The organism is Lactobacillus kullabergensis, assembly GCF_003151025.1.
Taxonomy (GTDB): Bacteria; Bacillota; Bacilli; order Lactobacillales; family Lactobacillaceae; genus Lactobacillus; species Lactobacillus kullabergensis.
Genome location: NZ_CP029477.1, coordinates 535,515 through 593,185, shown reverse-complemented (window position 1 = coordinate 593,185; position 57,671 = coordinate 535,515). Strand labels below are relative to the sequence as shown.

Below are 57,671 nucleotides of genomic sequence, written 5' to 3'. Positions count from 1 at the left end.
CAGCTAAATCCAGTACAAACTATTACTCTGTATTCACGCGCACTTAAATTTTTAGATTTAAAGCCAGATGAAACCCTGATTGATGCATACAGTGGTGTGGGAACGCTCGGAATTTTAGCAGCAGATCAAGTCAAGCAGGTTATTGGCATTGAAACTATTCCTGAAGCAATTGCTGACGCTAATCATAACGTGGAATTAAATCATATCAAAAATGCTAATTATATCCAGGGAAGTGTAGAAAAGATTTTACCTGAACTAGTAAAAAATGGCGTTCCAATTGATGCGCTGATTGTCGATCCGCCCCGAACTGGTCTAGCGAAAAGTTTGATCAAAACCCTGTTGAGAGTAAGACCCAAAACGTTTGTTTACATTTCCTGTAACCCATCTACTCTCGCTCAAGATTTAGTTCTTTTAAGTGAGGCATACAATGTCAGATTGATTGAAAATGTCGACATGCTACCCCAAACACCTAGATGTGAATGTGTCGTTAAACTTACTTTAAGATAAATAAAAAGTAAAATAGTTGTCGCAATCAGCGACAACTATTTTTGTGGATCGGGTGTCAATTGAGAATATTTCTTGAGATAAAATCCTCATATACAAATATATAAAACTTTACAAATTTTCGCGATAAACTTGTCATTTTAAAATTAGATAACAAACATATTATGGAGATAGAAATCTTGTAACCTTAACCACACTTTAATAATAGCAGATAAATGTAAGCGCTAGCAAATAAAATGCATAGTTTACTTCACATATTTAGCTAAAAATGTCGCAACACGTCTTTTATATTCTTGGGGATGCTTTGAAAATGACTTGGCATGTTTAGCTGCGGGAGCTACCCATATTTCCTTTGGTCCTCTGGTAGCATTATAATTAGGATAGACCATTTTAGTTGGTACAAAATTATCACGGCTGCCATGAATAAACAGCATTGGTCTATGATTTTTATGTAACTGTTTAACACTAGAGGCATTACCCATGAAATAGCCAACTTTTATCTTATTAATGCCACTTAGAATTTCAACTAGTGGAAAACGAGGAAAAGCAGGCATATTGTACAAGACTCCTGCTTCATGCTCAATTTCATCCTTGACGCTGGTATAACCACAGTCTTCTACAAACGCTTTAACTTGATGAGGAAGTTTAAGCCCACTTGTCATCATGGCAGTTGCCGCACCCATACTTAAGCCATAAATTACTACCTGTTGGTTCTGACCATATTTTTGCAATAAATACGAAACCCATTTTTTGACATCATCTTTTTCCGGCCAACCATACCCAATGTATTTTCCTTCGCTCTTTCCCTGAGCTCTCGGATCTGGAGTTAAAGTATTATAGCCTAATTGATGAAACAAGGCATCATATTCTCCCATATCTTCTTTCGTGTCCATATAACCTGGTAAAACAATAGCTGTCTTGTTGGAAGTTTTATAAGGGATGAAATTTGCGTCTAATTTGAATTTTTCATCAGCTGATTCAATATACCACTTTTGTTTAGCAGTTTTTTTAAACCAAATTTTTTCACGGTAAAGAGGATCTGACTTCTTGATTACTTTACTTGAAGAACTTAAAAAACTTTTTTTACCTGGAACACATGCCACTTTAAAGAAATAGAAACCTGCTCCTGTAAATAATACACATACTAGTAAGATAATAATTGATGAAAGCCATAGCTTTTTATGTTTTAATTTTTTCAATTAGTTCAGCCACCCTCACTAAAATAATATCTTATAGTATAACATTTTAAATTTGTATAGGAATATTAAAAATGAGATTAACAGATTTATTACAATTAACCAATGATCTAAGCAACCAAACTAACTTGTATTTAACCATCGGCCAAAAAACTATTCCTTTGGCTAAAGTAAAAATTTCAAGCAGTGAATGCTTGCTTTTTCCAGGAAAAAAGTCCCTTACAAAAGGGAAATTGATTAACTTGGTTAAAAATATTCACGGTCGCAGTATTCCAATATTTATTTATAACCAAAAAGAGAGAATTGCTGTTTATGGTATTCAAATTTTACCTGATCAAAATGGAGTTAGACTAACCTAAAAAGCTGCCGTTTGGCAGCCTTTTTATCTATTTTTGGAAATATTGACGAATGCGGTTTTTGGTTCCGGCAAAATACCAGGTGCCGGTTTGTTCGTCACTTTGAAGCTCTAAATTATCTTGTGGAGATTCTAAAGCCTGATTAAAAATTTGTTCGTATTCAGGAATCGTTAATTTTTGACGGCGATTAATCATTTTCTGATCTGCATTTGCATGTAGATTCTTTTCATAGCCCTCAACAATTTGTCCTGAATAAAACTCACCCATTGCCCCTGAACCATAAGAAAACATACCAATCTTTGCATTTGCTGGCAATTTAGCATTTTCCATTAAACTCAAAAGGCTTAAATATAAAGAAGCAGTGTAAATATTACCGACTTCCTTGCCATAACGAGCAGCAACAGCAAAATTCTCTTTCAGTCGTTTTTTAGTCTTTTCATCCTGACCGGTAATTGCCCACTCATTTGCCTTAAAACCCATTTTTACAAAAGGCAAATGATAAAGTAATGCTGTGAAATCACTAGTTTTTATTCCAGTTTGTCTAAGATAATCCTTGAATGTGTGTTTAAAAAAATCTAAATATACATTTTTAGAATATTTACCATCAACTACGGCAACTGCTGAATCATTAGGGCGCCAGAAGTCATTAATATCCTCGCTGTATGAACTGTGTTCCTTATTGATAGCCAAAATTTGGGGATCAGCCTTTATCAACATGCTAATGCTGCCAGCTCCTTGTGTCACCTCACCCCCCGTGTTAACTCCATAACGAGCAATATCAGAGCCAATTACAATTGCACTATGGTGGGGATGAAGGCGGACATAATCCCGAGCAATCATGATGCCTGCAGTCATGCCAAAGCATGCTTCTTTTACTTCAAATGTTCTGACATTTGCCGGTAATGCCAAAGCTGATTTGATGAAAAGCGAAGCCGATTTAGATTGGTCAACGCTACTTTCTGTTCCAACGATTAATAAACCAACTTTTTCGCGTGCAATTTGATCTAAATATCTAAGCGTTGCATTAATTCCCATTGAAACTGCATCTTGCGTCTGATCAGCTACGCTCATTTTATTTTGACCTATACCAATCAAAAATTTATTAGGATCTTCATTTCGCGCGTACGCCAAATCTACCATATCGACATATTTGTTTGGTGTATAAAAACCAATTTGATCAATTCCGACTTGCATTATTTTCCTCTCTAATTTCTCTTAAAAATTCCTGGGCTGCAGATTGACTGTATTTTTTGTTATTTATGATTTTTTGGAATACTACTTTTTTCTCGGCAGCAGTAGCATCTAAACTTGTAACAATATTTCTGGCCTGTAGTTTCATGTGTCCTGCCTGTATTCCCTTGGTAGAAATTGCCAGTAGTGCTGCTAAATTATTAGCTAAACCAATGGCAGCAATAATATTAGCTAATTGTTCTGCAGCAATTTTTTCGCCTAAAATACGGTAGTTTTGCCTAACATCTTTTCTAGAATTGATTGAGCCGCCAACAGTTCCAATTGGCAAGGGAATCCTAAGCTTGCCGACAAGCTTTTCATTTTCAAGCCGCCATTCACTGAGACTGGTGTAGGTGCCTGTTTTACTTGCAAAAACACCGCAAGCTGCCTCCACTGCGCGAGTATCATTTCCCGTTGCCAGTAAAACAGCATCAACCCCGTTCATAATCCCTTTGTTATTGGTAACGGCTCTCATTGGATCATCTTGACCAATTCGACTTAATAAAGCAATTTTCCTGGCAGTTTCTATTCCACCAATTAAATCAATGGGAACAGCTGCTCTGACCGTTGTGATTTGGCTGGGATAGTTTGACAAAATGGCAAATAATTTTTGTTTAATGCCAGAAAAATTCTCTAACTCATCAGCCATAAATTCTAAAATAGAATTTACTTTGTTAGCGCCCATCGCCTCGGCCGGATCAACTAATACTTTCACATAAAGTAAATCATTTATTTGTTTAAGTTCTATTTTGCGGACACCACCGCCATGGCTTACAAGACTAGCAAAATGGGAATTTGTTTTTTTAATCAGAGCAGGCAACATATTATGCAAATGAGAAACTTCAAATTTTTCAGCCACCTGCATGACAATCTGACCCCAAATACCATCTCGTTGACTGCTTGCGGTAAAGCCTCCAGCTTTTGCAACAATACCAGCGCCATTATTAGCCGCTGCAACTACCGAGGCCTCTTCGGTCACCATTGGCACTTGGTAGTTTTGACCATTAACCAATAGGTTTTGTGCTAAACCAACAGGTAAACGTAATTGACCAATTACATTTTCACTTAATAAATCCAAGTCATGCAAAACCTGAGAGTCAACTTGATCCAGTTTAATTCCCTGTTTTTGCAGCATTTCTCGTCTTTTTTCTGGTGCTAACTTATAAAACTTCATTTAAAATTTCTCTATTTCATATGCAATTGCTTGTCCGCCACCAATACAAAGAGTTACCAAAGCCTTGTGACCATTGATATGGTTCATAATATTGACAGCTGTTCCTACTAAACGAGTTCCGGTAGCAGCAAGAGGATGACCTAGTGCAATGGCTCCACCAAAAATGTTTAGTTTAGCGGGTGGAATTCGGAGTTTTCGAGCTAAGACAACGCTAGGTGCAGCGAAAGCTTCATTAACTTCGATTGCATCATAATCATTAATGGTATTGTTTGTTTTTTGTAATAATTTTTCTACTGCAAAATATGGCGCTACACCCATGTATGCCGGATCAGTACCAGATTCAGCAAACGATCCCAACCGCGCCAGAGGTTGCAGTTTGAGTTCCTTTACTTTTTCTGCGCTTGCCAAAATAATCATACTGGCACCATCACTTAAGGGCGAAGAATTGCCAGCTGTAACTAAACCATCTTTCTTAAAAACAGGTTTTAACTTGCTTAGTGCTGCCATATTAGTGTCTGCCCGAATGGTTTCGTCCTGCTGGATCATTTTACCGTTTACTTCTACGCCAATTATTTCATCTTGAAAAAAGTTTTGCTGAACAATTTCAACTGCTTTGCGATGAGAAGCTAAACTATATTGATCCATTTCTGTACGCGTAACTCCATATTTTTCTGCTACGTTTTCAGCCGTTAAACCCATATGCTCATGAGAAAAAGCATCAATGAGGCCATTCTGCAGCATTTCGTTTTGAAACTGTGGTTTTTCTTTGTCCTCTGTTAAATAAACAGCATTAGACATACTTTCAGCACCGCCAACAGCTACCAAGTCAAAGTCACACAGTTCCATCTGTCCTTGAGCCAGTCTGAGAGCTTTTAAACTTGAACCACAGACTTCATTAATTGTAACGCTGCTGCTTTTGGGACTCATACCCGTTTTCAGAGCAATTTGCCGAGCCATATTTTGTCCTAACCCAGCACCCAAAACATTACCCATAAATAAGGCGTCCAGTTTTTCAGCAGGCAGATCAATGCTTTTTAGTGTTTCTCTTAAGGCTAACTCTCCTAAATCTATTGCATTTTTTTCAGCCCATAACCCATGATAGCGACCAAAAGGAGTTCTTTTAGCTGCAACAATATATATATCTTTCATTTAACCTATCCCTTAGCGAAAAGTTTCAAGTTGCATGATACAAAAATTTTCAACTCGAGGACAGTAATTAGTCAGACATTAAGAAAAATTTTACATAAAAAAAGAAACCATTAAATGATGGTTCCTTTAATTGCATAATTGATTTATTTGTTATTGTTAATTTTGTTCTTCTAATTTCTTTCCTAAATCAATAATATATTTACGTAATGCATCCTTCGTTTCCGGATGTTTTAAGCCATATTCTATCGATGTTTCCAAATAACTTTCCTTATTCCCAACATCATGACGAGTCCCCTTAAAGACGTGCGCTAAAACCCGTTGAGTTTTATTCATGGTATCAATTGCATCAGTTAATTGAATCTCCCCGCCTTTATCTGGTTTCTGTTCAGCCAAAATTGGAAAAATTTCTGGAGTTAAAAGATACCGACCAATAATGGCATAATCACTCGGAGCCTTGTCTACTTCTGGCTTTTCTACAAAAGATTTAACATTTATTAAGCCAGGTGCAATTTCACTATCCGGTTCAATTATGCCATATTTATAAACCTCTTTATGTGGCACCGGCATGACTGCAATTGTGGAAGCATTCGTTTCACTATAACGGTCAATCAATTGCTTTGTTAATGGTACTTTGTCCATCATCAAGTCGTCGCCAAGCATAACGACAAATGGTTCATCTCCAATAAAACTACGTCCACGGGCAATCGCATCCCCTAAACCTGCTGGATAGGGTTGACGAGTATAATAAATATTAATTCCCAAATGGGTAATTTCCTGCGACATTTTAAGCAGACCAGTCTTACCTTTTTCCTGCAGATTTTGTTCAAGTTCAGGATTGGAGTCAAAATGATCTTCAATCGAGCGCTTATTTTTTCCAGTGACAATCAAAATGTCTTCAATACCAGATTTTTTAGCTTCTTCAACGATAAATTGAATAGTCGGTTTGTCGACAATCGGCAACATTTCCTTGGGCATTGCTTTAGTTACCGGCATAAACCTAGTACCAAGACCAGCAGCAGGAATAATTGCTTTTCTTACTTTCATATTTTTTACGCTTTCTTTAAAATCATAAAACTAATATACCAAAATAAAATCGAATGCGCCAATTTTTAATGACTGCGCTTTCTTTGAATATATTCAGCTAAGCGACCCACTGAATAGTGCACTTCTCCGTAATTTAGTGTCACTATTGCAGCATTTACACATGTCCCCAGTAAAAAGAGGATTGAGGAAATATTCAACCACAACATGAAAATAATAAAAGTACCGATAATGCCATAGTTTTCCCAGCTAATACGAAAATGATGCAGATAGAAACTAAAAAGCCAGGAAAGAATAATCCAGCCGAATAATGTAGTAAAAATACCTGGCCAGATAACTTTTTTCTTTAATCTGATGTTGGGTAAAAAATAATTGACATAATACAGTGAACCTATCATTGTGATAATAATTACTGGGTAACGATAACTAAAAATTTTTTCAATTTCGCCAACAGAAAAAGAGAAAATTGGGCGTAAAAATTCGAGTACCTGCTGACCAAAAATCAAAGTTAAATTAAGCAAGGCAAATACTATAATCATGAGGTTGGTCAACATAATAGTAATAGATCTTGTCCAAACAGTAACTTGCCACTTTTGCTTTAATTCTTGGGCACGAACACCATAAACCCGATTCATACCAATTCTAATAGCATTAACTAACGAAGAAACAGACCATAATGCCAATATAATACCGAATGAAATATAACCACTTGATTTGCTTTTTAATAATGAGTTAATTATCGGCATAATAAATTTAGCAATTTTATCTGGAAAAATCAGTTTTAAATAACTGGCAATCGGTTCAGTATTAATATTAAATAACGGCAAAATATTTCCGATAATAATAATTAACGGAAATATCGAAAACAAAACATAGTAGGCAATCGCAATTGCGCTTGTTAAAACTTCACCTTGAGTAAATTTCAAGGAAACAGTTTTATAAAATAAAAAAGAGCGTTTCCTGATTGCCTCAGCTTTTTTACCCATGCAATTTAGTCATCCATTTCGTCAAAATGTGGTAAGTATTTTTCGTAGCCATCATATGGCTTTTGTAGCGTTAAAATTTTAGGACCATCCTTAGTTATTGCAAAGGTATGTTCAAATTGTGCGGATTTTGAGCCATCCGGTGTAGCGTAAAAGACCCAATCATCTTTTGGATCCGCAACGCTTTTTTCAACAATACGCCAGTCACCACCGGCTTCAACCATTGGTTCACAAGTAATAGTCATTCCTTCACGCAGTCTTAATCCGTGTCCCGCTTTACCCCAATGTGGCACTTCCGGATCTTCATGAATACTTGGCTGGATACCATGACCGACTAATTCTTTAACGTCACCATAATGATGCTCATCTTCTACAAAATGTTGTATTGCAGCTCCGATGTCCCCAATACGATTGCCTAAAACTGCCTGATCAATACCTAAGTACATGGCTTTTTTAGTTGTATCCATCAAATCCTGATCAGCTTGAGAAATTTCACCTACTGGGTAAGTAGTACAAGAATCTGTTTCAAAGCCATTGAGATTGCAAGTCACATCAACTTTAACCAAATCGCCTTCCTTTAAAACTGTGTCTTTACGTGGCGTAGCATGAGCAATCTGATCATTAACAGAAATACATGTCCCATATTTGTAACCTTCAAAGCCCTGCTCTGACAACCTGCCACCACGACTTTTGACAAAATCTTGACAAAATTCTTCAATTGACCAAGTGGTAATTCCGGGCTTAATCACGTCTCGCAGGCCTTCAAACATTGATGCTAATAACCTGCCTGAAGCTTGCATGCCCTTCAATTCTCTAATGGATTTAATTGTAATCAAATTTAAATTCTCCTCTATTAAATGATGTTTGATTACATTATAGCGTTTTTTAAAAGTTTACTAAAGAATTTCATTAATTACGCAAAATTAGGTATAATGTTTTGATGAATTAGTTTTTGTGAAAGGTATGAATTTAATGAAAGCTAGAATAGTCTATGCAAGTATGACTGGCAACGATGCAGATATAGCAGATATTCTGGAAGAAGATTTACAAGATTTAGGCTTTGACGTTGAAACGAGCGAAGCTGAATTTACTGACGCCAGTGATTACTTATCAAGTGATTTGTGCATCTTTATTACTTATACCTATGGCGAAGGCACTATGACCGACGATATTGCAGATTTTTATGACCAACTAAATGACTTGGATTTAACTGGAAAATATTTTGCTGTGATGGGCAGTGGTGACATGATGTATGCTGATCATTTTTGTGAAAACGTCTTTGATTTTGAAAAAAAGTTTAAGCAAGTTGGAGCAAAAGAAGTGACTAAACCTGTTACAATTGAAAATGCACCAAACGATAGCGATATAGATGCAATTGATAATGCAGCTAAGGAAATGGCTGATCAGTTAAATGGTTAAGAATAAGAAAATGGATTCACAAAAATTTGACTCAATGTCTGATCCTAAAATTCACCACTTAGCACAAAAAGTAGTCAAAAGACATCGTAACTTATTTGTTTACATGATCTTTGGTTTTATAGCGGCTCTAATCAACACCGTGGTTTTTATGGTTTTACATAAATGGTGGCATAGCATTGTTTTAGTATCAAATACTATTGCATTTATTGTGTCTAACCTGGCCTCCTTCGTATTTAACCAAAAGGCTGTTTTTATCAATAATGTTGATGAGGAACATTCAACTTGGCAAAAACTGATTATCTTTTTTACTTATAGAATTATTAGTCTTATTCCGGACAGTTTAATTATGTTGGTCGGATTGTCCTGGCTTCATTTAGATGCACTGTTAGTAAAAATTGTTGATCAAATTTTAGTGGGTATTTTTAATTACCTCACTACCAGATCAGTTTTTCAAGCTCAAGAAACTACCATGATTGCGCGAGCAAAAGAAAAAATTAAGTCACGTAAAGAAAAAAAGCGATAAATAAAAGCCAAGAAAATTTTTCTTGGCTTTTTGTATGACAAAATTTAGACTATTCATTTAAAATCAGCTGGTTTTTCACCCTTATTTTGAGCAAAATAGTAAGCAATATCATCCATTATTCTTTCTGATGCATGACCATCACCATAAGGATTCTTGGCATTGGCCATTTGGTCATACACTTTCTTATTATCAAGTAATTCCAGCATCGCATTTCTAACGTTATCAACTTGCGTTCCCACTAATTTGAGTGTCCCAGCTTTAACACCTTCCGGCCTTTCCGTAGTATCTCTTAAAACTAGGACTGGCTTGTTTAAAGCAGGAGCTTCTTCTTGAACTCCTCCAGAATCTGTCATAATGAAGTAGCTTAATTTGGCTAAGTTATGAAAATCAACCACATCTAAAGGGGCAATCAAATGAATTCGCGAGTCATTACCTAAAATTTCGTGAGCAACTTTTTGAACACTTGGTGATAAATGCACAGGATAAATAATTTCAACATCATCATGGTTGTCTACGACCTGCTTCATCACCTTAAAAACCCGTCTCATAGGTTCTCCCTGATTTTCCCGCCTGTGCATGGTCACAAGTATTATCTTGCTTGCGGGTTTAATCAGATCTAAAACCTCATGGTGGTAACCACTTTGAACAGTTTCTTCCAAGGCATCAATAGCTGTATTACCAGTGATAAAAATATTATCAGAATTGTGGTTTTCTTTAATCAAGTTTTGCTTGCTAACCGCAGTTGGTGCAAAATAAAGATCAGTTAAATCATCAGTCATTTGCCTATTCATTTCTTCGGGAAAAGGTGAATACTTATTCCAGGTTCTAAGGCCAGCTTCAACGTGACCCAATGGACATTTATTATAAAAGCTGGCCAAACCAGCAGCAAAGCTGGTAGTTGTATCTCCATGAACCAAAACAATATCTGGTTTAACTTCTTTTAGAACTTTTGTCATATCGATTAATACTTTGGCTGTCACGCTCTCTAAAGTTTGGTTTTTCTTCATAATATTAAAGTCATACTCCGGCTTGATTTTAAATATATTAAGAACTTGATCCAGCATCTCTCGATGTTGTGCTGTAACCACCGTAACTTCTTCAAATCGATCATCTTTTTTTAGTCTCTGTACCAACGGAGACATCTTTATGGCCTCAGGCCTGGTACCAAAAACAGTCATTACCCTAATTTTGCTCATAATTTCCTCCATTTTATTAATATATTAGTAAATTAGCGGCAAAAAAACAAGTAAATTATGGTTTAATAACTATTGAATAACAAAAGTTGGTGAAGAAATGTATCATGGATTTAAATTATTACTAATTACAGGACTGTTAATAGTTTTAGCAGCTTTTTGTTTTGTCTTTAGTTTTGACGGCAGAAAGACAGTCAAATGCAGAAGAATTTTACTTGGAATAGCAGTAATTCTATTCATATTAATTATCTTTTTAGTTATTCGTATTTTGAAATCACCTTTATATTAAAAATATAGTAAGAAAATGCTCTAGATCAGTAACTACACAAATATTTATTTTATAAAAGTGTTTATTCTTTCACTTTATATATTAATTCGCTGTATAATGATTTTGAAAAGAGGTGAATAAATTATGGGTAAGGCGGAAGTCACTAAAAATGTTTGGGTCACTACTCACGACGATAAATGGGCTGTTAAAATTGCTGGTAGCGACAAAATCTCTAAAACTTTTGACAGAAAAGCTGATGCTTTAGAATATGCAAAAAGTCTGGCACAAAAGAAAAAGACCGAACTAATTAGTCAAAAAAGAAACGGGCGTATTAATCTTAAAAATTCGTATGGTCGTGACAGTCCCAAAGCCGCAGGCTAATATATCGATACATTGTTATTACTACTATTTTCATATATTTTATCTATTCTGACATTTTAATTAATCTATATTTCTCAAACTAAAATATAAACTTTATTTTATTCATATTTACATAAATAACAAATCTTTCAAATTCTGGTCTGATTATCTTCTTGGTAATCAGACTTTTATTTGTCCACAATTATTTTTACCCCTAAAATATCTGAACTATCAATACTATCTTCTTTTTTGTTACCAACAAATGTGAAATTGGTCTTTGCTGCATTTTTGATTAAAACATTCGTTACAATAAAAGTTTTAATTGCACCATCTTTAAGTTTAAATTCAGCTTTTTTACCTTTTAGGACAAATTTTAATTCACAGTATGTCATTTGATGTATAGCCAAAGAAAAATTGGCGCTGCCTGGAATTGCATCAACCACTTGAGAGATAAAAACATCATCTTTTGGATCATCAGCCATAAAAATCATTTCAGGCTGGTCATCATCTTCATCCTCAATTTCATTAACAAAAATTGTTCTTTTAGTACCATCTTTTAATTCAAAAATTACATTACGAGCCCGAAAATTAGCTAAAACTTCGGGTAAAGACATTTTGTGTGGATTCATTTTTAAAAAATCTAATTAAACTAAAAAAGCCAATCTCGTTTAAAATAGGTTAGTTAAGACAAAATTGTCCTGCTACAAAAGATTAGCAACTGTTTCTAATAAATTTAAATGCTACCAAATTTGCATTTAAATTAAACATTATATGACCCCGGTGAGATTCGAACTCACCTCTACGGTTTAGGAGACCATTGTTCTATCCAGATAAACTACAGGGTCGCAATAAATTAACTTTACCAAATTTGAGTGATAAAAGCCAATTTTTTTAGTAACTAATATTGACGAGTAAAATATGGTTGTGGTGCATTAGAATCAGCGATTTTATCTGCCGCAAAAACAAAGGGTGTCCAAATGGCTAAAGCTATCAGCATGTTAACAATTGACAATACGATAGCACGCCAATCATAATTACAAGCTAAAAATGGCCCGATGATTGGGGGCACAACGGCAGGAACTGCTACTTGGACAGGATTAACTAAATTCATCATGCTGACACCGTAAGAAAAAGCCACATTGACTAATGGGGCAAGGACAAATGGAATAAAATAAACGGGATTAAGAACTACAGGCAAGCCAAAAATAATTGGTTCATTGATATTAAAAATTCCTGGAGCTAGTGCAACTTTAGCAATTGTCCGGTAGTCACTCCTCTTGGAAAACAGCAGTATGGCCACAATTAACATCAATGTTCCCCCTGCTCCTCCAAACCAAGCAAATGCGTCAAACGATCCACGAACCCAAATAAAAGGTGCTTCTCTTCCTGCACGAGCAGCTGTGACGTTGACATTCTGGGCAGTTAACCAAATTGAATCTAAAATTGGAGCCCAAACGCTTAAGCCATTAAAACCAAAAAAGCTGAAAATCTGAACTAATAAGGTCACAAGCATCACCATGCCGAAGCCTTGACCTAATTTTACTAAAGGGGTTTGAATCGAATTGAGCAGCCAGTTGCCAAAAAAAGTTCCCGTGATTGTCTGAAAGACAAAATTAATCATACCAACGCAAAATATCGCAATAATTGCGGGAATGAGTGAATCAAATGCCATCTGCTCTGCATAAGGCAAATTAGCAGAAAGGTGAAGTTTGATTCTCGCCCTAAAACAAAGGGCAAAGATAGCTACACCGATTGAGCCAAATAAAATTGCAGTAAAAATGCCGGTAGTTGAAAATTGTGAAATGTTAAAAGCTTTTTGAACAGGAACTACTTTGCCGTTAATTTTAAGTTTAGTTAAATTAGCAATGCTCATGGCCAACGAAGACAGGGAAACAATTGCTCCGGCAACTGGATCAACTTCCATGCTTTTAGCTAAATGATAGCCTAAAGACATTGACAAAAAGAGGGCAAATAAAGCAAAAGTACCACGCCAAACTACATTACATACTAACGAGAGTGGCTGCATTGCCCAGGCAAAAGTATACCAGCCTAATTCGGTCTTGGCTGCAGCAATCAGACTTTTGACCAAAACAGCAAGGGAACCTGCAATAGTAATTGGCATTACTGAGACAAATGCATCCCTTAATGCCACCAGCCAGTGAGTTTGCCCTAATTTATTTGCTAAAGGCAAGATATAGTCTTCCAGCCAAGCTACTAATCGACTCATTTTTGCTCCTTTCTTTTCAAATAATGGGGATGATAGCCCTTATTTTTATTCTTATGCTTTTTATGTTTTTTGCTTGATCCACTAACCTTCTTTTCTTTAGTTGCGTCCTGTTTCTTATTTTCCTTTTTACGTGGCATTTTAGTAGTTAAATGAAACCCTGCAAAATATACCCGTTCAATTTTAACACTCTGCTCAAGCAGCTTCCTAAGATCGCGCAGATCATGATCATCACCTAAAGTTACCACAAATCCTTTGGCACCCATGCGGCCAGTTCTTCCGGCACGATGCATGTACGTGTTAATCTCACTAGGGATGTCGTAATTTACCACATATGTTACCCCTGCAATGTCTAAACCGCGAGCAGCCAAGTCTGTTCCTAGAAGCAATTTAATTCTGCCAACTTTAAAATTATTAAGAGCTTCCTCTCTTTTCTGCTTGCCAAAGTCATTAGCTAAAATACCAAATTTAGTCTTAGTATGTGCCAAAATACCGGCAAAACGCATCATTGTTTGGTTTGAATCAAAAAATAGGATACCTTTAAAACAATCAAGGCGCATTAACCGCTGAATAAAATCAACTTTATGCGCATTATCTATTTGCAAAAAATAATTTTTAACAGTTGATTTCTGTTCTGGTCGCACATCAATCGTGATAAATTTGCGAGCAAAAATATCTTCTGCCTGTTTGGTTATCTCTGATTCAGTAGCACCAAAAAGCAAGATCTGCGCATCAGCTGTCATATTTTGTCCTAAAGAACTTAATAATTCCATTTTATTAAATTCTAAAACGTCATCCGCCTCATCTACTACCAGAGTTCTTATTTGATTAACTTTGATGCGATTGGCTGAAAAGAAATCAAAAAATCTTCCGGGAGTGGCAACGACAATTTCAGGATGTTTCTTTTTTAAATTATCTTCCTGACGTTTGCGATTTCCTGCTCCAACAAGTGTAATTCCAGTTAAAGCGAGAGTATGAATAAAGGGATTAATGGCATGGCGAATCTGCACCGCTAATTCTGTTGTCGGTGCAATAATAATTAAGCTGTTTGGTTTGCCTTTTTCTACTTTTTCCAATGCAGGTAGCGCATAAGCCAAGGTTTTTCCCGTTCCTGTTTTGGCAAGCGCGATACAACTTGCACCATTTAAAATTGGAGTTCGCGTTTCTTGCTGAATCAAAGTTGGTTCAGCCATTTTTAATTTTGTTAAAACTGATTGAATTTCTTGTTTCATTATTGTGTTAATTGTCCGTATTTCTCCTTGTACTGGGTAACTGTACCATTGTATGTCAGCATAACTACCCCACTTTCTAAATTTCTTACAGACTTTACCCGGCCGTCATTGTTATAGCGCCAGAATGAATATTGCATTTTGTTCGGGGCCTTTTTGCCACCAGTAATGAACTGTACATCATGGGGAAAATATTTTTTATACTTAACAGCTACATCTACCATGACACGCTTATTTAATCCTTGAAGCATACTAGCAAATTGAGCCATTTGTTTAATATATGCTAAATCATAGTTATCAATAGCTGGTTCTATCCAAATCGGCAAACTACCCGTGTCCGTGCCTACCTTTTTCAAAAAATACTGATAGTGCTGCACTGGTGTTGATTCATTGCTGTAAGCAACGATGGTGCCAAAAGCAAGTTTAGTTCCTAATATTTGATCACGATAAGACAAATAATCATCGTCAAAGTACGAGCGCCCCTGTGTACTTCTCAAATAGACAAATGAAATGCCATTAGCCTGCAGTTCATGTAAATCAACATAACCATAATCCTGGTTTAATTCAACGCCAATTGCACTTGAATTACCGTTTGGTGGCAATGTCGTCTGGTTATGCATATTGGCTATACCAGTGATAAGAAGTCCAATTGCAACAACTAGTAAGATTAGAATTGCAGGTAGCGTAAACTTATGATGAAACCTTTTCATCTTTTTCTCCGTTTATTTTTTCTACACCTGTACATTATAGCAATTTTTCCACCAGAGTTGCTAACTACAATCTTAGCAATAAAAAAAGTGATCGACCATAAAGTCGATCACTTAATAAACAAAAATTATTCTTCAACTAAATATACTGGCTTTTGACCATTTAAAACGCGCTTAACATCAGTCATACTGTGTTCAATCATATTCTTGACAGAGGTCTTCGTGTAGTATGCGGAATGCGGTGTAAAGATTACGTTAGGCATTTTTGCTAATTCCTGGTACTCAACTGGCAATTCGGAAATATCTTTAAATTTCTTCATAACAATTGCCTCTTCACCAGTCATCACATCCAATGAAGCACCAGCAATTTCTTTGTTCTTCAATGCATCAATCAAGTCTTGAGTGTTAACCAATGGACCTCTAGCTGCATTAATCAGATATGCGGTGTTCTTCATTTCTTTAAATTGCTTGGCACTAATCATGTTTTCCATTGAAGGCTCAAGAGGCGTATGCAACGTCAAAATGTCTGCGTTTTTAACTACGGTATCAAAATCGGTATATTCCAAAAATGCCTCGTTGGCAGGATTTTCAACCAAGTCATAACCGAGTACTTTGGCTCCTAAAGCATGAAACATTTCTGCAACGCAAGAACCAATACGACCAACACCAATAATACCAACTGTTTGGTTATAGATTTCATCACTCATCAAATCTTCAGACCGAACAAAATTGAGGTGTTCTCTTTCATTATCTAAAATAGGACCCCACTTTCTCAACAAGTACATTGCAGAAGTCAAAGTATTCTCCGCCACTGCACGTGGAGAATATGCCGGTGTGTTCGTTACAATCATATGATACTTGTGCACAAAATCAAAATTAACAATGTTATACCCAACAGACCTTAAAGCTATTTGCTTAATTCCATATGAGCTCAATTTACGATAGACCTCTTCCTCATCTATATCGAAGACCTGCAAAACGCTGACAACATCATAGCCTTGCGCCATCTCAACAGTCTTAGCATCAAGCTTGTCTTCAGTTGAAACCAAATCATCTTCAGGATGATCTTTATTCCACTTGTCAGCATAAACCTGTTGCTCCGGGGTCATATTGTAAAGTAAAGCTTTCATTATTAATCCTCCTTTTTGGATAAAAAATTTATATCTCTTATTGTATCTAAAATTAGAATAAAATTAAAGATAAATTTTAAAAAATAATAATTAATAATTTAAGCCTAATCATATGAAAGCTAATAAGACCATCAGATTTGCACATTATTTTAAAGTGCTAAATTAAATTTTTTGTTCAATTTGGTTGATATTAACCCGTAAAACCTCTCTTAACCAGGGAAAACGTGCCTGCATTTCAGAGAATTCTGGTCCTTCTGCCAAAAATTTTCCGGTTCCTTTAACATGAAAGCCAGCTCCTGGGCCAGCTGTACCCTCTACTTTTTTTGAACCCATAGTTAATAGGACATGATTATCTTGGGCAAAATCATTCTCAATACTGTGCATTCCCGCTGCAGGGATATAAAGGCAATTATTTGCCTCGTCGACTTTTACATACGACATCCACGTATTTACCACACTGGCTGGGTTGGCATTAATAGTAACAATGGTGACTGGTCCTTCATCATTCATGACATCTAAAAACTTCTGATTCATTTTTGTCCTCCTAAAAAATAAAAGAAGCTGCTTTTCTAGTAGCTTCTTTTATTATGAAACATTTGTTCGCAATCACAAAATAATGTGCTTTTCTTTAGTAAGCTCTTTTGCCCTTTTTGTAAACCGCTTTGTCTTTTTGGACAACCGCACTGATCTTCTCTAACGGATTTTCATCAAGTACCAAAAAGTCTGCGTACTTACCCTCTTCTAGCGAACCATATTCGTCAGCAATTTTAAGTAGTTTAGCGGAATTATAGCTGGTTTCTAAAGCTTCAAAATTAGTAAAGCCTTGTTCTACTAGTAAAGGCAATTCTTCAGGAGTCATCGTGAAGTCATTAAATGGTGTGCCGGCATCAGTGCCCAAAGTAATTTTGACACCAGCATTTTTAGCCTTAGTAATGTTGCCGCGCAAATCTTTCCAAGCAGCCGCAATTTTATTCATTTCCCAGTCAGGAATTTTCCCAGGAGCATATTCGATGAATGCCCAAGCTCCAACTATTGTTGGGGTTAAGTATGTTCCTTTTTCAATCATCAGCTTAATTTCTTCATCATTAACGTAGAAGCCGTGCTCAATGCTGTCAACGCCGGCCTTAATCGCATTCAAAATTCCTGGGTTGCCTTCCGCATGTGCGGCCACAGTTAAACCCTTGTGGTGAGCTTCTTCTACTGCAACGTGCATTTCAGCTTCACTTAATTGAGGATCATCAAGAGAATCGTTTTCAGTCATGACGCCACCTGTGGCCATGACTTTAATTGCTTTGGCACCGGCCTTAATTCCCTGGCGCACAGCTTTACGCATTTCATCTGGTGAATCGACCAGCACACCAAAATTAGGCAAATCGCCGTGTCCCCCAGTCATAGAAAACGGGTGTCCTGCTGGCACGATTTCTGGCACCTTAGTTAACTTATTTTTCTTAATTAAATTATTAAGAGCAATATCGATATTATAAGTGCTGCCACATTCACGAATATAGGTAACACCGGATTTTAATAAATCATGCAAATGGTTTACTGCACGCACGGTTGAAGAAACTACATCAGATTCACTACCACCATCAGGGGTTAAGGGATCCATAATAATATGTGTATGGCAATTGATTAGACCAGGAATCACATATTTATTTTGTAAATCTACCGTCTGATCAGCTTGTGGCGCAGTACCTGCAACAATTTCCGTAATCTTACCACTCTCGTCATCAACCACTAATGTTGTATTAGACTGAATTTTATCATTAATCCCGTTAAACAAATTAACGTTAGTATAAGCAGTTTTAGTCATCTAAAAAACCTCCAAATTTTTGTATAAAAAAAGCACTCATCCTTTTCTTCTTAAGGACGAGTGCTCGCGTTACCACCTTTTATTCATTTATTACTCACGTAATAAACCTCATTAACTATCAAACAATAGCTTGCAAAAATAACGGATGCAACTCCGCCACTGGCTGATTATCACCAATGGACATCAATTAGAAGCCCATGTTCACTACTTACTGCTAACTGATTTTCACCAAATATCAGCTCTCTTTATCAGCAACAAAATAGTTACTCTGCTTTGCAAGATGTTGTTTATTTAATTGACTTTTAATCTATCATTATTTATTAATTATGTCAACACCATGAAGTAAAAATGAAGAATCGGCAGTTCACTTGGGGGTATAGCATTAACTATTTGGCTAAGAATGGTAAAAAATTTTATCATCTTAGCCTTACTTTTCTGATGTTTTTATAATAGTTATTTTGTTTAACCTGATGATATTGCTTTTTTTAATTTTATGCTAGGTAAAATTTTAGTAACAGGTAATCGATAACCGCTTTGATGCCACACCTCCAATTACGACTTAAAATTAGTTGTGATTACCATTGTCTTTTATCGTTTAGTCAGAATGCTAATAATTAATCTATCCCTACTCATATGCGTTTTTTCTACTAGTTTGCAACTAGTATTAGCTTAAGTGATCAACTAACAATCCTTTTTCCTGAAAGGGGTAAAAGGCAAGAGCCTCAACTTTTTGCTTTAATCATCCGCTATTTTGTTTCAACGTTGATGAGATATTAGCAAATTCACATAAAATTAACCAGATGAAAGCCATCACGATTAAATGATTAAATGAATATTAATTATTCTAACTAAAACAATAGTTGATTGAGAAATTAGATTTATACACAAGAAAGAAAGATGCTTAATTAACAATGATGTAAATGTTTTAATTAAAGTCACGGTTAAACTGATAACTATATTTTTAACACCGGATTCGTTACCATTATTGCCTGCGTTCAGGTCTTAATTTCTTGGTGCTTTTAAAGCAATACCCTAGTCCTGACCAGAGATTAACGGCAACGAAAAAGATTCTACAATGAAAGTTGATATAATTTAACCAATTACATTCATGAATAAAAATATTTACCTTTTGTTAATAATTTAGTGGTATTTATTTAGTTAATATATACAAACAAATAGCTGTATGGTTTATCAACAAAATAGCTTTTAATTTACATTATTTTTAAATACTCCAACTTGAGAAATATATCTTTTTAATACTGGTTAAAAATAAAATCACAATCAACAAAGGACTAATCTTTTGCTAACCAATATCATCTTAACTACTAATTTGATTTATTTGATTAAAGCATGATAAACATCATCTTGAGCGTGAACCTCATCGCCTGTTTTAGCATCATCACTCGCTTTCATAACATGATCTATTGAATTTGTAATTACTGTAATAATCGTTGACTTTTTGCCACTTGCTTTAATTTGTTCAAGATCAACTTCTGCCAACTCGGTTTTCGGAGAAACTTTATCTCCTTCTTTTACTTTAATAGTAAACGGTTTGCCTGCTAGATCAACAGTATCGATTCCCATATGTAATAATACTTCCAGTCCGCCTTTCGTTTTAAGCCCAATTGCATGCTTGGTCTTAAAAATTGAAATAACTTCAGCTTCTACTGGACTAAAAACATGTTGATCACTTGGTTCAATTGCAAAACCTTCACCCATCATTTTTTTAGAAAAGACTTCATCATCAACATCAACTAAAGATTTAAATTTACCATTAACGGGCGCAGTAAACTCAATTTTAATTTTATTATCTTCAGCATCATGGCTAGTTATGGTCTCTTTTATTCTTTTAGGGTGCGCAAGCAAATCATTTATTTCTTGACTATAAAGGTCAGCTTTACCACCAAAAATAATTTGAAGTCCACCAGCAACTTTTAAAACACCCGGAGAACCTAATTTTTTAAATACAGGTTCATTAACTCGACTGTTATCTTTAAGTGAAACTCTTAATCTGGTAGCACAAGCAGAAATAGTATTTATATTTTCAGCCCCACCTAAAGCAGCAATAATTTGCTCGGACTCTGTATGCAGACTGGTGGCATTTCCTGATTTTTGATTATTTTTTTCAACGTCATTATCTACTTCAGTTTGCATTCCTGGAATATTGACGTGGAATTTTTTAATACAAAAAGTAAAAACAAAGAAGTAGAGGAAAAACCAAATAACCCCAATAATTAATACATTAGGCCAGTTGGTTTTATCTTTTCCTTGCAAAACACCAAATAACAGATAATCTATTAATCCACCAGAAAATGAATTACCAATTCTGATGTTCATAATATCTGCAAGATAGAATGAGCAACCATCAAGAAATGAATGAATTAAATATAACCAAGGAGCTACAAACAGAAATGAGTATTCTAAAGGTTCGGTAATACCTGTAAGAAAAGAAGTAAGACCACCTGAAAGATACAATCCCCCATCTTTTTTCCTGTTAGCTTTTGGCAGGCAAAGATACATTGCTAAAGCAGCTCCAGGCAAGCCAAACATCATGGTTGCAAAACGTCCGGCGAAAAATCGAGTACCATAAGTGAATAAACCATGGAAATTTGGATCAGCTAATTGGGCAAAGAAAATGTTTTGCGCTCCGACAACGGTTTTTCCAGCTACTTCTGCTGTACCACCAAGGGCTGTATACCAGAACATCGGATAAATAGTATGATGTAAACCGACGGCTCCAGTCAGCCTTAATAAAAATCCATACAAGAAACTACCAAAACTACCCATAGCGGCAATTGCATGTCCTGCAGTAGTCAGCCAACCTTGAATTGGAGGCCAGATTAAGTAAAATATTGCACCGATAACTATAGCAGCAATTGCAGAAATAATTGGTACGAATCTTGATCCGCCAAAAAAGCCTAAAAATTGTGGCAATTGAATTTTACGGTAATGATTATGCAAGTATGCAACAACGGAACCTATTACGATCGCACCTAAAACACCGGTGTCAATTGTATTTTTAGGGTTAAACAATTGTAGCAAACCAGAAATTGTCGCAGTATATACAAGATAAGCTACACCACCTGCTAAACCGGCAGTACCCTTATCACCTTTAGCTAAGCCTACTGCCAATCCAATTGAAAAGATTAAAGCCAAGTTACTAAAAACTGCGTTACCAGCAAAATTCATTATTTTTAATGTATTTTGTAACCAAACTTGATTTAAAACTGGAAAAGCTGAAACAGCCGCATCATTTGTTAGAGCTCCGCCAAGTCCTAACAATAAACCGGCAACCGGCAAAATAGCAATTGGCAACATGAAAGCTTGCCCTAATTGGGAAAACCACTGACCAATTGCAGTGAATCTCTTATTTTTAGTCATTTTATTCTCTCCCTTTTTTAAATACTGAAGTGAACGTCCTAGCAATTTGCAGAGGTCTGGTAATAGCACCACCAACTACGATTCCAAGCGGATTAAGGTCTATTACCTTTTTTAATTCAGCTGGAGTATGAATTTTACCCTCTGCAATTAGTGGCAGGTCAACATCCACAATTTTTTTAATTAATTGAAAATCTGGTCCAGACTTGTTTTCACTTTCAGCTGTATAACCAGCCAAGGTAGTACCAACAAAATCTACGCCACATTCATAAGCATTCTGTGCTTCTTCAAAATTTGATATATCAGCCATCATTAACTGATGCGGATATTTCAATTTAACTTCTTTGATAAATTGATTAATGGTTTGTCCGTCATGCCGAGGACGTAAAGTGCAGTCAAAAGCTATAACATCAACCTTGGCTTCAACTAATTCGTCTACTTCTTTCATCGTTGGTGTAATGTACGGCTCTTCAGGGGGATAATCCTTTTTTATGATTCCGATTATAGGTAAACTAACCATAGCTTGAATTTCTTTAATATCACGTACTGAATTTGCACGTATACCTACCGCACCTGCTTCTTCAGCAGCCTTCGCCATAAGAGGCATTATCCCTCCTTTTTCAGTATACAAAGGTTCTCCGGGTAAAGCCTGGCAAGAAACAATCAATCCCTTATGGATCTTATTAATGAACTTTTCTTTTTCCATGTGTATTTTTACTCCATTAATATTATTTTTTGAAGTTTTACTTCATAAAGTATGATATTATTTTTTGACGGGAAATGCAATCGTTTTCTTGAAAAAGGATGATATAATTTACTCATTAGCGAAAGAGGCTTTTTAAGAAATGAATTTTATTCAATTATTTAATGAGAACAAAAAAGAGTTGACCAAATCTGAAGTAAAATTAGCTAATTACATTGCTAGTCACGCAGAACAAGTAATTTACGATACGATAAAATCATTGGCCATAGCTTCAGACACAAGCGATGCTACTATTATTCGCCTTTGCAAGAAACTTGGCTTTTCAGGCTTTTCTAAACTAAAAATTTATTTAGCACAAGAATCAATTTCGCAGAATAAATTGGCTGCTACTAGTGCGGATAGTAACTTTTATATTGAAAGTGCAAACTTATTGATCGATTCAATCAACAAAACTAAAAGTTTGTTATTTCCCCAAAATTTACTTAAAGCGGTTAAGATACTGGCTAAAGCCAAGCGGGTTTATTTATTTGGCCTAGGGCACTCTGGAGAGTCAGCAAAAGATTTTGCTAAAACATGGTTAAGGATAGGTCTAATAGCGCATGCCGAAGTTGATCCCCACATTCAAGTACAAATTAGTTCATTACTAACAAAAAAAGATGTCGTTATTGGCCTATCTCTTTCGGGTCATACCAAAGATACATATGACTCTTTAAAACTAGCTAAAAAGAACGGAGCAAAAATCATTACTATTTCTAATGAATTGAGCTCGCCCATAGCAAATTTAGGCGACGTTCAATTACAAACAGCAGTGGGAGAATTTATAAATATTGGTTCTGTAGCTGGACAAGTTTCTCAACTTTATCTGTGCGATGTGTTAGCACGCGGGTACGAAATTTATACTAAAATTGATAGCAATTCCATCAAGGAAAAAGTCCTACCTGAAATATTAAAAAAGGAAATTTAAAAGTTGCTATAAAAAAAGATGAGTCTGGGAAAAAACTAACTCCCAGATAACAAAAGACGATCAATTTAAATCTTAATTTGATCGTCTTTTTCTGTCTCTTTTTATTCTTGAATAAAAAAGAATGGTCCTTAGGCCATCTTCTATGCCAATATTTGCTTAAATTCATCATCATGAAGGCTATTCCAACATCGGTTTCTACCTTCTTTTTCCCTCTTAAATGGGTTCGGCGCATGCCAAAGACGTTCTTCAAATGCCCGAAAACTGGCTCGACATCATACTTTCTCATGCTATAGTTGTGTCTGCCTGCGGGACTTTGGAGAACTGCTTTGGCTTTTTCTTTTAAGTACTGCCAGTTAGGATTATAGCGTACTTGGCGTTGATATCCGCTTTTGGTTTTTGCCAATTGCTCTAGTTCCGGCGTTAGTTGTACTTCATCTGCTTCATAGACCTTAAAATCACGTACTTGACCAGTCGAGCGCTCCTGGCGCTGGCTATAATATTTGAAGTTGAATTTAACGCCATTTTGATCAAGGTAGTAATCGTCTTTTTCATTATAGAACCAGTTAATCAGCTTAGTCGGATCATTCTTATATTTCCGAGTTTGTTCCTTTTCGTACATAGTATAGGGAATGTAGTACTTTTTATTTGAATACTTGTCTTCTAGCAGTGAGTAGTTATATTCACTGCCATAACCAGCATCGGCGACAATCTTGTCAAACTTATCCAGTGTCGTCATTTGTTTTAAAAATGGTTCTAGGGTCTTAAAGTCAGTTGGATTAGGATACAAAGCAAAGTCAACTACATATTGATTCGTAGTCGCTGCTTGAATATTGTAGCCTGGCTTGAGCTGCCCATTCTTCATATGATCTTCTTTCATATGCATGAAAGTCGCGTCATGGTCTGTCTTGGAATAACTATTGCGCCCGGCAAAGATTTTTTCTGCTTCTTCATATTTCTTCATTCTAGGAACATAATCTTTTTTTAGCTGATGAAGCAGCTTCTTAAGACCACGTCTTCTGGCTTTTTTAGGAGAACCACCAGGAATGACTTTAGGCTCTTGCGCCATTGCTTTAACGACTTCTTTGGTAATCAGTTCGTCATAAAGCTCAACTGCTTGACCTTTTAACTTTTCATGAAACTTCTCGACTGCCTTGCGCCAAACAAAAGTATAGCGATTAGCATCAGCTGCAATTTTTGTGCCATCAATGAAGAGCGCCCCTTCATTGATCAGGCCTTCTGCCTCTAAAAGATTAGTAAAGTAAAGGAAGCTTTTCTTAACCAATTCGTTAGCGTGGTCGCTTGATCTAAAGTTATTGATCGTATGATATGAAATCTGCTGGTGCTCAGCTAATACCATCAGCGGCAGATTTTCTGCTAGCAGCAGCTCAATCTTTCTGCCTGAAAACACTCTGCGACAATAAGCAAAGAGCAAAATCTTCAGCATCATAGCCGGGTGATAAGCAGGCCGCCCAGTTTTGGCAGTATCACCCAGCAAAACTTCTTCTGGGATCGAGTCAACGAACCAGCCAATCACGGTCGCTAAGTGATTATTAGGAATAGTAAAGTCTAAATTAAGTGTTAAAGCAGTTTGGCCTGTGATATAATCTTTGTACATGTTAGTTTCCACCTTTTTGTTTTTATTTTGTGGTGATTTAATAATATCAAGGCAGAAGCTAAAAGTATACCAAAAGAACGATGAAATCCGTTAGGAAATTATCGTTCTTTTTTCGTGGCCTGAGAACTAGTTTTTTCCCAGACTCATCTTTTATAATACTCAGAATAAAAATTACATCTTTACTACCCTAACAGGATTGCCCAAATCCTTTATGACTTTAAGCAAATCTTGCGGCTTTAACCAAATAGTAGCTGTATTGTCGTTGGGATGAACAGCGATTCTAGGCTGGTCACTAAAATATGAGTCAAGGTAAAACGGTATTTTATGCTCAGGATCGTTTAACAGACCTAAAGGTGTAACTGAGCCAGGTTCCAAATCCATTTTTTCTTTCAAATCTTGCGGTGAGGCAAAACTAAGTCTGCGAGTGCCATTTTCCTCACGAAATTGCTGTAAGTTGACTCTTTTATCGCCCTTAATAGTCAAAAGATAGTAGTTACGTTTCTTGTCATCCCTCACAAACAAATTTTTAGCATCTGCTTCAGGATGCGGCAGAGCAATTTTTTCCATTTCTGCCATATTATAAACAGCCTGGTGCACTACTATTTCATATTTAATTCCGTGTTGATCAAGGTAATGTAATGTTTCGCTTTTGTTCATTTGGCATCGCAAAATATCTACTAATCACTACTTTTATGACTTCATTAATTAAAGAGCCAAAAATTAAACTTTATTTTTAATGACAATAAGTTTATTCATTCTTTTTTGGGCTTAGTACATTGTATGTTTTATTATTTTTAAAATTAGTTTCTTAAAATTACATTTTAGAGTTTTTGAAAGGTTTCAATATTTTGTAATGACAATATTCTTAGATTACTTTTTATTCAAAACTCCCTGAATATTTAGCAGTTATTTAACAAAGTTATTCTTCTTTTTTCCAATAATGTTCAAAATGTTCTGTTGCATGCCAATATTTAAATATTCCATGAACTTTATTCATTATTGCATCCCGACCCTTACCGTTAAGATCGGCCTTTATATCATCTATAGAATGAGAATTTACATCAAACAGTTTTCGAGCCTCGGGATCATTAATAAACATGTTATCTATTCCATTAAAAATTTGGTAGGTTTCAAAAATTCTTCTAAGAGGATTGAGCATAAAATCTGGCTTATCATTATCATAAAGCCATTTTACTTCTTTCCATAATTCATCATAACTTGACTGAATGTCATCATCAGCCTTTTTTATCTGAATTACTTCTGTCTTAGTTCCACATTTTTCTAAATAAAATGTAGTCTTATTATAATTAGGTTTACCTACACCAACCCACCATTTATATCTCAAATTAATGTAAAAATGTGTATTATGAGTAAGAATAAAAATCTGTATCCCACTTTTTTTAGCTGCTCGGAGCAGCTTTTGAAGTTCTGCTATAATCAAATACTGAACCCCATCGTCATTGCTGTTCATTGGATCATCAAAGACTACAACCATTTCCTTATCTGACTTTTTGTTGGAATTTTTCAAATCATACATAAACCAAAGAAATGCAACAATATTTTTCTCACCTGTACTTAAGGTCGAAATACTTCTACCTTTTACGCCATACTGACCCTTATGATCTCCATTTTTCACTCTTTCAAGTATAAAAGACTGATTCCCAAGTGAATTTAACTTCTTATTAATTTCTTCTACTGCAATACTTTCATCTTTAGTTTGTTCTAAAAGTTTCTTTAATTCATGTTTAGCTGTAACAATTTCTTCTTCTTTTTTTTCATAAATTTCGTATTTTTTTTGCTCATCTTCTTTTAGTTTTTCTAGTTCCTTTACTTTTTCAAAATAAGAAAAATTAACTAATTCTCCTGCCACTTCGCTAATTCTCAGTTCAACTTTCGCACTATCTTGTTCATTTTTTAAGTTATCACCAAAAGCATTATTATCTGAATAAATTTTAGAACATGATTCATTTAATTCTTCAAGACCATTTGGAATCTTTAAATGTATAGAACTTAACGAAGTAAAAATATTTGCTTCTCTTTTTTTAACACACTTTAATAATTTTCCGAGAAAATCAATAGATTCAGTTACTTTTTCTTTAATTTTTAGATTTATTTTATCAACCCCTGGACCATATTGAGGATAAAACCAATCTTTTTTAACAAGCTCTATTTGTCCGATTTGTTCAATCTTATTTGAAATTTTCGATGACATCTTATTTAATTCATTTTCAAAACTCTTAACTTCATCATTAAAATAGTTATTCAAATCTTCCCATCGATCTGAACTTATTTCGGATCCACAAAAAGCACAGAAATCTCCTTTTTTATGTATAGATAGACCCTTTTTTACCCAGTTTTCTTCATCATTTGATTTAAATCTTAATGCTACGGACCGAGTAATATTTTTTGTTACAAGATGATTTACCTCTTTTAGAATTTTATTCATTTTCGGAAAATTTATGGGTTTACTATCATGCTTTCTCATTGCTTTTTGATTTAAACAATTTTTTAATTTTCCAGCTCTACTTTCACTTAATATCAACAAAGAGTAATTTTTTACTTTATTATTTTCAATATACTTAACTAATTTATTTTTATCCTCTTTAAAGTTTCGTTTATCATAGTTTAGCATTATCATCCAAGAATGATATTTCTGTTTAATTCTACTTGCTGCGGAAGTATAAAAATTCTCAATTTCATCATTTTCTTTTTTATGAGCTGCTTTTGAAGTTTTAAAATTAATATTAGCAACTTCTTTTTCTTTCATTAGTTCTGAAATTTCTGACTTCTTTTTATCTATTTCAGGTTGTAATTTAGCATTTTTTTCACCTAATGCAATTGCAGAAAGTCCTTCATCTTCTTTAATAATTTGTCTATATCCTTGAAATACTCTTACATCATAGGTATTTTCATATTGTTCTTTTATTTTATTTGCAATTGTACTTTTCCCAGTACCATTTTTCCCAAAAATGAAATTTTTTAATTTAAAACCAGTTATATTTACATCTTTATTTTTACCGTTATTTTGAAAAATTTCTTCGGGTACTTTTACGTTTAAAATCATTTTGTGCCTTTATAATTGATATTCTATAATAATTATAGCTTAAATAGTATGCATTTATACCGCTTAATTAATCACGTCTAATAGACTAATGTTTATGATTTAACCTATATTTAAAGTAAAATAAAATTATACTTTAACGAACACCACGATAGCTTCATATATAACTATTTTTTCCACTTAAAAATACAATTTTTCATTTCATCTACTTATAAGTATATATAATCAAAATTATAGTAAATTAGAATATAACTTTGTAAATGTAACTATTTTAAATTGAATTATAGATCATATAATATACTATATCAATACCTAATTTATAATATTTTTAGTCTAAATAAAAATCTATAAATTCTTTATATTTTTGATGAAATAACTATAAAATAATCAGTAAAAATGGAAGCCCTCATTTTGTCTCTTAAATCAGAGAAGTTATATGGTCCAGGGAAAATTAGAATCATAATTTAAATGAATTGGAGAAAAAGTTAGCATGGATTTAGGTCTAAAATAAGTATAGCTTATTAGCGATTAGCTGAATACTAATATTTGATATCCAACTTTTTTAGTCCTTCTTGTCTAACTAGTCTAATTTTGTTTCAATCTAATTTCTTTTTACAGTTCATTTATAATGCTAGATCTTTTTTCAAAATCTTAAAATATTTTCTTAAGTGAACAAAAGAAAAATTCCATTAATCAGTCATTTAGAGAATTTACATTAACATGACATTAACTGGCTAATTCCATTGTTTGCCTGAGATTCAAACTGTGAGGAATGATATAAGAATAATCTCTTAAATGCAGATATCAATAATAATTGACAAGTAAGTCCTTTATACATTGAATTTGAAACCTTTTGCTTCTCCTATACTATTTGTGATTGTTATAAATCCCAATAAAGCTATGTTTAATATGTCTATTCGTAACCTATCCTTAAATCTGCTATATTTGTACCAACATTTACTTACTATGTAAAACAAATTCAGCTAGTTCATTAAGTAAGTGATTGTTCAAATAGACCGCTGTGTTTTTTAATAAAAGCTTTAATTTAAATCATCACTCTCTGATTACAAAAATCTATGTTCTTTTTTAAAGTACAGTAATAATTGCTTAGAGGCAGGTCACTTAGCTTGGATTATACATCAACAATATCATGGATAAAAGATGTGTCGAGTTAGCTTTTAATTTATAAGTCAGCGAGAGATATCTTATGATGGCTGTTCTTAGATCTCTTGTCTGCTAAAGCACTTAATTTTTACAAATTTGTTTTCGATAACCAGTTTTATGCTTTTGCAAGTTTAAGTGCTCGCTCCCTTTCTTTAGCCTGTAATTTCCTACTTGACTAGCCTTTCATCTTAGTTATGGAATAAGACTACCTCGATTAATCTCTTAGCAAAATCTTACCTATTACTATTTTCTCAACAACAATTATTTCTCACCTCTTTATTTTCCTGGAAGAAATAATACTCATACTCTTAAGTTGGATTATGTTCAACCTTAATCTGATTACTTGTACCCTTTAAAGTCAGTGGTATAAAAAGTGAAAGAGTAATCTAAAATGATCAGAGCTCAACATTTAATTAATGTCAATAGTTATTCAATACTCCTTTGCTTTAACATAATAAGGCCGACTTAATTCTGTAGTACTAACTCGATTATTATGTAAAATAAAAATAGATTTCAATTTTACTTTGTTCAGATAATTTAGCTATAATTGTACTTCTTCAAGAAGAGTTCTTGCTTGAGTTAAAACACTATCAAAGTTGCCTTGTCTTAAATTTTCATTTGCTTTACTTTGAACCTCTTTAATGTATGTTCTGTCAATCTTTTGGATATATTTGCTCTTTATTTCAAACAGGTCAGATTTTAAAAACACATTATTATTTTTAATAATTAATTTATCCCCAGTATAATCAATGAAGTTATTAATTTTTTTAATAGCTAGAGTTGTTGCTTTTTGATAATACTCTTCGAACATTTCAACGGACAAGTCAGAAATGTTTTTACACATGCCAAAATTAGTTTTACTAAACAAATAGCTCAAAATTTCCTGTGTCTTATTTTTATATTTTGCCTTTTCAAACATCTCTTGCATGTATGACCAGCGAGAGAATATATCATATTCAATTGGGCTTCCAAACTTTTCGGATAAGCTACAAATATCTGGACCAGATAAATATGGCATATGAATCTCTACTTTCTTAAGTTGTCCATTATGTATTTTATCCTCACTAATTAAATTATCTAAGCAAGCATCTCCATCCAAAATTTCAATAATTGGCTTTTTCATTAAAAAATCATATTCATTTTTTGGCAACACGTCTCACAACTTTCGAGAAATTATATTTACAAATAATAACTATCAATTTTTACTCTTCAGATTCTAAAGGTTTGATCTTTGTATTGTAGACTAGCTTAACCTTTTCGCGTACCTCAGTCTTCCAGCTAAGCCAATTCTTTAATTTACTATCAGGATGAGTCTCTTTGAACCTATCAAAATATCTTTTACTTACCAAATCTCCCATACCTTTATGATTGATTTCATCAGGCTTATAATTGTTAACAACATAGTTCAAATTGCCATAATCAAGACCGAAATCATCTGCCAGTTGACTTAAAATTTTTTTATTTTCCTGTTTGATAGAGTTTTCTAATACATCTTCAACTTTTTGATCAGAATATTTTTGGGGATTAAGTTGAACATCTTGCCAAATCGAACGAATATGGTTCGCACGTGGCTCATTAGTTTTAGCATATTGATCAATGTAATCACCAACTTGTGAGGTTTCACTTTGATCTTCAGATTTTTGTGATGCACTTACCCGCTGATTCGCTGTTGAAATATAATCTTGAATGAGTGACATAATATAGCGTTCATCCACTTCTTTAATATGAATAGATTCAAGCTCGTAATCTTCGTCAAGATCAACGTCTACTGGGTCATCATCATTTTTATTTTCTGCTTTTAAATTATCGATAATATTTTGGTATGTACCTTCTAAAGTGTTTTCTATTTCAGATGGGATATCATCAACATTAACTTGTGCAGAAGTAGGAAGTTTGTCCTGCTTATCTAACTCATCATAAGTTTTAATAGCAGCAAGCGCCTGATCATATTTTTGAAAAGCTTCAGCAAACTGTTTCTGTTCTTTTTTGGGGGCATCAATGAGCGTAGCCATTATCTGCGGATTATCGACATATTTGTCCAGTTTCTTACGTGCCTGCAGATATCGCTTACGTGACGTATTCCAATCTGGGGCAAGAACACCATTAGTCCCACCATTCGCATAAAGTGTCAACGCTTTATCTATTACTTCACTGTATTGATCTGGATATTGAAAAGTTACAATTTGACCCCATTCTTTTTTCTTATCAAAAATACGATTAGTTCTTGAAAAAGCTTGTATTAGGTTTTGGGCATTCATTGGTGGACGATCAAGATATAACGTGGACAATCTTGGCGCATCAAATCCAGTCAATAACCGATCAACTACGATCACTAAGTCAAGCTGTTGGTTTCGTGTTTGATATGCTTTATTTTTGCATGCCAAACGATCATTAACATTGCGATTATAACTGCCAAGTTCTGCCATAGAAAACTGCGTGTTAAACATTTTATTATAGTCATCCAGAGCTTGCTTCATTTCTGCCTGATTAGCCATTGATTCATCTTCGTTTTGAGAGATTGAATACGTAATAGCTATGCGGGGAAAATCTGGCGCCACTTTTTGAATACGATTAGGAACTTCACCGTTGGCAATTGCTTCCTGAAAAAGGTGATAGTATTTTTGTGCCTGCTTAATAGAAGATGTTGAAAACAGTGCCGAATACCTGTGTTTATTGCCAAGAATTTGCTTACGATAAGCTAGATCTAAAATTTGCTTGACCACTGCCTTCATGTGAGCATCTGTGAGATAAATATCATCGTTATCTGTTTGATTTGAATTTCCTTCGTTATCAATTTTAAAACCAAGTACTTTTTTATCATGAATTGCGTCTTCAATCGTATATTTGTGTAATATCGGACCATAAAGCTGCTCTGTGGTGCGGGCATCTTGGCCATTTTCAGCCCGTGCGTTCTCCGCAAAAATTGGTGTACCGGTAAAGCCATACCATAATGGTTGACGGTGAAAGAATCTATCTAGTTCTCTTTTTTGAGTTGGGGTAACGGCTCTATGACATTCATCAACAATAAAAGCTAATCTTAAGTCCCTCAGCTTTTCATATTTTTTAGCTATTTCAGGTGAATTTTCCATTCGTTTGAATATCGTTTGCAGTTTTTGCCTGGTAGTTACAACCACATTGCGGTTGCCATCACCCAATTGCTTAGCCAATTCAAAACTATTCGCTGTTTCATCCACATCAATCGTGTCATTATTTGCATAAGTTTGAAATGCTGAAACGGTTTGCATGTCCAAATCTTTGCGATCAATAAGAAAAATCGTTTTATCAATGGCTGGAATTTGTAATAAATTACGAGCGACTTTATAGGAAGTCAGGGTTTTACCTGAACCCGTAGCATGCCAAATAAAGCCAGATCTTCCTTCACGCGATGCTTTAAAAATTGCTTGTATTGCTTGAATTTGGTACGGACGCAGCAGAATGATTCTCTGCGCATTATCATCTAAAACAGTATAGTCAGCTATCATGTGATGTGCCATCGGAATGGATAAGACATCACGTGCAAAGTCTAAGTAATCATTAACTTGCTGCTTGTTTTGATCAATCCAAGAAATTAAAAAATTAGCACGTAAATTTTGCCCAGCAGGAATATATTGAGTATTGGTTCCATTGGTAACAACAAGCATTTCTACAAAATTATAGATATCACCAAATTTATCTTCGTGTATATACTTCTTTATTTGACGAAACGCATCCATAAAGCGAAAGTTTGGGGTTTTCAATTCAATATGAATTAGGGGTAAGCCGTTAATCAAGAGACTAACATCAAAGCGCCTATCTTGATCAAGCGGTGACAAACTCGACTTATTGACTTCTACTTGATGAACAACTTCATAAACAGAAGTTCCACCGGCAATATTGGAGTTATCTAAAATTAACAAATCAGCATCTGGCAAAGAAGAATCATCACGCTTTAAATGATGCCTGACCTGCTTGTTAGCACCAGCTAAAAATTTAGCAGCTTGGTAAAAATTAGGTTGGGTTATTTGCGTACGAATGGTTTCTTTTTCATTTTGTGTTAGTGGAACATCATGAAGTTGATCACGGTTGTTATCTTCAAGAATTTGGAAAAAGTTAGCCCATAATTGCGGAATTGTTTTTAAATCTTCACGTAAACGCCATTGATTAATACCTTGAGTTAATTGCTCAATTAAAGTTTTTTCCATTTGAGCTTCTTTAACTGCTGCAACTGACATATCTGTCTCTTTTCCTTGCTATTCAACAAACATATTTTGTAAAAGACACTTTTTAACTTGTTGAAAATCTTGTAACTTTTTATTTTCTAATTCGATTAATTGGTCAACTTTAGATAGGAGGTTGCCAATTTTTTGTTGTTCCGATAAATTTATTGGCTGACTAATTTTTATTTTTTTCAAATCACCACTATTTATAGAGGGTATTGCTCCTACCTGAACAAATTTAGAGAAATTTATCATTTGTATATTAGCCATAACAAAATTACGATTTACATTTTCAGAAATAACATAAGCCATTAAATTATTATCAATAAGAAATGGTTTCATTACCAACCTTTTTCTATTTAAAAAAATAGCAGCACCTATTTTAGCAAAAACTATAGCCCCATTTTTTGTTGGATCAATAACTTTCCATTTATTACTTTTTATTTGCTCAGGGGCTACATAGTTTTTTGCTTTTGTTAATTTAAAACTACTACCTAAGTCAGAAACTTTAAAAAATGGTATGCCAATTTTCTTACCTTGTTCATTCTTTGGAAAACCATTTCCAGACTCAAAAAATCCTAATTTTCCTAAATACTTGGGCTCCCATTCATCTTCAAACCCCTTAAATCGTAGTTCAGGTATTTTGGCATCATGCTTAGGAAAAAGTTTTTGCAACAAAGCCTTTTTTAGCAGCTCCAACTTTTCAATCTTTTGCTGCTGCAAATCTAGTAGCTTGTCTAATTTGGCAAAAAAGTTACCGATTTTTTGCTGCTCTTGTTTACTAGGTAAATTATAAATGATTGAATCTAAACTTTTAGGATAAATAGCCGCAACACTTGTCGTACCAGTAGCCCTTGCATGTACTTGATTCATGACATTATAAGTGTTATACAAATAATTAAAAAAAACTGTATTAATAGAATTCTGAAAATTAAATTTAGCAATATTATTATTATATGCAAATTTAGTTGACTCATACATCCAAGTTGCGCCTTTTCCAACAAGGTCTAACGTATTTCTTGTGTTAAACAAAAAGTCACCGAATCGTACTTTGTCTTCATTTTTAACATTTTCACAGATAGGTAGATAATCCAATTTTGAAAAATCAAAAAATCCATTTTTTAAGTTTCCCATTTTAATTAATGGTATACCACCTGGTGTTTCTGAACCAAGTAAATTCGTTCCTGTATGAATAGAAATTAAGTCATTGCCCAACTTGCTCAATTTCCATTCATCCTTAAAACCATTAAATCTAATACTTGGCACTGAATTATGTTTATTCATTTTTCAACAAACCTTACTATAGAATATCTTTCAACTGATTCAGCGATTTTTGTGCTTCTGGGTTTGTGCCAACCAATTCATCCAAAGAATGCTTAATTTCACTAGTAGTTTTTTCTTCTTCTTTTGTAATGCTAGCCATATCTGCAACTAGTTTTTGCACATCAACTGGTGGTTCTTCTTCAAAAGTATCAACATAACGAGGAATATTTAGATTAAAATCATTTTCTTTAATTTCATCAAATTTTGCCAAATGAGCATATTTTTCAGCATCTTGGCGTGCAGAATAAGTATTTAAAATCCGGTTTATATCTTCTTCACGCAATTTGTTTTGCGTTTTAACCTTTTCAAAACCTTTAGAAGCATCAATAAACATGACATCACGGTCTTGCTTATCTTTTTTGAGTACGACAATCACAGTTGGAATACCAGTACTATAAAACAGATTTGCTGGCAGACCGATAATTGCATCAATTGCTCCATTTTCAAGCAGCTTTTGTCTAATTTTACCTTCAGCACCGCCACGGAAAAGAACTCCATGAGGTAAAACTATAGACATCACACCACTATGCTTTAAGTGGTAATAGCCATGAAGCAAGAAGGCATAATCAGCCTTCGATTTAGGAGGCAAAACTCCATAAGGAGAGAAACGAGGATCATCTAAAAAGCCCTTGTTTGCTGACCATTTTAATGAATACGGTGGATTCATAACAACTGCATCAAAGTTATTGACTTCCTCAGCTGGCCAATCCTCGTCCAAGGTATCGCCATTACGCAAGTGCCTGTTTGCTTGGTCAATGTTGTGCAAAATTAAATTCATTTTGGCCAGATTATAAGTGGAGGTATTAATTTCTTGCCCATAGTAAGTAACTCGATCATGAGCTGAACCATATTTTTTAAAGTTTAAGAGCAAAGACCCAGACCCCATAGCAGGATCATAAACCGTCATTCCTGCAGAATAATCTTTACCAACTAATGTTAAGCGCGTTAGCAGCTCAGAAACTTGTTGAGGTGTATAAAACTCCCCCGCTTTTTTGCCAGATTCTGAAGCAAACTGACTAATTAAGTATTCATAAGCATCTCCCAGACTATCACCAGGAGTTTTAACCAATTCTATTTTGCCAATTGCTTGAATAACTCCAGCTATAGTATCTGTTCTTTTTTGCGCTGTGCTTCCTAAACTTTTGGAATATAAATCATAGTCATCAAATAACCCTTCAAAGTCTTGATCCGAACTTTCTAGTTTGTTGAAAGCATCTCCTAATTGCTTGACCTGAAAAGTATGGTTATTGACCGCTTTTAAAATACTATTATATGTGTATTCAGGTTCAATTACATATCCTAATGATACGCGCAACTCATTAACCAGTTCTGCATCATCAGCATTATCTTCATATATTTTTTGAGCTTCATCTAGCGTTCCATCAGGTTCATCAGATAATAATTCCAAAACGTTGTAAAGCATGTGATCAGATAAATATTTATAAAAGACTGTGCCCAATAAATAGTTTTTATATTGACTCGCATCCATTTTCGATCGTAATGAATCTGCCGCACTGAACAACCCTTGTTGTAAACTTGTAGTTGTAGTTGACAATGTTATCTCCTTTAATTTTTACAATTTATATTTAAAGTCATTTTCTAATTTATTAGTTGATTGAAATTAGCTCAATCAATGTCTATTTAATTGTACCATTCTATATTTATCAACAAGATAAATTTTAATAAGATTATTTCTTAGTGGATTCATCATCTTTATCTTCATAATTAGAAAAATTGGAAACTAAACTCAAAACCTCGCTAATGTGTTTTTTATAACCATTATCTTCGACAAATATACTTTCATATAATTTCTGAGCTTCATTTTTTAGTTGATTAATATCTTTTGTTCCTTTTTTATTTGAAAAAGTCTTATTTACTGACAAAAAATTTATAAAATCTGTGCCATTATCATTAGAAATAAAATCGTCATATCTTTTGCCATCCACCATTTTTAGAGCAATTAAATATGGAATCACAAAAAAATCAATCACTTGAAAACCATATAAAAGTAAGTCATTTTCTCGTTTATAAAGAGCTTTAGAAATTGCAGTATTGACCCTATTTTCAAAATGGCCGCGTTCCCTTGCACTAAAGTCAAATTTTGTTTCCAGTTCTTTATAATACTCTGGAAAGTCAGTATTAATATTAACTGAATTAGCAATGTTTTGATAATAAGACTCTAAATTAAGCTCTGGGATTGACATAACAAAATCAAAAAATCTGTCCAAATATCGATCACCGTTGAAATTTGAGCCATAAAGTTTTTGTATAGTGTTTTTCAATTCGTAAAGGTTAACAGCAAACACAAAAGTTATTTTTTCATTATCAAAAAAATGTTGTACTCTTTCTAACAGCTTAACAGCATATACTGGGCGACATCTATCCAATTCATCAATAAAAATAACAAGACGACCATCTTTAGGTATTAAAGAAGCCAATTCTTTCTTAAATTCAGCTTCAGTATTTTCTTCTGTTTGAAATATATCCAAGATACTACCAATATCAATTTTAGCAATTTTTTCAACTGCTATTCTGACAAGTTGCTCACCTGCTTTAAAAGCTACGCTCTTGGCTTTTGTTTTAATGTTAAAAGTCGTTGTAGCTATGCTTTTAGACAAAGAAACAATTGGATCAATGTTACTATCATTCTTCCAAGCATCAAAATATACTGATTTATAACTAATTTTGGAAAGTTTTTCCGTCTTTCCTTGTGTTACTGCTTCTAAGATTTCTCTTTTTTCACTGCTATCATTCTCATCATTTAAGCAATCTAAAACCAGTTTACATTGCTTAATAAAGAAGGTTTTTCCAGATCCCCATTTGCCATCAACAGCAATCGAAATAGATCCGTATTGTGAATTAAGCATTCTCACAAAATTATAAACGCCATTATTTCTGCCCATACTATTAGTAAGAATAGTATTAATTATATTTTCATCAGTTGGTTTTAAATCTATACTTCTCAAACTTTTACCTTTCTAAAAACTTTAAAACTTAAATTTCCTATTTTCCCAAACTAAAGCCAAAGAAAAGACTATTTCAATTCCCATCATTGTCAAAGCTAAAATTGCTTGCTCAAAGTTTAGTCCAACGATTAAGGCTTAAAAGGGTATTAAAATCGACAAGACCAAATAAACCCTTGACTTATAAAGCCAACTATATGGTAATAAATGTGCGCCAAAAATAATTGCTAAAATCATAAACATTTTTCTGGTATAGTTGGATAAATCCACATTGCAATTAGCAAATACAGTACTTGGTTAACAGAAAACCGTATTCCTAGCTCTGTTAGTGGATTACCTTTGTTTTGAAAATCAACATTAATAAGCTTCGAAACAAAATAAGATAAAGGCAATAAAACTGCAGCGCAAACAAAAGTAAAAAGATTTTTCGTTAATATTGGAATAGACGAAAAGTGAATAATTGCAATGACTAGCCAAATAAAAATTGAAGCTAGTATTATATGTAGTCCTCTTTTTGTTTAAATGCACAATCTAACCTTAATTCATTAATTTCTTGCATCATCTTCATCCTTTTAAGTAAAACAACTTTTCTTTTAAATTATACTTTAGTATATTCATGCACTCAAACTCTCTTTTAATTATAAAAGCTAAATTTCAACCAGAAAGACAAATTTTGTAACCATTAATGACATTTATTCCACCATTTGCAGTATCCTGGGATAAAAGTTGAATTCATCTACTATACTTACTAACAGAAAGGAGCGCCAGGAATGAAAATTAATTGTCACATCGATCCTAATATTAGTGAAGAACACGGTGAATTATGGATCAAAAAAATGACACCAGCAATTAATGAACTTTTGCAAAAATTATCGCAGTCCGAAAATTCACTATGGTGCCATTATCAATCTCAAATTTATCCAATTCAATTTGAAGACATTTATTCACTTGAAGTTGCTAATAGAGATATTAATGTTTATACAGAAAAACAGCAACTTACATATAATGATCGTTTATCAAATTTGAAAGCAGATCTACCGAACTATTTTATTGAAGCTTCACGCAGCGCTATATTTAATTATCAACACATCGATCACCTTGAATTACTTAATAATGGGTTAATTGATGTAGTTTTGACTAATAATCATAGAGTGCAGATATCTAGAAGAAATATTAAGAATCTGAAAGAGAGGTTAGGAATATGAAAAACACCAAGAGATTTATCAATTATTTGTTTACTTTTGCTACTGAAGGCATCTTCATTGGCTTAATGATTTCTATCTTTTGCAGTTACGCATCACATAGCTCAGTTTATGTTCCATCCAGTCCATCTTTTACGACAAACTTTAGCAATTTGCTTAATGCTTTTACCGCTTCAATTATTCTTTGGGCGGTCACTGGAATATTTTTCGGTTTTGGCAGTTTTATCTTCACTATTAACCATTGGTCATTATTAAAGAAAACAGTTATAAATTTCTTCACCTACTATTTTGGGTTTGTTTTTTTGGCCCTTTTAGCTGGTTGGGTTTCGTTAAACTTGGTTAACTTTACAAAATTTACTGTAATTTTCGTCATCATCTATTTAATTTGCTGGTATTATAATTACCATAAAATTGCAAAGGAGATTGCAAGTATTAATCATAAAATCAAAACAAAGTAATCTAATTACAATGGCAAAAAGTTGAGCATTCATATCAAAGTGCTCAACTTTTTTACCTGTGTTTCTTAAAAAAGGGATTTAGGAAAATATCATCATTCAATGTTAATCTTCGGCTTTTTAGTAAACTAAACTCAATATAAATTTATTCCTTTTCGGTGCAAATTATCCAAACAACTTTGTAAATATGCATCGTCGTGCTCTGGGTAAATTGGATCAGTCCACGGAATAGCTGGTAAACTATCATACTTAAGACAATATTGTCCTCTATAATAAGGATCAAACCATTTAACATCTGGATGATAATGGCGCCGTTGCATTTCAGCTAATACTAACAAATGAAATTGATACAATTTATAAGGTGAATGTTGAAAAACATAGTTAACAGTAGCATGAGGCTTGCCTCAGCCACGTCCGCGCAAAGCAGCAATTTCGCGGTGTTGCCCCAAAAGTTGCTGCCTTGGCAATCGCCAAATTAAGTCTTGATGCCATAATCTCATGATTTTTCTTTGCACTCCTGAATTAAACGTGAGTTTAATAAATAAGAAACTTGATACTTTTCAGCTAAACGACTTAAAAATGGACCCAATTCATCTTCTGTTGGTGATAATTCTTGCAATAAATGTAAGTAAGTTTGTTTTTCTTCCGGAGTACAAATTTTCTTAAAATAGCCCCAAACATGTTGATAGGCGTTGGTTAAGGTTTTAACTGTTGGGGTTTGACTGGCTGCTTTTTCTAATAAGTTCTTGAATTCAATATTCTTTTGTTCTGACCATTCGTTGTCTTTAGCCAGCAGCCTAATCTGCTCATAGCACTGTTGCGAATGAGCCATCACCCAATATTTATTATAGGCCCACTCTTCTTGCCATTTTTCCATTTTCATTTGTCCTATTTTTTATGCATTTAAATGCATAGTTTTATTAATAATAAATTCTACCTAACTAAATTTTATTACTAAATAATATTTTACAACAAACGAATGAAACTAAATTTATTAAAACAACTTGTCCAAAGTCAACAGCTGTTCCATGTATCGTTTTTGAACAATTTTATTCTTAGATTTACTCTGAAGTTGCTGTAAACCGCCAGTAACAACTTTTCTTTGTCCAAATTCAATATCTAACACATCATAATTTTCATTAACAAAATCTTCAAAGTGCATTTCATGAACGAATTTTGGAAAATCATCAGTAAAGGCATCTAGCCAAATTTTAGTATTATTGTTTTGATAGGCTTTTTGCATTGACGTTTCTTCATCCCTAAAGTAAAGTTTCAAATCATATAACAAGTAATCAATGCGATCGTGGTAAATTTGATAAGAATTCTGGCGTACTTGACCCTAAAGCTTTTAAACTTTTAACACCACAAACAATATCTGCTGACATTTTTATTTTTTGATTATTGACGCTAACAAGTAAATTACATTTCTTGCGCTCTAAATTATATTTAAGAGCTAGATCTTTGTATAATTCGTCATCAAAATTATCTGGATCTTCATATAGAGCATCTTCAACATTTTTGACCATTTTAGGATCATTGGTTTCCAACCAGCGGTAATAATCACTTTGATAGAAATTTTTCAAACGTTCAATGTTTTTTAAGTATACTTGCAAAAATCATTCATTCTCCTGACTCTATTAGCCATTAACCATCTAGTCATGGAAATCCGGTGATTTTTTAGGGTCAAAATAACCATTTTCATCGATTTTAACATCTTCAACTGGAATTTGCTTAACCAAATTAGCCCAATCTAATGCCGTTGGTAATTTTTTGATAGTAATTTCACCATTATTTAGCTCGAATGACACTTTGCTTCCCTTATTCAAACCTAAAGCTTTCCTGATTTGTATGGGAATAACTACTTGTCCTTTTTTTGAAACTTTACCAATCAAAACGCGGTTCATAACTATGCCTCCTTTTTAGTTTACTTCTATTAATTGTTTTACCAAAATACCTGTTAATGCTCAAAATTATATCAATTAATTTTGTTAACAAAGCATTTGAAATAAATAAAGCATGATTTAAGAACAAATTATTTAGTACAAATTTCTCTTGTTAATTAAACAATTGAAAAAACAAGTGGAAACTTTTTAGCTAAAAGTCTGCTTAGTTAATTGATCTAAGTATTTCCTCCTTCGTTCAAGCGAAGAATTAGTAATACCACCAAAATTCTGCCAATAACAGTGCCTAAAACCTAATTGGCGCAGAGTTTTGTTAATGAGAATTTTTTTAATAGCATTACCTAAAAAGAAACGGATATACCATGTTGGTGAAGTTGAAGTGGTTAGCACATAACAATGTTTAACATTAGTCAACTCACCTTTCACTCCTATTTTAGTAACAGTATGTGATAAACCTTCTCCTTCTTTCATCACCTTGTCAATAAAGCCTTTTAGCATCCCAGGAATATCATTCCACCAGTAAGGTGTAATAAAAATCACAGTATCCGCTTGTTGACATAGTTTTAGGTATTTAGTAACTAAGGGGTCGGTAGTTTGACCTTGATGATAGAGCCTCAATTCTTCCTTTGAGTACACTGGATTAAATTGATCCGCATACAAGTCTATTATTTCGTATTTCTGATGAGCAGCACTTAGATTTTCTTTAATTATTTCTAGTTCCGCATGATTAAAGCTCTGATCATAGGGATGACAATAAATTATCAAAATCATTTTTTAATACCCCCAATCATTTCATTTAAGGTTTTTTCAACTAAAATGGGCTCATATTCAGCTACCCCGTTTATGATTAACAACGAATACCCTTGAATAAAGGCCCAAATCTGAGTAAAGAATTGTTGATCAGTAACTGCACCACTGTTTATCTGATGAACTAACCTCATTACCTGATCGTAAAATTGAAAATCATGATTGGCATGTTGGTAAAAATTCTGCAAACTTGAATTAAAAAATAGGAAGTTGATAAGCTTCGCCTGTTCCTGGCTCAACTTACAGAATTCATTAGCTAATGAAAGTAGTTCATCCTTTGGTGAACTCTCAGAAGTAGTAATCAGTTGTTCAGCAAATTGCTGTGATAATTTAATCGACACTTGGTAAAACAACTCATTCTTGTTTTGAAAGTATTTATAAATGGCCCCAGTAGTCATTCCTATTTTTGTTGCCAATTTGCGCATCGATAAGTTCTTATAATCATCTGTTTTAATCCATTCTATCGTTGCTTGAATAATTTTATCTTGTGTATTGTCCATTTTACATACCTCCTTAAATAACATCGTTATCTGCAATTAACAATATAACACTGTTATCTGGAGACGTCAATAAGACCAATAATTTAAGATATTACCAAGTAGAAAACAAAAAGCGTACTAATTCAAATCATTAAAAATGAATTAGTACGCTTTTATTCTATAAAAATGCCACTACACAAGCATTTAGTATTTATTTCCTAGTCCATTCTAGCACCGTCACTGCTTCTACATGTGGTGTTTGTGGAAACATATCAACAGGATCGATTTGACTAAAGGTATAGCCTTCATTCATAAATTCTTGCAAATCACGAATCATGGTTGCAGGATTACATGAAATATAAACAATCTTCTTTGGACCAGTTTTTACTGCTGCTTCAATAAATTCTGGCGTTAATCCTTTTCTTGGTGGGTCGACAAAGATAACATCAGCTTTCATCCCCTTAGCAGCCCATCTTGGCATCACTTCTTCAGCCTTACCAGCCACATATTTAGCATTATTGATACCATTCAGTTTGGCATTATTATTGGCATCTTTCACCGCGTCAGACACGCTTTCAATTCCACGAACAGATTTAACGAGTTTAGCAACGCTTAAACCAATAGTTCCAATACCAGAATAAGCATCAATCACAATATCATCAGGCTGTAAATTAGCTTTTTTAATAGCTAAATCATATAAGCGGGGAGTTTGCAGTGAATTGATTTGAAAGAAACTTTCAGGGGAAATCTTAAACTTAACATCACCAATTTGATCTGTAATTTGTGGCTTACCAAAGATTAAGTAATCAACTTTACCTAAAATAACGTTGGTCTTCTTCGGGTTATAATTCAAGACTAAGCTAGTGACACCAGCAATTTGTTTAATTGCCTCTGCTACTTTAGGTAGCTGCGGAAAATCCTTGTGCAGGCAAACCAAGATGACCATAATTTCGCCAGTCGCTTTACTGCGGCGAATATCCAAGTACCTGATTTCACCCTGATTATGAATTTCATCGTAAGCTGGAACACGATATTGTCTTAAAATGTCACGCACAGCAACCAAAACTCGGTCAATTTCAGGATCAGTCGTAAAGAAATTAGTCAGTGGCACTAAATCATGTGAATGTTTTCTGAAAAAGCCAATTTCAAGCTGGCCTTTAACTTCACGCACTGGCACTTGTGCCTTATTACGGTAGCCAGTTTGTTCTGGACTAGGCAAAGTCTCGCCTACTTTGACATCATCTAAATGGGCTTTCTGCAGTAAATTTACTACTTGATTACGTTTAAACTCCAGCTGCTTATCGTATTTGATGTGCGCTAAAGATGCCAAGCCGGTTTGAACCCACTGGTTGAGCTTAATATTAACTCGGTCAGGGCTTTCCTTGATAATTTGCTCAATTTTAGCAAAAGCAAAGTGCTTTTTTACTTTTAAGATCTTGGCTTCTACCGTTTCTCCCGGTAAAGCATTGTTAACGAATACCGTCATCCCTTCATAATGAGCTACTCCCATAGCTTCATATGATAAGTCGGTAATTTCAAGTTCAATTATTTGATTCTTTTCCATATTTTGTCCTTTTTTACAAACACTGATTAATATATCTATTTTACTAAAAATCCCAGCAAAAGTAATGTACATGCCTATTCTTAATATTGAATTAATTTCAGCTTTATCCCTTCACACTTACTTTAGTCTGTGTTACTTTTAATACTAATAAATTAAAGAAAGGACGTTTTTCATGAATAATTATGATACCAATTCAGATAGGCGCCAAATCCACACCATCTCCGAAACTAATACTTTTTTAACTAAAATGTATGCTCTCATGGGTGGTGCCGTGCTGATTTCTGCATTAGCAGCTTACTTAACAATGACCGTATTCAGAAGCGCTGTGATGAACATGCCAGTAGCTATGATGTGGCTCATTTTATTTGTACCTTTTGGCTTATCAATGGGAATTAGCTTTAAAGCTGACCGCAATCCAGTTGCCAGTTTAGTAATGTTAACAATATTATCAGCAATTTACGGCTTTGAGTTTGCCTTAATTGCCGGCTTTTATACCGGCACCCAAATCACCACTGCTTTTGTTTCAGCAGCTGCCGTGTTTATTGCCATGGCCTTGTTTGGTACTTTTACTAAAAGGGATCTTAGCAATTGGAATTCATACTTGAGTGCTGCTTTACTTGGTTTCGTTGTTGCCTGGGTAGTTAATATGTTTTTACGTAGCCCTGCCGTTACATATGTCTTCTCATTTATCGGTGTCATTCTTTTCACGGGCTTAGTTGCCAGTGATGCTAACAGAATGAAAGCAATTTACAGTAATTACGGTGATCAGGTTTCAACTAATGGTTTAGCAGTTCTCGGTGCATTACAACTTTACCTTGATTTCATTAATATTTTTATGTTCTTGTTGGAAATCTTTGGTGGCAGTGGCAATAGCCGCAACTAATAGATTTTATTAACAAGCAAAAAGAGCAGCTGCTATTAACAGTAGTTGCTCTTTCTTTGTGTTTTAATTATTCACCAACAAAAAATTCAATTCGTTGTTGTAAATTTTTAAAGGTAACAGGACAATAATCACCAATTTCACCATCAAGGTTAACTGGCAACTTCTCTCCCTTGCTTTTACCCATTAATTCAATCTTTAAGCTACGTGTCTTGGTGTAAATAATGTCTGGGTCATCAACATGCTTGCCGTTTAATGCCAAAGCCATCAATTTCAGTAATTTTACTGGATCAGACGGTTTAACAATTATTAGTTGGAATAAACCATCACTTAGTTCAGCATCAGGCATTATTTGTTCAAAACCACCAATAGAATTAGTCATTCCGAGCAATAGCATTGAAAGCTTGCCCTCATACACGCCCTCATCATATGTCAGACGCAATTCATTTTCAGTTAAATGAGGCAACATTTCAGCACCTTTAATTAAATAGGCGGTATAACCCAGAGCAGACTTTACTTCTGAAGGAACTCCATAAGTTAATTCGGTTAGTGAGCCACAAGCTGCAATATTGACGAAATACTGAATATCTTTGGCAAAAGTCGCTTGACCAATGTCCATTTTACGAGTTTTATTTTTGAGAATAACTTTTGTCGCTTCGGCAATATCATTTCGGGGAATATGTAGAGCACGAGCATAATCATTAGTTGTACCGGCAGGAATAATTGCCATCTTAGGTCTTTTCTCTAAATAAGCAATGCCGTTTACTACTTCATTGATAGTGCCATCACCACCAGCGGCAACAATCAATTCAAAACCTTCATTAGCTACACGAGTTGCTTCTTTTTGCGCACTCTGCTTTTCTGGTGTAGTTCTGAAGGCACTTGCCTCATATCCAGCTTGTTCCAAAACGTCCAATATATCCGCGACATTTTTAGGCATCTGTTCGTGACCAGATACAGGATTATAGATCAATCTTGCTTTTTCAGTCATAATTTCTACCCTTATTATTTCAAAACTTACTTAACGCTTCTGCAATTCTTCATTCAGCAACTTATTAATTACCTTTGGATTTGCCTTGCCCCTGGTCTGTTTCATCAACTGGCCGACAAGATAGCCAATTGCACGGTCTTTACCGTTCTTAAAGTCTTCTACTGATTGTGGGTTGTTATCAACAACTTCTTTCACCATAGGTGCCAAGACGCTGGTATCAGATAACTGCACCATACCCTTGTCTTCAACATATTTCTTAGGATCGGTACCATTAGCAATTGTCTCTGCAAAAACCTTTTTAGCAATCTTAGAAGAAATCGTGCCATCTTTAATCAACTTAATCATGGCAGCCAAATGCTCTGGTGTCAACTTAATATCAGCAAGTTCAACGCGATTATCATTCAAATAACCATTAACTTGGGTATTCATCCAATTGGCAGCAAGCTGCGGATCAGCTCCTGCAGCAACAGTTTGATCAAAGAAGTCTGAACTTTCTTTAGTTTGCAGAAGAACATTAGCATCGTATTTTTTCAGACCAAATTCATTCACGTATTGGTTGTATCGTTCTTCAGCTGAGCGTGGCAAAGTTGATTTGATTTCATCAATCCACTCTTGGCTGATATGATCAGGAGCAATATCAGGTTCAGGGAAGTAACGGTAATCTGCATCGCCTTCTTTGACACGTTCCAAAACTGTTTTACCAGTTGCTTCATCAAAACGGCGAGTTGAAAGTTGCACGCGACCGCCAGAAAGGAGAACTTGTGCTTGCCTCTTTTCTTCATATGCCAAAGACTTACGCACGTGTTCAAAAGAGTTCAAGTTCTTCATTTCAACTTTGGTACCCAGTTCCTTTTGCCCGGCAGGTCTAATGGAAATGTTGGTATCAACACGCATTGATCCCTCTTCCATCTTAACGTCGGAAGCTCCTGTAAACTGAACAATTTTACGCAATTTTTCAAGGTAGGCGTATCCTTCATCAGGATCTGCAATTTCTGGCTCAGAAACAACTTCAAGTAAAGGAACACCTTGACGGTTTAAGTCAACGTATGAATACCCGTTTGTACCATGAGTATTTTTGCCGGCATCTTCCTCGATGTGCATTTCATGAATGCCGATACGCTTTTTCTTACCGTGAGATTCAATTTCAACATAGCCATCACGAGCTAGTGGTTGGAAAAATTGGGTGATTTGGTAAGCCTTAGGACTATCTGGGTAATAATAATTTTTCCGATCAAAATGAGTAGTTGGTAAAATATGAGCGTGCGTTGCCAATGCAACCATAATTCCTAAGCGATAAACGTCTTTGTTAACGTAAGGTAAAACACCCGGCATTGCCCAATCAATTACATTTGTTTCCGTGTTGGGCTTTGCACCATAACTTACTGGTGAAGGTGAAAAAATCTTGCTTTTAGTTTTTAATTCAAAGTGAACTTCGAACCCAATCGTTGATTTAAAATTCATCAGTTAATCCTCCATTCCAGCTGGTGTTTTTTCATAAAACTTATTAGTTCTTTCAATAAAGTCAGCTACTTGGAAAATGCTGCCTTCATCAAAGCGTTTGGCCATAATCTGCAGTCCTACAGGCATTCCGTCAACTAAACCAGCAGGAACGCTGGCAGCAGGAATTCCGGCTAAGTTGGCTGAAATTGTCAGGATATCGTTGTTGTACATTTTAATTGGGTCAGAAATTTCACTACCGATGCCGAAAGCAGGAGTTGTGGTGGTTGGTCCCACAATCACATCATTTTCAGCGAAAATCTTATCAAATTCGTCACAAATTAACGTTCTCACTTTAGATGCTTGTCTAAAGAAACGATCATAAGAGCCAGCTGAAAGAGCAAAGGATCCTAGCATAATTCGGCGTTTAACTTCTTCGCCAAAGCCTTCTGAGCGCGACTTAACGTATACATCTAGTAGGTTCTTAGTATCTTGAGCACGGTAGCCGTAGCGAATACCATCAAATCTTTGCAAGTTTGACGAAGCCTCACTTGAAGCAATGATATAGTAGTCGGGAACTGCATATTTTGTTAAAGGTAAAGATACCTCGGTGATAATAGCACCTGCTTTCTCCAGAGCATCAATTTGTTCTTGCAGAACAGAACGCATATCGCCATCAACAGCAGCCATATATTCTTTAACTACCGCTACATGCATACCCTTAACATCTTGACCAATGTACTTGGTAAAATCAGGCACTGCTCTAGTCGAAAGAGTAGAGTCGTGCTCGTCACTACCCGCAATAACATTCAGAACTTCAGCTGAGGTTTTTGCTCGCTTACTCATCACACCGATTTCATCTAATGAAGAAGCAAATGCAATTAAACCCCAACGTGAAACTCGACCATATGTCGGCTTAATACCAAAAATGCCGTTAAATGCAGAAGGCTGTCTGATTGAACCACCAGTATCAGATCCTAGCGCTGCTACAACTTGTCCAGAAGCAACAGCAACAGCTGAACCGCCCGATGAACCACCCGGTACTTTATCCAGGTTCCACGGGTTATGGGTGATGCCAAAGTATGAATGTTCAGTAGAAGAACCCATCGCAAATTCATCCATGTTGGTTTTACCCACAAAAGTTACTTGCGCTTTTTTCAGCCTTTCAATGACAGTCGCATCATACACCGGAATATAATTATCCAAAATATGACTGGCAGCTGTGGTTTTAACACCATCAGTTATAATGTTATCTTTAATAGCAATTGGAATACCAGCAAGTTTATTTTGATCAAAATTAAGATTACTTGCAGGTTTGGCATCTTCTTGAACAGTAATCCAGGCATTCAACTTGTCATCTGTTTTTTTAATATTATCGATTGTATCTTGCGCTAATTTGTCTGCAGACAAAGTTCCTTGGGCAAGCTTTTCATTTAAAGAGTCAATATCTTCATTTAAATAATTCATTACTCGTCCTCATCCTTGTTAATAATTACTGGAACCTTAATGAAGCCATTGGCTTGATCAGGAACATTTTTCATTAATTCTTCTCTGTCTTGCCAGTGTTCAGGCTTATCTTCTCTAAAAACAGTATCACGATCAACAACCTGAACTGTCTCCTTAACGCCATCGGTATTAACTTCTGACAATTGATCCGCCATATTAATAATTGAACTCATTTGTTCAGTTACTTTGCCGATATCTTTTTCATCAATTTCAAGTCGCGACAAAGTCGCAACGTGTTTAATTGTCTCTTCTGTAATTTCCACGCAAATATACCTCCTTATTCGCCACCATAAATATGGACTTGATAACTACTATCCCCTGTTTCTTTGGCAACTAAAGCCTGGATGTCATTAACAGAGCCAATTTTAATTTCAATTGGCACGTTATTAGCTAAATACTTCTTTGCAGTTGATAAAACAAGTCTCGTGAAACTTTGTATTTGCTCATACCCATAAAACTGGGTAGTAATTGAAATATTTTCCTGAGCTAATTTACCATTTTCATATCGTAAAGTTGCCGTTACACCACTGATATTAGGGAAATAATTTTGAATAGATTCTTTAAAACTATTGAAACTGGAAGCATCACTGCTGTTGATTGCTTTTTTACCACCAACAGTAGGCAAAACTTCAGATTGAGTATTAATAGTTTTCCATTTAGTTATTTTACTACTATTAGCAGCCGCTGTCCCACTCAAAAAGTAAGTTCCAGCAACTAACGAATCCTTGCTTTCTTTAGCAAAAAGACCAACAGTGATTGGAATTTTCTTTAACGATTTTTTCTTCCGCAAGCGAGCTACGACTAGTTCAGCTGCTTTTTGACCATATTGTTTTTGCTTTGCACGCGATATTTGGGCTTGATATTCAGGACCATCTTTTTTCTTTTGATAGTAATCAATAGAATTAAGAGCAAGACCAACGCTAATACCGCCAATATGATAATTCGAACCGGATCCTGTCAAAAAATCTTGTTCAAGTATTTCTTCTAAATAATATGGCTGATAATTTTTCTTAGTTCCAGCTTCAGGATTCAGACCATTGGGATTTGACTTTGACTTGCGCCCTAACCATTCATTAGCCATGTTGGCAGAAATATACTGACCTTCTTGAAAAACATAAGAATTGGTTGAATAAACACCCTTGGAAATCTGAACCAAACCTCGTTCTAATTCTCTGGTATCCACCGAATTATCATTATTAGTTGCTGTTAAACCAGATATTGGGCTAGTTACATAGTGTCCGTTTTTAAGCAAAACAGTATATCCATTGTTACCAGTATCAGTAGTCTGATAAGTTTTAGAATTGGAATTAGAAGATGTTTTGGCATTATTCGCCAAGTCAGAATTTTTCAAGTTTCCACAAGCCGTCAAACATAATGATATTCCTAAAAGCGCTAATATATGCAAGTATTTTTTCACTTTAAATGGTCCTTTATTTAACTTGAGCAATTGCTTCTTCCTCAGTCAATAATGGTACACCCAGTTTCTGAGCCTTGGAGTACTTGGAACCAGCATCCTGACCGTAAATGACATAGTCTGTTTTACCAGAAACAGAACTAGTTACTTTTGCACCCATAGATTGCAATTTTTTAGTAAATTCACTTCTAGTATAGTGAGCCAAAGTCCCTGTTAAAACAACAGTCTTATCTTTAAAGTAATTATCTGGAATAGACTCAGTTTCTTCTGGACCTGCACCCAGATAATCCATATTAAGGCCGCTATTTTTAAGTTCATTGACTAAATCTACGACTTCATCTTGAGCAAAATAAGTAGTCAAAGATTCTGCAATTGTCATGCCTATTGTATCTATTGCAGCCACATCTTGCACGTCCGCTGCCATAATCTTTGCCATATTTTTAAACTTTTGTGCAATCAAACGTGCAGCTTTAGCACCAACATGATCAATACCCAGTCCAGTTAACAATAATTCGACTGAATTTCTTTTCGAATTATTTATTGCATTTAATAAATTGCTGATGGATTTATCTTTGAAATGATCTAGTTTTGCCAAATCAGCTGCATTTAAATGATATAAATCAGCCACATTATGTACCAGATCGTTCTTAATCAGCTGTCGCACAATTTTAGGTCCTAAACCATCAATATTCATTGCAGGTCTTGAAGCAAAGTGAGTAATTCCTTCTTCAATTTGAGCAGGACAAGACGGATTAACGCAACGCAAAGCTACTTCATCTTTTAGATGAATCAGTTTTTCACCACACGATGGGCACTTCGTCGGGATTGGATACGGCTGGGCATCCTTAGGCCGTTTAGCCAGCACCACTTCTGAAATTTCAGGAATAATGTCACCCGCTTTATGCAGCATAACGGTATCACCAATGCGAACATCTTTTTGTTGCAGCAAATCGGCGTTATGCAAAACTGCATGAGAAACTGTGGTACCAGCAAGTTGCACAGGATCCATGATAGCAGTAGGCGTTACGACACCAGTACGGCCAACAGTCCATTTGATTTCATGAACCACAGTTTCCTGCTCTTCTGGTGGGAACTTATAAGCTATTTCCCACCGAGGCACTTTAACCGTGTTTCCCAGTTCTTGTTGTAAATCCAGATCGTCAACTTTTAAGACGATACCATCAATGCCATAATCAAGTGAATTTCTTTTTGCAGTATATTCATCAATAAAAGTAAAAATATCAGACATTTTAGCAATTCTGCGCCCAGTTTGGTTGGTGTGAAAACCAAGCTGAGTCATTTTCTCAATAGCCTGGTGTTGACTGGTAATTTCTGCTGGTGGATTAACCCAAGTATAAATAAACGTACTTAAATGACGGTGCTTGGTAATACTGGCATCCAGTTGCCTCAAAGACCCAGCTGCGGCGTTACGCGGATTGGCAAAAGTTGTTTCTCCCTTTTCATCACGTTCTGCATTAAGCTTTGCAAAAGGCTCTTTGCCCATATAACATTCGCCCCGTACTTCCGTTGTCAATTTTTCAGGTAAAGTTTGGGGAATATCTGCAATATAGCGTGCATTAGGAGTAACGTCTTCACCTACTTGACCGTTACCTCTAGTTGAAGCTCTGGTTAATTTACCGTTAGTATACTCAAGTGCAATTGATAAACCGTCAATTTTTAATTCGACGTTATAAGCAACTTCATGACCAATCTGTTTTTGTACTCTGTCATCAAATTCTTGTAATTCTTCTTTTGAAAAGACGTCACCCATTGATAACATCGGAATTTCGTGATTAACCTTGGTAAACTGATTGTCAATCTGGCCCCCAACCTTTTGGGTAATAGAATCTTGGGACACCAGTTGCGGAAATTCCTGTTCAAGCTCAACTAAACGATTATAGTTTTTATCATACACATTATCTTCAACTTCTGGTGTGTCATTTGTATAATATGCATTTGCCCAATCATCCAGTTTATCTCTCAGCGCAGCAACTTCTTTTCTGGCCTCATCAAGAGTTAAATCTGCCATTTTCTTCCTCCTGATTAAAAAATACTATTTTTTTTACTTCTATCTTAATTATACCTTTTTAATTGGTGCAAATGCTGCTAGAAGCCGCTTGATTCCTTTGCCACTAAATGCAATATCAAGCTCCATGTCTTCACCTTTACCGTTAACCTTAGTCACAACACCTTTGCCCCAAGATTTATGTTCTACTTGATCACCGACATTCCAACCCTTTTTCTCAGCACCAACTGCACCAGCAGGTTTAATTTTTGGTGTGTAAACCTGTGCACGAGCTCGTTCATCTGCGTTAGCAAAGGGAGCAGTTTGTGTCTGGTAATTGTCATTTGAGAAAGTAATTGGAACTGAATTTTCAATATCCAGATCATCTTGATCAATTTCTTCCAAAAATCTGGATGGCGGATTATTCTGCATTCGACCATACATCATACGTGAATATGCATTTGTTAAAAACAGTTCACGCTTTGCCCTAGTAATACCCACATAAGCCAGTCTACGTTCTTCTTCTAGCTGGTCGTCTTCCATTAAAGCACGTGATAAAGGAAAAAGTCCATCTTCCATCCCCACTAAAAAGACTACCGGAAATTCGAGTCCTTTGGCTGCGTGCAATGTCATTAATGCCACCTGATCATCATTATTAGCTAAATCATCCTGGTCGCTTAAAAGAGATACTTCCGCTAAAAAGTCACTAAGAGCATTTTCGGTCTCATCGCTGTCGTCATTTTCTTCATATTCGTCATCAAAACGTTTCGTAACAGACAAAAATTCATCCAGGTTTTCTAGTCTGGTTTCTGCTTCAATTGTATGTTCAGCTTTCAAGGCAGCTGTATAGCCAAAATCCTGCAGTATTTTTTCCGTTAGACCGGTAACGCTATGATCTTTAGCAAAATTAATTGCATCGCGTAGTTTAGCGCCAAAATCACTCAGTTTGGCCGCTGCCCGAGCAGTAACGCCCGACATATTAAGGTGATCAAAAGCTCCTAAAATTGATAAATTATTATCACTAGCAAAATCCATAAAGCGATTGACGCTAACAGGTCCAATACCACGTTTAGGGGTATTAATAATGCGGTTAAAGCTCATTGAATCGCTCGGATTAGCAACCAATTTCAGATAAGCCATAATGTCCATGATTTCTTTTCTGTCATAGAACTTGTGACCACCGACAATTTGGTAAGGCACGTTCGACTTTACGAATGACTCTTCGACTGTTCTAGACTGGGCATTAGTACGATATAAAACCGCAAAATCATGGTAAGAGCGTCTTTTTTCTTTTACCTCTTCTTGAATTTTAGAAATAATAAAGTGAGCTTCATCATCGCCACTTTGGGCACGATAATAAGTTACTTTTGCTCCTTCACCTTGGTCAGTCCATAATTTTTTAGCCTTACGGTTGCTATTATTCGTAATTACTGCATTAGCAGCTGCCAAAATATGGCCAGTTGAACGGTAATTTTGCTCCAGTTTAACGGTTTGAACACCTGCATCATGATAATCTTTTTCAAAATTCATGATATTTTCCATATTAGCACCGCGCCAGCCATAGATAGACTGATCCGCGTCTCCCACAACGCAAATATTTTTATATTGTGCAGCTAATGCATGACACAATTCATATTGGGCCTGGTTGGTATCCTGGTATTCATCAACTAGCAAATAGCGAAACTTATTTTGGTAATAATGCAAAACTGTAGGATCGGTTTTAAACAGAACTAAGGTCTGCATGATCAAATCATCAAAATCCATAATTTGATCATTCTTTAAGCGTTTTTGATATTCCTGATAAACTTGGGCAGTTACTTTTTCAAAAGGTGAAGAAGCGCTGGCAGAATATGCATCTGGAGTAAGTAAATCGTTTTTGCCATTAGAAATAGCAGATAAAATCCTGCGTGGTTCGTACATTTTAGGATTAATATTTTGTTCTTTTTGAATATGCTTAATTAAAGTAAGCTGTTCCGCCGAATCAGCAATAGAAAAATTACTGGTATAACCAATTTTTTCTGCATCTCGCCTTAATATTCGCACACAAAGAGCGTGAAAGGTAGACATCCAGATACTGTCAGCCTGTTGTCCCAATAATTTATGCTCACGCTCTCTCATTTCAGTGGCAGCCTTATTGGTAAAAGTGATAGCCAAAATATTCCACGGCGCAATTCCTTTTTCAGCAACAAGGTAAGCAATCCTTCTGGTTAAAACGGAAGTTTTCCCTGAACCTGCTCCTGCAACAACTAATAATGGTCCTTCAGTAATCTGCACTGCCTTTTTTTGCTGTGGATTTAAACCTTCTAAAATTGATTCTGCGCTCATTTTGAATTCTTTCACCCCAAAAATTTTTTAACTATTCTATTGTACCAAAAATCATGACCATATTTTGAGTTGATTGCATTCTATTTATCAAAACGTGCAAGATCGTATTCTTCGATTAACTTAATTAATTTGTCGGCATAATTCGGGTCTGTTGCGTAACCGTCTTTTACTAAAGCACGAGCCTGCGTTTGATAGTTCTTAGCAGCCAGAACGTGACGATATTGTTTTGCGTCCCAAGTTGTCCCCTTTTGGAACAATCTGGCATGAGCCCTTATAGAAGCTTCATAGGAATCATAGATTTGAAAACGAGCTTTAACAACTACCCATTTGCCTTTTTCAAACTCTTTGGTTTTTAGTACTGCCGAAGTATTAGGGTTATTTCCTTTGACGCCAAATAGGTTATTGTATTTTTGTGAAAGGTCGCTTTTGCCATAATCACTTTCAAGACAGGCCTGAGCAATAGTAATACTTGGCAAGAGATCGAAGGATTTATCCACTTCTTTAGCTATCGGACCTATTTCTCTGATAAAAGCTTTGTGTTGCCTGATGATTTTCTGCCTGGCCTGTTCTCGAGCAAGCTGCTCCTGTCTAATCTGCTCTGATTGAATTGCCTGTCTGCGATAATAACGAAAGGTTGCAAAAGCAATAATCAATAAAAATAGAATTATAAATGTTCGCATAATGATCGCTGTATTAGATAATTTTTTGCTTTTTCGTTTTCTCGCCATTTGTTTTCCCTTGCTTTAAAAATCTCTTCTTAAGTATAACCTCTCTTGAGTATAAATTATGCAATGTAATTAATTTTTAAAATAAAAGTAGTAAGCTAACCTAACAATTTTGCTCATTTATAATTAAGTATACAAAAAAATGGAGCCAAAGCTCCATTAAAAAATGCGGGCAAGAAGACTCGAACTTCCACGATCTAAAAGCGATCACAAGATCCTTAGTCTTGCGCGTCTGCCATTCCGCCATGCCCGCAACACATTCAATACTATAACCCAAAATTAAATTTAACACAAGACTTTTCTTACTCATTTTGTCTAAAAAGGTTTAATCGACCATTTGCTCATTTACATACTTAGCATACAAACTGTGATTTTGCATTAATTCGTGGTGAGTACCATGACCTGTAATTTTACCGTTCTCTACAAAATAAATTTGATCAGCATTAACTATCGTAGCCAGGCGGTGTGCAATAACCAAGGTTGTTCGATTGACCATTAGTTTATCAAGTGCTTGTTGCACCTTTCCCTCAGATTCTGAATCAAGGCTGGCAGTCGCTTCGTCCAGCATCAAAATTTTAGGATCACGCAAAAAGGCTCTGGCAATAGCTAAACGTTGTTTCTGACCACCAGATAGTTTAATTCCCCGTTCACCAATTTCAGTCTCCATTTGATCAGGAAATTCCCGCACAAATTGATCGGCATAAGCCAAAGCCAATCCGTGCCAAAGTTCATCGTCCGTCATGTCCTTAGTCAAACCATAAACCAAATTTTCCCGAATCGTTCCGGAAAAAATAGCACTGTTCTGAGAAACATAGCCTATTTGGGAGCGCCAATTTGCCAGGTCAATATCTTGAATATCTTCATCCCCAATAGTGAATTTGCCACTTTCAGGCTGATAAAAGCGTTCCAATAAGGCAAAAATGGTAGATTTGCCACCACCACTAGGTCCCACAAAGGCAATGACAGAGTTGGGTTTTGAAACAAATGAAATAGATTGTAAAACGGGTTCGTTTTTAATATAACTAAAACTAACGTTTTGTGCCGTCAACGTTTTATTACTCAAATCAAAAGTATGATGACTTAAATTCTTTTCAGGTTCAATTTGTAAAATTGCTTGTATGCGTTCAGTTGAACCCAAGGCTTTTTGTATCTGTGAAAAGAAAGTGGCAAAATTAGCAACTGGTGCAATCACGTTAAACAGATATAGTAAGAATGCTACAAGAGAACCACTGGTCAAAGAACCCTGACCTACGCGAATAATGCCAAATGCCAGAATGCCTGCAAAAGCCGCCATCATTAAAGTCATGATAATCGGCTGCAAAATAGCTTCAACACGAGCATCTAGTACGCCAATAGTAAAAATCTTCTTGATCCTGTGGTTACCCGATTCTTGTTCATACTTTTCGCCATTACTGGATTTAATTAAACGTACTTCAGACAATTTTTCACTGACATCACCGTTAAATTTAGCTGTTTCTGACTGCAATTTACGACCAAGTCTCACCATAATGCGACCAATTGGCAATAAAATTACTACCACAATAGGAATTACAGTAAACATTAAGGTGGCCATTTGCCAATCCATCACAAATAAAATGATTAATGAGAAAAAGAGTTGTATTGCGCCAGTAATAAAGTTAGGAAATTGAGAAGCCAGCAAATCTTTAATAATACCCGTATCATTAACCAAACGAGAACTACTTTCACCCACTTTGGTAACATCAAAATAACTAACAGGTAGCTTTAAAAGATGACCCCACAGGCGTTCACGCAGGCTTTTAACGACACTTTCACCAAAATAGCGCAGAACAAATCCACCCACTGTTCCTAAAATTAATTGCAGGACAAACACAATGATAATAATAATTAGGCTCGAGTAATTAAAATTATCCCACTTGCTCGTATCCACTAATTCTCTGGTTAATAATGGTAAGACCAAATTTGCTACACTTGTGATCAGACTGAGAAACAGCCCTAGTGCAAATAACGATTTTTTAACATTCAAACTTTTTAACAAGTTTAAAAAATCACTGAATTTAACACTTTGTGTTTTATCTTTAAGTGACTTGAATGCCATAAAAGATACCGGCTTTCCTTAGTTAGACTAAATAAAA

General features: G+C 35.0%; 50 protein-coding genes, 2 tRNA genes, 2 pseudogenes and 1 other annotated feature (1 of these 55 only partly in view). Of the genes and pseudogenes, 9 read left to right on the top strand and 45 right to left on the bottom strand.

Annotation, left to right across the window (positions count from 1 at the left end; all coding sequences use genetic code 11):
* Positions 1-507, top strand: partial view of a 23S rRNA (uracil(1939)-C(5))-methyltransferase RlmD gene (gene rlmD / locus DKL58_RS03005; RefSeq protein ID WP_109586048.1) — the 3' portion only. Its footprint begins 870 nt before the window's first position; 507 of the gene's 1,377 nt are visible here — the last part of the coding sequence; its start codon lies off the left edge, out of view; its stop codon occupies positions 505-507.
* Positions 508-749: 242 nt separating this feature from the next.
* Here the strand turns inward: rlmD (DKL58_RS03005) and DKL58_RS03000 are convergent, their stop codons facing one another.
* The gene (locus tag DKL58_RS03000; protein ID WP_109586047.1) at positions 750-1,703 is read right to left on the bottom strand and encodes an alpha/beta hydrolase; all 954 of its coding nucleotides are present in this window, start codon (positions 1,701-1,703) and stop codon (positions 750-752) included.
* A 71-nt stretch (positions 1,704-1,774) separates the two neighbouring features.
* Here DKL58_RS03000 and DKL58_RS02995 point away from each other — a divergent pair, with 71 nt between their 5' ends.
* A complete protein-coding gene (locus DKL58_RS02995) occupies positions 1,775-2,059 on the top strand; it encodes a hypothetical protein (RefSeq protein WP_109586046.1) in 285 nt (94 codons plus the stop codon).
* 27 nt (positions 2,060-2,086) lie between these two features.
* Here DKL58_RS02995 and DKL58_RS02990 read toward each other — a convergent pair whose 3' ends face one another.
* The 6 genes from DKL58_RS02990 to map all read right to left on the bottom strand — a co-directional run bounded on the left by DKL58_RS02990 (position 2,087) and on the right by map (position 8,469).
* Positions 2,087-3,250, bottom strand: coding sequence for a hydroxymethylglutaryl-CoA synthase (locus DKL58_RS02990; RefSeq protein WP_109586045.1), 1,164 nt, complete (start codon positions 3,248-3,250; stop codon positions 2,087-2,089).
* A complete protein-coding gene (locus DKL58_RS02985) occupies positions 3,234-4,460 on the bottom strand; it encodes a hydroxymethylglutaryl-CoA reductase, degradative (protein WP_109586044.1) in 1,227 nt (408 codons plus the stop codon). The genes DKL58_RS02990 and DKL58_RS02985 overlap by 17 nt, the downstream gene beginning before the upstream one ends.
* Complete coding sequence (locus tag DKL58_RS02980; RefSeq protein WP_109586043.1) at positions 4,461-5,609, bottom strand: thiolase family protein; 1,149 nt, start codon at positions 5,607-5,609, stop codon at positions 4,461-4,463. It lies immediately after the preceding gene.
* A 156-nt stretch (positions 5,610-5,765) separates the two neighbouring features.
* Entirely contained in the window at positions 5,766-6,653 is an 888-nt protein-coding gene (galU, locus tag DKL58_RS02975; RefSeq protein ID WP_045927754.1) for a UTP--glucose-1-phosphate uridylyltransferase GalU, read from the bottom strand.
* Between the two features lie 65 nt (positions 6,654-6,718).
* Positions 6,719-7,636 (bottom strand): YihY/virulence factor BrkB family protein, encoded by a 918-nt coding sequence (locus DKL58_RS02970; RefSeq protein WP_109586042.1) that lies wholly within the window; start codon positions 7,634-7,636, stop codon positions 6,719-6,721.
* Between the two features lie 5 nt (positions 7,637-7,641).
* Positions 7,642-8,469: a type I methionyl aminopeptidase gene (map, locus tag DKL58_RS02965; protein ID WP_109586041.1), complete on the bottom strand. Its 828-nt coding sequence runs from the start codon at positions 8,467-8,469 to the stop codon at positions 7,642-7,644.
* Positions 8,470-8,605: 136 nt separating this feature from the next.
* Here map and DKL58_RS02960 point away from each other — a divergent pair, with 136 nt between their 5' ends.
* Both DKL58_RS02960 and DKL58_RS02955 read left to right on the top strand, forming a co-directional pair.
* Entirely contained in the window at positions 8,606-9,052 is a 447-nt protein-coding gene (locus tag DKL58_RS02960; RefSeq protein ID WP_109586040.1) for a flavodoxin, read from the top strand.
* Positions 9,045-9,575 carry a GtrA family protein gene (locus DKL58_RS02955; RefSeq protein WP_109586039.1) on the top strand — a complete coding sequence of 177 codons (531 nt, stop codon included), beginning with the start codon at positions 9,045-9,047 and terminating at the stop codon, positions 9,573-9,575. Before DKL58_RS02960 ends, DKL58_RS02955 begins: the two co-directional genes overlap by 8 nt.
* 53 nt (positions 9,576-9,628) lie before the next feature.
* On the opposite strand, the gene wecB is transcribed toward DKL58_RS02955, so the two are convergent.
* Positions 9,629-10,771 carry a non-hydrolyzing UDP-N-acetylglucosamine 2-epimerase gene (gene wecB, locus DKL58_RS02950; RefSeq protein WP_109586038.1) on the bottom strand — a complete coding sequence of 381 codons (1,143 nt, stop codon included), beginning with the start codon at positions 10,769-10,771 and terminating at the stop codon, positions 9,629-9,631.
* 409 nt (positions 10,772-11,180) lie between these two features.
* Here wecB and DKL58_RS02940 point away from each other — a divergent pair, with 409 nt between their 5' ends.
* Positions 11,181-11,417: a DUF2188 domain-containing protein gene (locus DKL58_RS02940; RefSeq protein WP_109586036.1), complete on the top strand. Its 237-nt coding sequence runs from the start codon at positions 11,181-11,183 to the stop codon at positions 11,415-11,417.
* A 167-nt stretch (positions 11,418-11,584) separates the two neighbouring features.
* On the opposite strand, the gene DKL58_RS02935 is transcribed toward DKL58_RS02940, so the two are convergent.
* From DKL58_RS02935 to DKL58_RS02890, 10 genes are all read right to left on the bottom strand, one after another.
* A complete protein-coding gene (locus tag DKL58_RS02935) occupies positions 11,585-12,025 on the bottom strand; it encodes a hypothetical protein (protein ID WP_109586035.1) in 441 nt (146 codons plus the stop codon).
* A gap of 143 nt (positions 12,026-12,168) precedes the next feature.
* Positions 12,169-12,241, bottom strand: a tRNA-Arg gene (locus tag DKL58_RS02930).
* Positions 12,242-12,294: 53 nt separating this feature from the next.
* A complete protein-coding gene (locus DKL58_RS02925; protein WP_109586034.1) occupies positions 12,295-13,623 on the bottom strand; it encodes a PTS sugar transporter subunit IIC in 1,329 nt (442 codons plus the stop codon).
* Positions 13,620-14,855: a DEAD/DEAH box helicase gene (locus DKL58_RS02920; RefSeq protein WP_109586033.1), complete on the bottom strand. Its 1,236-nt coding sequence runs from the start codon at positions 14,853-14,855 to the stop codon at positions 13,620-13,622. The genes DKL58_RS02925 and DKL58_RS02920 overlap by 4 nt, the downstream gene beginning before the upstream one ends.
* The gene (locus tag DKL58_RS02915) at positions 14,852-15,559 is read right to left on the bottom strand and encodes a GH25 family lysozyme (RefSeq protein ID WP_109586032.1); all 708 of its coding nucleotides are present in this window, start codon (positions 15,557-15,559) and stop codon (positions 14,852-14,854) included. Before DKL58_RS02915 ends, DKL58_RS02920 begins: the two co-directional genes overlap by 4 nt.
* A gap of 125 nt (positions 15,560-15,684) precedes the next feature.
* Entirely contained in the window at positions 15,685-16,686 is a 1,002-nt protein-coding gene (locus tag DKL58_RS02910) for a D-2-hydroxyacid dehydrogenase (RefSeq protein ID WP_109586031.1), read from the bottom strand.
* Between the two features lie 162 nt (positions 16,687-16,848).
* Positions 16,849-17,220 carry a hypothetical protein gene (locus DKL58_RS02905; protein WP_046331814.1) on the bottom strand — a complete coding sequence of 124 codons (372 nt, stop codon included), beginning with the start codon at positions 17,218-17,220 and terminating at the stop codon, positions 16,849-16,851.
* Between the two features lie 94 nt (positions 17,221-17,314).
* Positions 17,315-18,499, bottom strand: coding sequence for a metal-dependent hydrolase family protein (locus DKL58_RS02900; protein WP_109586030.1), 1,185 nt, complete (start codon positions 18,497-18,499; stop codon positions 17,315-17,317).
* 49 nt (positions 18,500-18,548) lie between these two features.
* Positions 18,549-18,787 (bottom strand) — a binding site (T-box leader).
* A gap of 1,047 nt (positions 18,788-19,834) precedes the next feature.
* The gene (locus tag DKL58_RS02895; RefSeq protein ID WP_239386419.1) at positions 19,835-21,880 is read right to left on the bottom strand and encodes a PTS sugar transporter subunit IIABC; all 2,046 of its coding nucleotides are present in this window, start codon (positions 21,878-21,880) and stop codon (positions 19,835-19,837) included.
* A gap of 1 nt (position 21,881) precedes the next feature.
* Positions 21,882-22,583, bottom strand: coding sequence for an N-acetylmannosamine-6-phosphate 2-epimerase (locus DKL58_RS02890; RefSeq protein ID WP_109586029.1), 702 nt, complete (start codon positions 22,581-22,583; stop codon positions 21,882-21,884).
* A 139-nt stretch (positions 22,584-22,722) separates the two neighbouring features.
* Here DKL58_RS02890 and DKL58_RS02885 point away from each other — a divergent pair, with 139 nt between their 5' ends.
* Complete coding sequence (locus tag DKL58_RS02885) at positions 22,723-23,544, top strand: MurR/RpiR family transcriptional regulator (RefSeq protein WP_109586028.1); 822 nt, start codon at positions 22,723-22,725, stop codon at positions 23,542-23,544.
* On the opposite strand, the gene DKL58_RS02880 is transcribed toward DKL58_RS02885, so the two are convergent.
* The 9 genes and pseudogenes from DKL58_RS02880 to DKL58_RS09705 form a co-directional block, all read right to left on the bottom strand.
* Positions 23,501-25,159: an IS1182 family transposase gene (locus DKL58_RS02880; protein ID WP_109586027.1), complete on the bottom strand. Its 1,659-nt coding sequence runs from the start codon at positions 25,157-25,159 to the stop codon at positions 23,501-23,503. The genes DKL58_RS02885 and DKL58_RS02880 overlap by 44 nt on opposite strands.
* Positions 25,160-25,330: 171 nt before the next feature.
* Positions 25,331-25,816: a prolyl-tRNA synthetase associated domain-containing protein gene (locus DKL58_RS02875; protein ID WP_109586026.1), complete on the bottom strand. Its 486-nt coding sequence runs from the start codon at positions 25,814-25,816 to the stop codon at positions 25,331-25,333.
* 262 nt (positions 25,817-26,078) lie between these two features.
* Complete coding sequence (locus tag DKL58_RS02870) at positions 26,079-28,223, bottom strand: AAA family ATPase (RefSeq protein ID WP_109586025.1); 2,145 nt, start codon at positions 28,221-28,223, stop codon at positions 26,079-26,081.
* A 1,702-nt stretch (positions 28,224-29,925) separates the two neighbouring features.
* Positions 29,926-30,534, bottom strand: a complete 609-nt coding sequence (locus DKL58_RS02865) for a hypothetical protein (protein ID WP_109586024.1) — start codon at positions 30,532-30,534, stop codon at positions 29,926-29,928.
* Between the two features lie 52 nt (positions 30,535-30,586).
* Positions 30,587-33,595, bottom strand: a complete 3,009-nt coding sequence (locus DKL58_RS02860) for a type I restriction endonuclease subunit R, EcoR124 family (protein WP_109586023.1) — start codon at positions 33,593-33,595, stop codon at positions 30,587-30,589.
* Between the two features lie 18 nt (positions 33,596-33,613).
* Positions 33,614-34,864: a restriction endonuclease subunit S gene (locus DKL58_RS02855; protein ID WP_109586022.1), complete on the bottom strand. Its 1,251-nt coding sequence runs from the start codon at positions 34,862-34,864 to the stop codon at positions 33,614-33,616.
* A 16-nt stretch (positions 34,865-34,880) separates the two neighbouring features.
* Positions 34,881-36,464, bottom strand: a complete 1,584-nt coding sequence (locus DKL58_RS02850) for a type I restriction-modification system subunit M (protein ID WP_162542363.1) — start codon at positions 36,462-36,464, stop codon at positions 34,881-34,883.
* Positions 36,465-36,591: 127 nt separating this feature from the next.
* Positions 36,592-37,869 carry a KAP family P-loop NTPase fold protein gene (locus tag DKL58_RS02845; protein ID WP_109586021.1) on the bottom strand — a complete coding sequence of 426 codons (1,278 nt, stop codon included), beginning with the start codon at positions 37,867-37,869 and terminating at the stop codon, positions 36,592-36,594.
* 135 nt (positions 37,870-38,004) lie between these two features.
* A pseudogene (locus DKL58_RS09705) lies at positions 38,005-38,324 on the bottom strand (DUF7010 family protein).
* A 312-nt stretch (positions 38,325-38,636) separates the two neighbouring features.
* On the opposite strand from DKL58_RS09705, the gene DKL58_RS02835 reads away from it, so the two are divergent.
* Positions 38,637-39,071 (top strand): LytTR family DNA-binding domain-containing protein, encoded by a 435-nt coding sequence (locus tag DKL58_RS02835; RefSeq protein ID WP_109586020.1) that lies wholly within the window; start codon positions 38,637-38,639, stop codon positions 39,069-39,071.
* Positions 39,068-39,526 (top strand): DUF3021 domain-containing protein, encoded by a 459-nt coding sequence (locus DKL58_RS02830; protein WP_109586019.1) that lies wholly within the window; start codon positions 39,068-39,070, stop codon positions 39,524-39,526. Before DKL58_RS02835 ends, DKL58_RS02830 begins: the two co-directional genes overlap by 4 nt.
* Positions 39,527-39,657: 131 nt before the next feature.
* Here the strand turns inward: DKL58_RS02830 and DKL58_RS02825 are convergent.
* From DKL58_RS02825 to rlmD (DKL58_RS02790), 8 genes and pseudogenes are all read right to left on the bottom strand, one after another.
* Positions 39,658-40,023 (bottom strand): annotated as a pseudogene (locus DKL58_RS02825) (TIGR02328 family protein).
* Entirely contained in the window at positions 40,020-40,400 is a 381-nt protein-coding gene (locus tag DKL58_RS02820) for a YbgA family protein (RefSeq protein ID WP_109586018.1), read from the bottom strand. Before DKL58_RS02820 ends, DKL58_RS02825 begins: the two are co-directional and overlap by 4 nt.
* Before the next feature lie 117 nt (positions 40,401-40,517).
* Positions 40,518-40,799: a hypothetical protein gene (locus DKL58_RS02815; protein ID WP_476703147.1), complete on the bottom strand. Its 282-nt coding sequence runs from the start codon at positions 40,797-40,799 to the stop codon at positions 40,518-40,520.
* A gap of 16 nt (positions 40,800-40,815) precedes the next feature.
* The gene (locus DKL58_RS02810; protein ID WP_109586016.1) at positions 40,816-41,136 is read right to left on the bottom strand and encodes a hypothetical protein; all 321 of its coding nucleotides are present in this window, start codon (positions 41,134-41,136) and stop codon (positions 40,816-40,818) included.
* A gap of 39 nt (positions 41,137-41,175) precedes the next feature.
* On the bottom strand, positions 41,176-41,427 hold the full coding sequence (locus DKL58_RS02805) for an AbrB/MazE/SpoVT family DNA-binding domain-containing protein (RefSeq protein WP_109586015.1): 252 nt from the start codon (positions 41,425-41,427) through the stop codon (positions 41,176-41,178).
* 186 nt (positions 41,428-41,613) lie between these two features.
* Positions 41,614-42,195 (bottom strand): NAD(P)H-dependent oxidoreductase, encoded by a 582-nt coding sequence (locus DKL58_RS02800; RefSeq protein ID WP_109586014.1) that lies wholly within the window; start codon positions 42,193-42,195, stop codon positions 41,614-41,616.
* A complete protein-coding gene (locus tag DKL58_RS02795) occupies positions 42,192-42,731 on the bottom strand; it encodes a TetR/AcrR family transcriptional regulator (protein WP_109586013.1) in 540 nt (179 codons plus the stop codon). Before DKL58_RS02795 ends, DKL58_RS02800 begins: the two co-directional genes overlap by 4 nt.
* 190 nt (positions 42,732-42,921) lie before the next feature.
* The gene (gene rlmD / locus DKL58_RS02790; RefSeq protein ID WP_109586012.1) at positions 42,922-44,274 is read right to left on the bottom strand and encodes a 23S rRNA (uracil(1939)-C(5))-methyltransferase RlmD; all 1,353 of its coding nucleotides are present in this window, start codon (positions 44,272-44,274) and stop codon (positions 42,922-42,924) included.
* A 172-nt stretch (positions 44,275-44,446) separates the two neighbouring features.
* On the opposite strand from rlmD (DKL58_RS02790), the gene DKL58_RS02785 reads away from it, so the two are divergent.
* Complete coding sequence (locus DKL58_RS02785) at positions 44,447-45,157, top strand: Bax inhibitor-1/YccA family protein (protein ID WP_109586011.1); 711 nt, start codon at positions 44,447-44,449, stop codon at positions 45,155-45,157.
* Between the two features lie 67 nt (positions 45,158-45,224).
* On the opposite strand, the gene DKL58_RS02780 is transcribed toward DKL58_RS02785, so the two are convergent.
* From DKL58_RS02780 to DKL58_RS02735, 10 genes are all read right to left on the bottom strand, one after another.
* Positions 45,225-46,145, bottom strand: coding sequence for a diacylglycerol kinase family lipid kinase (locus DKL58_RS02780; RefSeq protein WP_045927724.1), 921 nt, complete (start codon positions 46,143-46,145; stop codon positions 45,225-45,227).
* 30 nt (positions 46,146-46,175) lie between these two features.
* The gene (gene gatB / locus DKL58_RS02775; RefSeq protein ID WP_109586010.1) at positions 46,176-47,606 is read right to left on the bottom strand and encodes an Asp-tRNA(Asn)/Glu-tRNA(Gln) amidotransferase subunit GatB; all 1,431 of its coding nucleotides are present in this window, start codon (positions 47,604-47,606) and stop codon (positions 46,176-46,178) included.
* Positions 47,607-47,609: 3 nt separating this feature from the next.
* The gene (gene gatA, locus DKL58_RS02770; RefSeq protein ID WP_109586009.1) at positions 47,610-49,049 is read right to left on the bottom strand and encodes an Asp-tRNA(Asn)/Glu-tRNA(Gln) amidotransferase subunit GatA; all 1,440 of its coding nucleotides are present in this window, start codon (positions 49,047-49,049) and stop codon (positions 47,610-47,612) included.
* The gene (gene gatC / locus DKL58_RS02765; RefSeq protein ID WP_109586008.1) at positions 49,049-49,351 is read right to left on the bottom strand and encodes an Asp-tRNA(Asn)/Glu-tRNA(Gln) amidotransferase subunit GatC; all 303 of its coding nucleotides are present in this window, start codon (positions 49,349-49,351) and stop codon (positions 49,049-49,051) included. Before gatC ends, gatA begins: the two co-directional genes overlap by 1 nt.
* A 14-nt stretch (positions 49,352-49,365) precedes the next feature.
* Entirely contained in the window at positions 49,366-50,505 is a 1,140-nt protein-coding gene (locus tag DKL58_RS02760) for a CamS family sex pheromone protein (RefSeq protein ID WP_109586992.1), read from the bottom strand.
* Between the two features lie 13 nt (positions 50,506-50,518).
* Entirely contained in the window at positions 50,519-52,531 is a 2,013-nt protein-coding gene (gene ligA / locus DKL58_RS02755) for an NAD-dependent DNA ligase LigA (RefSeq protein WP_109586007.1), read from the bottom strand.
* 48 nt (positions 52,532-52,579) lie between these two features.
* Positions 52,580-54,832 (bottom strand): DNA helicase PcrA, encoded by a 2,253-nt coding sequence (pcrA, locus tag DKL58_RS02750; RefSeq protein ID WP_109586006.1) that lies wholly within the window; start codon positions 54,830-54,832, stop codon positions 52,580-52,582.
* A gap of 80 nt (positions 54,833-54,912) precedes the next feature.
* Positions 54,913-55,560 carry a glycoside hydrolase family 73 protein gene (locus DKL58_RS02745; protein ID WP_109586005.1) on the bottom strand — a complete coding sequence of 216 codons (648 nt, stop codon included), beginning with the start codon at positions 55,558-55,560 and terminating at the stop codon, positions 54,913-54,915.
* Positions 55,561-55,724: 164 nt separating this feature from the next.
* A tRNA-Leu gene (locus DKL58_RS02740) sits at positions 55,725-55,810 on the bottom strand.
* Positions 55,811-55,882: 72 nt separating this feature from the next.
* On the bottom strand, positions 55,883-57,634 hold the full coding sequence (locus DKL58_RS02735; RefSeq protein ID WP_109586004.1) for an ABC transporter ATP-binding protein: 1,752 nt from the start codon (positions 57,632-57,634) through the stop codon (positions 55,883-55,885).
* Positions 57,635-57,671: the final 37 nt, after the last annotated feature.

Coding starts and splice junctions, on each gene's coding strand:
- DKL58_RS02995 (WP_109586046.1), top strand. CDS start 1,775: ATGAGATTAACAGATTTATTACAATTAACCAATGATCTAAGCAACCAA.
- DKL58_RS02990 (WP_109586045.1), bottom strand. CDS start 3,250: ATGCAAGTCGGAATTGATCAAATTGGTTTTTATACACCAAACAAATAT.
- DKL58_RS02985 (WP_109586044.1), bottom strand. CDS start 4,460: ATGAAGTTTTATAAGTTAGCACCAGAAAAAAGACGAGAAATGCTGCAA.
- DKL58_RS02980 (WP_109586043.1), bottom strand. CDS start 5,609: ATGAAAGATATATATATTGTTGCAGCTAAAAGAACTCCTTTTGGTCGC.
- galU (WP_045927754.1), bottom strand. CDS start 6,653: ATGAAAGTAAGAAAAGCAATTATTCCTGCTGCTGGTCTTGGTACTAGG.
- DKL58_RS02970 (WP_109586042.1), bottom strand. CDS start 7,636: ATGGGTAAAAAAGCTGAGGCAATCAGGAAACGCTCTTTTTTATTTTAT.
- DKL58_RS02960 (WP_109586040.1), top strand. CDS start 8,606: ATGAAAGCTAGAATAGTCTATGCAAGTATGACTGGCAACGATGCAGAT.
- DKL58_RS02955 (WP_109586039.1), top strand. CDS start 9,045: ATGGTTAAGAATAAGAAAATGGATTCACAAAAATTTGACTCAATGTCT.
- wecB (WP_109586038.1), bottom strand. CDS start 10,771: ATGAGCAAAATTAGGGTAATGACTGTTTTTGGTACCAGGCCTGAGGCC.
- DKL58_RS02940 (WP_109586036.1), top strand. CDS start 11,181: ATGGGTAAGGCGGAAGTCACTAAAAATGTTTGGGTCACTACTCACGAC.
- DKL58_RS02935 (WP_109586035.1), bottom strand. CDS start 12,025: ATGAATCCACACAAAATGTCTTTACCCGAAGTTTTAGCTAATTTTCGG.
- DKL58_RS02925 (WP_109586034.1), bottom strand. CDS start 13,623: ATGAGTCGATTAGTAGCTTGGCTGGAAGACTATATCTTGCCTTTAGCA.
- DKL58_RS02915 (WP_109586032.1), bottom strand. CDS start 15,559: ATGAAAAGGTTTCATCATAAGTTTACGCTACCTGCAATTCTAATCTTA.
- DKL58_RS02910 (WP_109586031.1), bottom strand. CDS start 16,686: ATGAAAGCTTTACTTTACAATATGACCCCGGAGCAACAGGTTTATGCT.
- DKL58_RS02905 (WP_046331814.1), bottom strand. CDS start 17,220: ATGAATCAGAAGTTTTTAGATGTCATGAATGATGAAGGACCAGTCACC.
- DKL58_RS02900 (WP_109586030.1), bottom strand. CDS start 18,499: ATGACTAAAACTGCTTATACTAACGTTAATTTGTTTAACGGGATTAAT.
- DKL58_RS02895 (WP_239386419.1), bottom strand. CDS start 21,880: ATGACTAAAAATAAGAGATTCACTGCAATTGGTCAGTGGTTTTCCCAA.
- DKL58_RS02890 (WP_109586029.1), bottom strand. CDS start 22,583: ATGGAAAAAGAAAAGTTCATTAATAAGATCCATAAGGGATTGATTGTT.
- DKL58_RS02885 (WP_109586028.1), top strand. CDS start 22,723: ATGAATTTTATTCAATTATTTAATGAGAACAAAAAAGAGTTGACCAAA.
- DKL58_RS02880 (WP_109586027.1), bottom strand. CDS start 25,159: ATGTACAAAGATTATATCACAGGCCAAACTGCTTTAACACTTAATTTA.
- DKL58_RS02875 (WP_109586026.1), bottom strand. CDS start 25,816: ATGAACAAAAGCGAAACATTACATTACCTTGATCAACACGGAATTAAA.
- DKL58_RS02870 (WP_109586025.1), bottom strand. CDS start 28,223: ATGATTTTAAACGTAAAAGTACCCGAAGAAATTTTTCAAAATAACGGT.
- DKL58_RS02860 (WP_109586023.1), bottom strand. CDS start 33,595: ATGTCAGTTGCAGCAGTTAAAGAAGCTCAAATGGAAAAAACTTTAATT.
- DKL58_RS02855 (WP_109586022.1), bottom strand. CDS start 34,864: ATGAATAAACATAATTCAGTGCCAAGTATTAGATTTAATGGTTTTAAG.
- DKL58_RS02835 (WP_109586020.1), top strand. CDS start 38,637: ATGAAAATTAATTGTCACATCGATCCTAATATTAGTGAAGAACACGGT.
- DKL58_RS02830 (WP_109586019.1), top strand. CDS start 39,068: ATGAAAAACACCAAGAGATTTATCAATTATTTGTTTACTTTTGCTACT.
- DKL58_RS02820 (WP_109586018.1), bottom strand. CDS start 40,400: ATGGAAAAATGGCAAGAAGAGTGGGCCTATAATAAATATTGGGTGATG.
- DKL58_RS02805 (WP_109586015.1), bottom strand. CDS start 41,427: ATGAACCGCGTTTTGATTGGTAAAGTTTCAAAAAAAGGACAAGTAGTT.
- DKL58_RS02800 (WP_109586014.1), bottom strand. CDS start 42,195: ATGATTTTGATAATTTATTGTCATCCCTATGATCAGAGCTTTAATCAT.
- DKL58_RS02795 (WP_109586013.1), bottom strand. CDS start 42,731: ATGGACAATACACAAGATAAAATTATTCAAGCAACGATAGAATGGATT.
- rlmD (WP_109586012.1), bottom strand. CDS start 44,274: ATGGAAAAGAATCAAATAATTGAACTTGAAATTACCGACTTATCATAT.
- DKL58_RS02785 (WP_109586011.1), top strand. CDS start 44,447: ATGAATAATTATGATACCAATTCAGATAGGCGCCAAATCCACACCATC.
- DKL58_RS02780 (WP_045927724.1), bottom strand. CDS start 46,145: ATGACTGAAAAAGCAAGATTGATCTATAATCCTGTATCTGGTCACGAA.
- gatB (WP_109586010.1), bottom strand. CDS start 47,606: ATGAATTTTAAATCAACGATTGGGTTCGAAGTTCACTTTGAATTAAAA.
- gatA (WP_109586009.1), bottom strand. CDS start 49,049: ATGAATTATTTAAATGAAGATATTGACTCTTTAAATGAAAAGCTTGCC.
- ligA (WP_109586007.1), bottom strand. CDS start 52,531: ATGGCAGATTTAACTCTTGATGAGGCCAGAAAAGAAGTTGCTGCGCTG.
- pcrA (WP_109586006.1), bottom strand. CDS start 54,832: ATGAGCGCAGAATCAATTTTAGAAGGTTTAAATCCACAGCAAAAAAAG.
- DKL58_RS02745 (WP_109586005.1), bottom strand. CDS start 55,560: ATGGCGAGAAAACGAAAAAGCAAAAAATTATCTAATACAGCGATCATT.
- DKL58_RS02735 (WP_109586004.1), bottom strand. CDS start 57,634: ATGGCATTCAAGTCACTTAAAGATAAAACACAAAGTGTTAAATTCAGT.